This window comes from Pseudonocardia sp. 2-7, from assembly GCF_056341085.1.
This window is the reverse complement of record NZ_CP094507.1, coordinates 1,070,670-1,125,663: the sequence shown is the minus strand read 5'-3', so window position 1 is coordinate 1,125,663 and position 54,994 is coordinate 1,070,670. Positions and strand designations below refer to the sequence as shown.

The following is a 54,994-nucleotide window of genomic DNA, read 5'->3' as shown; positions in this document are numbered from 1 at the left end:
AGGCCGGGATCCCCGCGGAGTACCGCCGCGGGCTGGTCCGCACCCTCGTCGCCCGGGCCCGGGAGGAGGCCGCCCGTGGCTGAGCCCGGATTCCGCCGCGACGGCAGCTGGGTCGGCGCGTCCGTCCCGCGCCGGGAGGACCCGCGGCTGCTCACCGGCCGCGGCCGCTTCGTCGACGACATCACCCTGCCCCGGATGCTGCACGCGGCGTTCGTGCGCAGCACCGAGGCGCACGCCCGGGTGGTCGACGTCGACCTGTCCGAGGTCCGGCGGGTGCCCGGCGTCGTCGCCGCGTTCGACGCCGCCGATCTCGCCCTGGGCGACATCACCGCGCTCCTCGACCGGCCGCTCGAGGAGTTCGTCCCCACCTCGATGCCGGTGCTGGCCGGCGACAAGGTCCGCTACGTCGGCGAGCCCCTGGCCGTCGTGATCGCCACCGACCCCTACGCCGCCGAGGACGGGGTGGAGGCCGCCGTCGTCGAGCTCGACCCGCTCGACCCGGTGGTGACCGAGACCGCCGCGCTGGCCGCGGCCGGTCCCCCGGTGCACGACGAGGCCCCCGGCAACGTACTCGTCGACGTGTCGCTGTTCGCCACCGAGGGCATCGACGGCATCTTCGACGAGGCGCACACGGTGGTCACCGTGGAGGCCCGCACCGGGCGGCAGAACGCGCTGCCGCTGGAGACCCGCGGCGTCGTCGCCGACTGGGACGACCGCGACGAGCAGCTGGTGGTGCGCACCTGCACCCAGGTCCCGCACCAGGTCCGCACGGTCCTGGCCCGCTGCGCCGGGCTCGACGAGAAGCAGGTCCGGGTCGTCGTGCCGGACATGGGCGGCGGGTTCGGGCAGAAGTGCGTCGTCGGCCGGGAGGAGATCGCCGCCGCGGCCGCCGCGCGGCGCCTCCGCCGTCCGGTGAAGTGGATCGAGGACCGGCGCGAGGCGCTGACCGCGAGCTTCCTGGCCCGCGAACAGCACTACACCGCCCGCGCCGCGTTCACCGCCGACGGGGAGATCCTCGCCCTGGAGTCCGACGTCGTCTGCGACATGGGCGCCTACTCCTGCTACCCGTTCACGGCCGGAATCGAGCCGCTGATGGCCTCGGCGGAGATGCCCGGCGTCTACCGGGTCCCCGCCTACCGGGTGCGCGGGCGCGCGGTCGCCACGAACAAGGCACCGACCGCGCCGTACCGCGGGGTGTCCCGGCCGCAGTACGTGATGGTGATGGAGCGGCTGATGGAGCGCGCCGCCCGCGAACTCGGGCTCGACGCGCTGGACGTCCGCCGGCGCAACCTGATCACCGAGTTCCCCTACCGCGGGGTCAACGCCATCACCTACGACCCGGGCTCCTACCGGGAGTCCCTCGACCTGTGCGAGCAGGTGCTCCGCGACGAGGGCTGGCCCGGGCGCACCCTGCCCGACGGCCGGGTGCTGGGCATCGGCTACTCCTGCTTCTCCGAGCGCACCGGCTACGGCTCCGGCGCGTTCGCGGCGCGGAGGATGCAGGTCGTCCCCGGGTTCGACCTGTCCCAGATCACGATGGACCTCGACGGCACGGTCACCGTCACCACCGGCACGCTGTCGCACGGCCAGAGCCACGAGACGACCTTCGCCCAGATCGTCGCCGACCGGCTCGGCCTGCCCTACGACAAGGTCAAGATCGTCCAGGGCGACACCGACCGGATCACCTACGGCTGGGGCTCGTTCGCGTCCCGCTCGGTGACGATCGGCGGGTCCGCGGCGGCCGCGGCGGCGGTGAAGCTGGGCGACCAGCTGCGTGCGCTGGCCGCCCACCTGGCCGACGCCGACGTGGACTCGGCCGAGCTCGACGGCCGCGGCGGGGTGCGCGCCGGGGACCGCACGTTCTCCTACGCCGAGCTGGCCGACGTCGCCTACCTGCGCGCGCACCTGCTGCCCAAGGAGGTCGGGCCGGGCCTGACCGCGACGGCGAGCTTCGACGTCGGCGGCGACGGCACGTTCTCCAACGCCACCCACGGCTGCGTCGTCGCGCTCGACCCGGGCACCGGCGGCGTGGAGATCCTGCGCTACGTCTGCGTCGAGGACTGCGGCGTCGCCATCCACCCGCGCGTCGTCGAGGGGCAGGCCCGCGGCGGCATCGCCCAGGGCATCGCCGGGGCGCTGTTCGAGCAGGTCGTCTACGACGAGCTCGGCCAGCCGCTCGCGCCGAGCTTCATGGAGTACAAGGTCCCGACCGCCGCCGAGATCCCGGACGTGCGGATCGAGCACCTCGAGACGCCGTGCGCGTTCACCGCCGACGGCGCGAAGGGTGCGGGTGAGGGCGGCACCATCGGCGCGCCCGCGGCCGTGCTCAACGCCGTCAACGACGCGCTGCGCCCCACCGGCGTCGAGCTGGACTCCACCCCACTGTCGCGCGCGGACCTGTTCGCCGCGCTGAACCGGGAGGCACCGTGACCGACATCCAGCTGGTCGAGCTGACCGTCAACGGGGAGCGTCACGAGCTGGCGATCCCACCGCGCCGCACGCTGGCCGACGTGCTCCGCCACGACCTGGGGCTGACCGGCACCCACGTCGGCTGCGAGCACGGCATCTGCGGGGCGTGCACCGTGCTCGTCGACGACGCGCCCGCCCGCGCCTGCCTGCTGTTCGCCGTGCAGGTGGAGAACGCCGCGATCCGCACGGTCGAGTCGCTGTCCGGGCCCGACGGCGGGCTGTCGGACCTGCAGCAGTGCTTCGGTGAGCACCACGGGCTGCAGTGCGGGTTCTGCACGCCCGGGTTCCTGATGCTGGCCGAGGGCTACCTCGCCGAGGAGCCCGACGCGAGCCGCGAGGAGATCCGCGAGGTCGTGGCGTCGAACCTGTGCCGGTGCACCGGCTACCAGACCATCGTCGACGCCGTGGAGGACTGCGCGGGCCGCCGCCGCGCCGCGCTGCAGTCCGCACTGGACTCCGCCCCGCAGCACGCGACACAGTCCGCACCGCAGTCCGCACCGCAGTCCGCACCGCAGTCCGCACCGCAGTCCGCACTGGACGGAGCATCCGCATGAGCCCGCACCCCACCGGTCTGCACGGGGCCGGTACCGACGCGACCTACGCGACCGCCGGGTTCGGCGCCGCCGCCCGGCGCGGGACCCGGCCCGCGGTCGTCGTCGTGGACCTGACGGTCGGGTTCACCGACCCCGCGCTGCCCACCGGCAGCGAGCTGTCCGAGGTCGTCGCGGCGACCTCGACGCTGGTCGAGGCGGCCCGCACGCTCGGCGCGCCGGTGGTGTGGACGACGATCGCCTACACCCCCGCCGAGCTCGACACCCTGCCCTGGCTGGTGAAGGCACCCGGGATGCGCTCGCTGGTCGAGGGCTCGGCCGCCGTCGGCTTCGACCCCCGGCTCGACGTCCGCGGCACCGACCACACGCTCACCAAGAAGGGCGCGTCGGCGTTCTTCGACACCGGGCTCGCGACCCTGCTGCGGTCGTCCGGTGTGGACACCGTGCTCGTGTGCGGGGCCACCACCTCGGGCTGCGTCCGCGCGAGCGCCGTCGACGCCGTCCAGTCCGGGTTCGGTGTGCTGGTGCCGCGGGACTGCGTCGGCGACCGCGCGGCCGGGCCGCACGAGGCGAACCTGTTCGACATCCACGCGAAGTACGGCGACGTGCTCGGTCTCGACGACGCGCTCGCCTACCTGAAGGGACTCCTGTGACCGTCACGTCCACCCTGGTCCGGCAGGTCCGCCAGGACGCGCTCGCCGACCTCGCCGACGTCCCCGCCGTGTCCCGCTGGGTCCGCCGCGGCGACCTGGCGCTGCACGCCCTCGACTACGGCGGCGACGGCGCCCCCGTCCTGGTCCTGCCCGGCATCACCAGCCCGGCGGTGACGATGGACTTCGTCGCCCGCGAGCTCGTCGACCTGTGCCGCCCGGTGGTGCTCGACGTCCGCGGCCGCGGGCTGTCCGGCAGCGGCACCTCGTGGACCCTCGACGACTACGCCGGCGACGTCCTGGCGGTGCTCGACGCGCTGGAGCTCGGCCCCGACACCATCCTGTTCGGGCACTCGATGGGCGCCCGGATCGCCGCCGTCGCCGCGACGCGCCGGCCCGTCGGCGGCGCCGTGCTCGTCGATCCGCCGCTGTCCGGCCCCGGCCGCGCGCCGTACCCGACGACGCTGGAGGCGTTCCTGGGCCAGCTGCACGAGGCGCAGCGCGGCACCGACGCCGACGGGGTCGCCCGGTCCTGGCCGCGCTGGCCACGCCGCGAGCAGGAGCTGCGCGCGCGCTGGCTGTCCTCCTGCGACGAGGCCGCGATCGCCGCGACGCACGCCGGGTTCGAGTCCGAGGACTTCTTCGACGCGTGGCCGCACGTCCCGGCGCCGGTGACCCTGCTGTACGGCGCGGACTCCCCCGTCGTGCCCGCGTCCGGGGTCGCCGAGATCGCCGCCGCCCGGCCCGACGCCCGGCTCGTCGCCGTCCCGGACGCCGGGCACATGGTGTTCTGGGACAACCCGGCCGAGGCGCTGGGGCTGCTGCGCGGGGCGCTGGGCGGCCCGGACCGGGGCTGACCCGCTCCGGGGCCGGCCGGACCCGTCCGACGCCCCGGGCCGGAGCGGCGGGGCGGATCGGACGGGCCTACCGTCGCGGTGTGCAACCGTGTCCGCGCCCGACCGCCTCCCTGCTGCGGGCGGCCACCGTGCTGGTGGCCGCCCTGCTCCTCGCCGGCTGCTCCGCCGACCGCCCCGCCGCCTCGTCGGCGCAGGACACCGAGCGCTGGCCGGGACAGACCGCCTCGGAGCGGGTCGGCGCCCCGGGGCTGGAGGCGCTGCGGACCAAGTTCCGCTTCTACGCCCAGGACCCCTGCTGGTCGAGCGACCCGGCGACGGTCTTCCCGCGCTGCGGCCGGTTCACCACCGAGATCCGCAACGCCCTGCCCCAGGTCCGCCAGGACGCACCGGCCGCGGCCGCGCAGGCCGACCTCGTCGGGAAGGCGCTCGACGACTTCGCCGCGAAGGGCTGCCAGGCCGACCCGGGCACCCTCGCCGAGGGCGACGCCGCCGTCTGCGGCCCGGCCTTCCGCGCGGTCCAGGAGACCGCCCAGGGCATGGCGACGGCCGCCGGCGCCGGGACCTGAGGACCCTGCCCCCGTCCATGATCACCGGTTGTGGAGCCAGGAGTGTGCTCGACGACCTCCGCGCTCCACAACCGGTGATCATGAACGGGGTGGAACCGCGCCGACCGGCGGCCCGCACCGCGCCGACGGATGCGCCTGCCGACGGAGCTCGCTGCCGACGGAGCGTGCCCGACGGAGCGCAGCCGGCCCGTCGGAGCGCAGTTCGCCCGTCGGAGCGCGCCGTCACCCCGCGGCGGCCCCGGCGAGGAACGCGTCGAGCTCCGCCCGGGTCGGCGCGGTGGCCGGCCCGTACCGGGTGACCGCGAGCGCCGCGGCCGCGCCGGCCCGCGCGACCGCCTCGGACCATGCCGTGCCGCGCAGCAGCTCCGCGGCCAGGACCCCGCAGTGGGCGTCCCCGGCCCCGTTGGTGTCGACGGCGTCGACCACCGGCGCCGGGACGGCCTCCACCGCCCCGTCGCGGACGACCACGCAGCCGGCGGCACCGTCGCGGACGACCACGGCCGCGTCGTCGCGCAACCGCCGGGCCAGGGCCCCGGCGGCACGCGCCGCGGTCGGCTCCCCGGTGAGCAGCCGCGCCTCCCGCGCGTTGGTGCTCAGCACCCCGGTGGCGGCGAGCATCCGCTCCCACAGCGCGTCCGGCACGTCCGTGACCAGGGGCCCCGGATCGAGCAGGACCGTCGCCGACGACTCCTCGGCCGCGGCGACCAGCGACGCGGCCTTGTCCGGGACGAGCAGGCTGTAGCCGGAGACGTAGAGCACGTCGTCGGCGGTGGTCGACGGGAGCCCGGCGGGCGGCGCGGTCTCGACCCCGCTGCCGGTGACGAAGGTCCGTTCCCCGGACGGGTCGACCAGGGTCACGCAGACGCCGGTGTCGCCGCCGGGATCGGGCGGCGCGGTCGCCGTGACGCCCTCCGCGGCCAGCGCGGCCCGCACGAGGTCACCGTGCGGACCGGTGCCGTGCCCGCCGGCGTAGAGGACCTCGGCCCCGGCCCGGGCGGCCGCGGCGACGACGTTGAACCCGCCGCCGGGCAGCATCGTCGTGCCGGTGGCGAGCACGTCCCCGCCGGGCGGGGGCAGCGCAGGCACCCGCATGACCAGGTCGACCAGGACCTGTCCGGAGTGGACGAGCCTGCCGGTCACCGCTGCTCCCGGGCCCCGCCCAGCGCGGCGTACACCCCGGCGGCGACGACGAAGGTGATCACCCAGGCCAGCCCGTTCTCGCCGAACCAGGTGCCGGCCAGCGGCCCGGTGAACCACGGCTCGGCCGACGGCCCGACGGTGGCGAACAGGTAGCCGACGACGATCGCCAGCGCCCAGGCCGCCGTCGCCCGCGGCTCGATCCCGCCGCGGTACCAGTAGCCGCTGCCGCGCGAGGTGTCCATCAGGGCCACCGGGTCGTAGTGGCGGCGACGCAGCATGTCGACGGCGAACACCCCGACCCAGGCGGTGATCGGGACGGCGAGGGCGCTGATGAAGGCGATGAACGGCGGGTAGAACCCGTCGGCGATCAGCATGAAGTAGATCGCGCCGGCGAAGGTCACCAGCACGTCGACGACGACGGCGTACACCCGCGGCAGCCGCACGCCCAGGGTCAGGGTGGTCAGCCCGGCCGAGTAGACCGACAGGTGGTTGGACAGCAGCAGCCCGCCGAACGCGGCGACCAGGTACGGGATCGCCATCCACGCGGGGAGCAGGTCGCGGATCGCGGCGACCGGGTCGTCCGCGGTGGCCAGGGTCGGGTCCCCGGCGGCGAGCAGGCTGCCCAGCGAGATCAGCAGGACCAGCGGGATGCCCGCGCCGGCCGCGGCCGAGGCGACCAGCGACCCGGCGCGCACCGACGGGGACTGGTAGCGGGACATGTCGGCCGAGGCGTTGGCCCAGCCGATGCCGGTCCCGGCGGCGATCACCCCGACCGCGGCGACGACCGCACCCGACGGCGCGGGGGCGGCCGCGGCGACCGCGGCCCAGTCGACGGTGGCGACCAGGAACCCGCCGACGACGATGTTCAGCGCACCGAACACCCAGGTCGCCCAGCGCTGCACCGCGACGAGCACGGCGTGCCCCAGCCCGGCGACGAGCACCGTGCACAGCACGAACACCGCGATGCAGGCGATCGTGATCACCGGGTGGTCCTTCGCCGACGGGCTGGTGCCCGCGACGATCGTGACCAGCGACAGCAACGCGAACGCGGCCGTGGTGGTGTTCACCGTCTCCCAGCCCAGCCGCGACAGCAGCGACACCAGGGTCGGTCCGATGTTGCCGCGGGCGCCAAACACCGCGCGCGACAGGGTCAGGCCGGGCGCCCCGCCGCGCCGACCGGCGATCGACACCGCGCCGACGATCGCGAACGACCCGACGCTGCCGAGCACCGCGGCGAGCACGGCCTGGGTGATGTTCAGCCCGGACGCGACCAGGGTCGCGCCGAGCGGGAGGCCGAGGATGGAGATGTTCGCGGCGAACCAGACCCAGAAGAGCTGGCCGGGCCGGCCGTGGCGCTCGGCGACGGGGACCGGTTCGATGCCCCGGGTCTCGAGGGCGCCGCCCTCGGCGGTGGTACCGGTGTCGGTGGTGCTGGTGGCCATGGCGGCCTCCGTTCAGGAGGTGGACCGGAGGTGGAGCAGTCCCTCGACCACGTCGTCGAGGGGGTCGAGCAGGGGTGCGTTGACCCGGCGGACGGTGCCCACGAGGTCGGCGGGCAGTGCGGCGGCGCCGTGCACCGCCCCGAGGACCGCGCCGCAGATGGCGGCGACGGTGTCGGTGTCACCACCCAGCGAGGCGGCGGTGACCAGCGCGGCCCGCGGGTCGTCGCCGAGGGCGGCGGCGAGCCCGAGGGCGGCGACGACGGACTCGGTCGCGGTGACCGAGGTGCCGACGACGGCGACGAGGGTGTCGGCGAGCGCGGCCCGGCCGAGCCCGGGCAGGACCCGGAACGCGACGTCGAGGCGGGCGGCGACGTCGGCACCGGCCGCCCAGCCGCCGCGTCGCGCACCGGCCCGGGCGGCGTCGAGCGCGGCGTCCAGCGCGGCAGGGAGCCCCGCGCCGGACACCCCGGCCGACACCGCGGCGGCCACCGCGGCGGCGGCCGCGATCCCGGGTGCGGTGTGGTGGGTGACGACCGCCGACTCGACGACGGCGTCGAGGAGCCGCGGGCCGGCGTACGCGATGCCGACGGGCGCGACACGCATCGCGGCGCCGTTGGTGACGCCGTCGCGGCCGGCGATCTCGGGGGGCTCGCCGTCCGCGAGCCGGGTCAGGGCCCGGCGGGTGGAGGGGCCGAGCAGGTCCAGCGACCCGCGCCGGATCATGTCCTGCTCCCACTTCTCCAGGGAGGAGGCGAACACCCGGGGCGGGACCCGGCCGTCGTGGTCGAGCAGGATCCGGGCGAGCAGCAGCGCCTGCTCGGTGTCGTCGGTGACGGTGCCGGCGGGGAGCTTCGGGGCGATCGGCTGGTCGTCGGCGCCGTCGAGGAGCCGGTCGACGACGCCGTAGCGCTCGGCGATCGCCGACCGGGACAGCGACTGGGTGGGCATGCCGAGCGCGTCGCCGACGGCCAGGCCGAGCAGCGCGCCGAGCGCGCGGTCGCGGGCCGGGTTCACCGCCCGCCGCCGAACTCGAGGTGGAACCGGAAGCGCTGCGGGTCCAGGAGGCTGACCACGTGCTCGACGAGCCCGCCGGTCGCGTCCCGGGTGACCCGCACGGCCTGCAGGAACGGCTCGCCGGGGGCGCGTTCGAGGGTGGCGGCGTCCGCGGCGCCGAGCGGGGCCACCGAGATCCACTGCTCCCCCCCGACGCCGGTCAGCCCGGTGGCGGCGAGGGTGGCGGTGATCGAGCCGTCGACCAGCCCGGTCGCGGGCAGCTGCGCCAGCGCGCCGGCGGCGGGCAGCGACGCCGTCTCCAGCGACACCGGGACGGTCCCGGCGCGGCGCAGCCGGCGCACGGTGACCAGTGGCCCCTCGTACCCGGTGGGCCCGGGGTCGCCGCCGGGCGAGATGCCGAGCAGCTCGGTGCTCACGGCCGCGCCGGACGCGGCGAGCGCCTGCGCCCAGCCGAGCCGCTGGTCCAGCGGGGACCCGTCGAAGGTCACGAACGACCCGACGCCGGTCTCGGTGGTGATCAGGTCGCGGCGGGCCAGCTCGGCCAGTGCGCTGCGGACGGTGCCGCGGGAGACGGCGTAGGTGCGGGCGAGCTGGTTCTCCCCCGGGAGCTGCTCGCCGTGCGGCAACCGGCCGGAGCGGATCCGCCCGGCGAGGTCCTCGACGAGGCGCGCCCTCTTGGAACGCCCACCCTGTTCAGACATGTACAAACATGTACAGCACCGAATCAGGCGCGTCCACCCCCTGCGCCGGACGGCCGGCATCCCGTGATCCTTCTCCGTGGAGCCGCGAGCGCCCGCCGGGGACGCCCGCACTCCTCAGGGAAGGATCATGGCCCGCGGACACGACGAGGACCCGCGTGCCGGCGCGGCACGCGGGTCCCGGTCGTACGGCCTCAGCCGGCGAGCAGCGCCCCCGCCCCGGGCACCCGCGGCTCCAGGCCGAGCCCGGTGAGGATGCGGTGCGTGGTCGCGGTGGCGGCGGACAGCACCGGGATGCCGGCCGCGTCCTGCACCGCCTCGATCGACGGCAGCGACGGCATCTGCACGCACGCGCTGAGCACCAGCGCGTCGGCGCCGGTCAGGTCCAGCCTGCGCCAGTGCTCGCGCAGGTCGGCCGGGTCGAGCCGGGCGACGGCGAGGTTGTCGGGCACCTGCAGCGACAGCGAGTCGACGACCTCGACCCCCGCGTCCTCGAGGTAGTCCACGACCGCCTTCGTCAGAGGCTCCATGTACGGGGTGATGATCGCGACCCGCTTCGCCCCGAGCGCGGCGATCCCCGACAGCAGCGCCCCGGCACTGGAGACGACGGGGGCGTCGGAGCCCTCGACCCGCAGTGCGGCGGTGATGTCGTCCTCGGCGGTGCAGTGGTAGCCCGGTCCCTGCGCCATGATCGCGACCAGGCAGGCCGTCGCGACGACGTCCGGCCGGGCGTCGGCCAGCTCGGCCGCGGCCCGCTGGGCCTGGGCGTTCATCGCGCGCAGCTGCTCGGGGGTCACGTGCTGCATCCGGGCCCGCGCCGCGTGGAAGACGAACCGGTCGTCGGGCAGCACGTCCTCCCGGGCGCGCAGCATCCGCGGGAGCTCGGTCTCCATCGTCAGGTTCGAGCTCGGCACGATCATGCCGATGTGGTGGTCGCGGGGGCTCACCGCCGGTTCACCGGCTTCATCTCGGACACGGTCAGCTCGCCGGCGTCGACGATCAGCTCGTCGTCGAGGAACAGCGAGTTGCCGCGCATCGGGATGTCGAAGTGGCAGGCGGTGTCGTTCGGGCCGCCGAGCTCGTTGTTCGGGCCGATGGAGAACATGACGTTGCCGTAGAAGCTGCGCAGCTCCATGCCCATGCCGCCGCCGAACTGGGTCAGGCCGTGCCAGTGGGCGCGCTCGTCGAGGCCCCAGCCGACGTGGCTCATGCCGTAGCCGCGCGGGTCGTCGAAGGACTCGATGTAGGAGCGGAGCAGGTCCGCGTCGAGACCGGAGGAGCCGGCGCCGCCGCGGATGTCGCGGATGAAGCCCTGCTCGATGGTGATCTCGACCGGGGTCTGCACGTAGGTGTTGAACGGCAGCAGCACGTCCCCGGGGGCGAGGACGATCTTCCCGTCGACGCCGTCGTCGGAGCCGCCGGTGAACACGAACGCCGCGGGCCAGTGGTCCCAGCGACCGGGGGTGTCGGTGTAGCCGTACTCGCTCAGCGTCGGGTACATGCCGAGCTGGTAGGTCACGTCGGTGCCGTGCGGGCTGGTGATCCGCATGGTCGAGGCCTTGGCCAGCAGCTCCGCGCCGGTCTCGACGCGCTCGCGCAGCTCGGTGGTCGGCATCAGCCGGGCCAGCAGCTCGGGCGGCTCCACCGCGGTGAGGATGCGGGTGCCCGCGTCCTGGATGGCGAACTGCTCGGCGCTGAACAGCAGGAACGTGCAGTCCACGACCATGTCCGCGGCCTTGAGGGCGTCCACGGCCAGGGGGATGTTCCCCAGGCCGGAGTCGCCGACCGCCCAGGCGCCGCCCGCGCTCGCCGGCGACGGCAGCCGCATGTGGTAGCCGGTCGCGCCCAGCATCTGGATCGCCCAGAGGAACGCGTCGGCGTACTCGGTCCGTTCCGCGCCCCGGGTGAGCACGACGACCGTCTCCCCCTCGTGCACGCCCGACAGCGTCAGCTGCTGCAGGCAGATGTCGTTGAACAGGTTCTGGTCCATCGCGCCCCTCCGTGTCTCGTTCTATTAATCCGAGCACGTACTATCCGGATACGCAAGACCTTCGGACGAGCGGAAACGGCACCGTCACACGGGGCGGATCAGCCGGGGGCGCCGTCGCAGACGGACTTCAGCGACCGCCCGAGGGCGTTGCGGTGGACCTCGTCGAGCCCCTGCGCCTGCTCGACCGCGGCCTGGGCCAGGGTCGACGGGCACTCCTCGTTCGCCCGTGCCGGTCCGGCCAGCTTCAGGGCGGCCACGAGCTCGTCGCCGATCCGGTCGAGCTGCGGCCGCACCCGGGCCAGCTCGGGCCGCTGCGCCGGACGCGTGTCGGGCCGGTCGGTCCACTGCCGGATCAGGTCGTTCTGCACCTGGGTGCTCGCCGCGATCTGGTCGGCGACGATCCGGGCCGTCCAGTCGGGGTCGACGCCGTCGCGGGTCGCGTCCGCCCGCGCCTGCGCGACGACGGCCGCCTCCCGCGCCGGGTCGGTGACGGCCGCCCCGGTCCCGAACTTCGCCGCGGCGACCTGGTCGGAGACCTGGGCGCGCTGCGCGGACAGCTGCACGACCCGGATGAGCCCGTCGGCCGGGGACGCGCCGGGCGGCCCCTCGGTCAGCGGGAGGGGCTGGTCGCCGCACCCGGCCAGCAGTCCCAGGACCAGGAGCGACCCGGCCAGTGCGGTACCGCGTGTGCCGATCACAGCGGCGAGCCTACGACCGCAGCGGTCGCGCCCCACCGCCGCCTGCGGCGATGCTGGCGGGCGTGGACACCGCGGTCATCCTGGAAGTGGCGCTGAACGGCACGACGACGCGGGAGCGCAACCCGCGCGTGCCCCGCACCCCGGCGGAGGTGGCCGACCAGGCCGTCGACGTGCTCGACGCGGGCGCGGCGATCGTGCACCACCACAACGACGAGCCGATGTTCACCGTCGACGGGGTGCACGCCGTCGAGCCGTACCTGGCGGCCTGGGACCCGGTCCTGGCCGCGCACCCCGACGCACTGCTCTACCCGACGATGGCGGCCGGGGCCCGCGACATCCCGGTGACCCGGCGGTGGGCGCACGTCGAGGAGCTGGGCCGGCGCGGACACATGACACTGGTCGACCCCGGCTCGGTCAACGTCGGCCTGCTCGACGACGGCACCTGCCCGGACGCGGCGGCGCCGGAGCCGTACCAGAACTCCTTCGCCGACACCGAGTACATGTTCGCCCGCACCGCCGAGCTGGGCGCCGCCCCGAGCATCTCGATCTTCGAGCCGGGGTTCCTGCGCACCACGCTGACCCTGCACCGGCACGGGAGGGTCCCGCCGGGGGCGATCGTGAAGCTGTACTTCGCCGACCGGCTGCAGTTCGGGCTGCCGCCGACGCCCGCCGCGCTGGAGGCCTACCTGGAACTGCTGGAGCCCTCGGGCCTGCCGTGGTCGGTGGCCGTGCTGGGCGGTGACGTCGTCGCCTCCGGGCTGGCCGAGCTGGCGGTGCGCCGCGGCGGGCACCTGCGGGTCGGCCTGGAGGACTTCGACGACGGCCGGGGCACGGCGCCGTCGAACCGGGAGCTGCTCGACGGTGCCCTGCGCGTGCTGGACCGGGTGGGCGCGACACCGGCCTCCCCCGCGGCCGCCCGCGACATTCTCGGAATCCGGCCGCGCGGGTGATCCTTTCGCCGTGACACACCGCGGGGGTGCGTTTCCGGTCGACCCGGACACGCACCCCCGCGGAGAATTCGACGACGCCGGCCGTCACCCGGTCCGCGGATGTCCGCGGCCGGGTCCGGCCGGCCCGGTCAGAACCAGGCTTTCCGCCCGCCCACCGGCCGTCCGATCGCTCCCAGGATCAGCAGGACCACACCGACGATGACCAGCAGACCACCGAGGTAGTAGAGAATGGAGATGCTGGTGAAATACCCCACCAGCAGCAGGATCAGACCGAGAATGATCATTTCGTGTCCCCTCCCAGGAATGTGAGGAGAAAGTACTCACGTCCGGGGGACTCCGCAGCGCGGGAATCGATTCCGATGTTCGAGTCGTGACCTGCCGTGCGCCGGACGGTGCGCGGGGACCGTCACACGCCGGAACGGTTCGGTCCGCCACCGGAGGGGAACACGGCTCTCGCACCCGAGCGCGAGGAGGACCACATGGGCCGCACCGTGGCCGACCAGATGATCGAGCTGCTGCACCAGGCCGGCGTCGAACGGATCTACGGCCTGGTCGGTGACAGCCTCAACCCGATCGCGGACGCGATCCGCCGCGACGGCCGCATCCGGTGGGTGCACGTGCACAACGAGGAGGCCGCCGCGCTCGCGGCCGCCGCGGAGGCCCAGCTCACCGGGCGGCTCGCGGTCTGTGCCGGCAGTTGCGGCCCCGGCAACACGCACCTGATCCAGGGCCTGATGGACGCCCACCGCACCGGTGCGCCGGTGCTGGCGATCGCCTCGCACATCCCCTCGCTCCAGATCGGCACCGGCTACTTCCAGGAGACCCACCCGGAGCGGCTGTTCACCGAGTGCTCGGCGTACTGCGAGCTGATCTCGCGGCCCGAGCAGATGCCCCGGATGCAGCGGATCGCGATGCAGACCGCGCTCGCCGAGTCCGACGTGGCGGTGCTGGTCCTCCCCGGCGACGTCAGCGCGCTCGACGCCCCGAACGACACCGGCACCTCGCACCTGTCCCCGCCCACCGGCGTCGTGGCGCCGTCCGAGGACCAGGTGGCCGAGCTGGCCCGGCTCGTCGACGCCGCGGACACCGTGACGCTGTTCGTCGGCGCCGGGATCGAGCACGCCCGCGAGCAGGTGCTCGCCCTCGCCGAGAAGGTGAAGGCGCCGATCGGCCACTCGCTGCGCGGCAAGGAGTGGATCCAGTACGACAACGCCCACGACGTCGGCATGTCCGGGCTGCTCGGCTACGGCGCCTGCTACGAGGCGACGCACGAGGCCGACCTGCTCGTCCTGATCGGCACCGACTTCCCCTACGACTCGTTCCTGCCGCAGGCGCGGACCGTGCAGATCGACACCGACCCCGCGCGCCTGGGGCGTCGCACGCTGCTGGAGCTGGGTGTGCACGGCGACGCCGCGTCCACCCTGGACGCGCTGCTGCCGCGGATCGCGGAGAAGACCGACCGCTCCTTCCTGGACCGGATGCTGCGCAGGCACGCCGAGGCGCTGGAGAAGGTGGTCGGCGCCTACACCCGCAAGGTCTCCGACCTGCGCCCGATCCACCCCGAGCACGTCGCGGCGGTCCTCGACGAGGAGATGGCCGACGACGCCGTCGCCACCGTCGACACCGGCATGTGCAACGTGTGGGCGGCCCGCTACCTGTCCCCCAACGGCCGGCGCCGGATCATCGGCTCCTACCGGCACGGGACGATGGCGAACGCCCTGCCGCACGCGATCGGCGCCCAGTTCGCGTACCCGGACCGGCAGGTGGTGTCGCTGTCCGGCGACGGCGGGCTGACGATGCTGCTCGGCGAGCTGCTGACCGCGGCCGAGCACGACCTGCCGCTCACCGTCGTCGCGTTCAACAACGGGTCGCTGGGCATGATCCGGCTGGAGATGATGGTGGCGGGCTACCCGTCGTTCCAGACCGACCACGGCCCGGCCGACCTGGCCGGGATCGCCCGCGCCGCCGGGCTGTACGCCGAGGCCGTCGACGACCCGTCCGACGTGCGCGCCGCGCTGCGCCGGGCGCTGGACCACCGCGGTCCGGCGCTGGTCGACGTGCGCACCGACCCGAACGCGCTGTCCATCCCGCCGCACATCACCGCCGCGCAGGTCCGCGGGTTCGCACTCGCCGCGACCCGCACGGTGCTCGACGGCGGCGTCGGGAAGATGGTCGAGCTGGCGCGCAGCAACCTGCGGTCGATCCCCCGGCCCTGAGCGGGGCGGGTCAGCCGGCGCGTGCGGCGAGCCCGGGGGCCGAGACCGCGTGGTCGAGCGCGATCGCGGCGGCACCCCGGAGCACGCCGTCCTCGCCGTGCGCGTCGTCGTGCACCGGCGGCGCGACGGCGCGGCGGAAGGCCATCAGACCGGCGTCGTAGGCGACGGCGAACGCCTCGGGCGCCGCGGCCCGCAGCGCGGGCCCGAGCCCGGCCAGCACGACGACCTCCGGGTCGTGCGCGTTGACCAGCCCGGCGACGCCGCGGGCCAGTGCCGCCGACGCGCCCGTGACCGCGGCCGACGGCCCGGGCTCACCCGCCGCGGCACGGTCGAGCACCGCGCGGGCGTAGCTGTAGGGGGCGTCCGGCTCCGGCTCGCCCAGCATCCGGGCGAGCGCCCGGCCGTCGACCCCGGTGGTCCAGCAGCCGCGGGCACCGCAGGCGCACCGGGCGGCCGGATCGCCGAAGGGCAGGTGCCCCAGTTCCCCCGCCGCGCCGCGGGCGCCGGTCTGGGCCCGCCCCCCGAGCAGCAGCGCACCGCCGATGCCCACCTCGACGGTGAGGAACAGCGCGGTGCCCGCGCCGGCCGCGGCCCCGTCCCGGACCTCGGCGACCCCGGCCAGGTTCGCGTCGTTGCCGACCAGTACGGGCAGGCCCAGCCCGGCGCCGATCCGGCGCACGTCGAGCGGGCTCCAGCCCTGCCCGCCGCCCGTCTCGGCCAGGTACTCGTCGACGACGGTCGCCGCGACCCCGATCCCGACCGCCACGACCGGTCCGGGCGCGTCCGCGACCAGCTCACCGACCACCCCGGCCAGCTCCGCGGCGACGGCGTCGGGGTAGCGACGGCGGTGCCGCCCCGAGCGCACCGCGACCGGGGCCCCGTCGAGCCCGGCGAACCCGGCCCGCCAGCCCTCGAACCGCACGTCGACGGCGACGACGCCCGGCCCGTCCGGGTTGGGCGTCAGGGTCGTGGTCGGTCGCCCGCGCCCGCCGCAGGGGGCGCGCTCCTCGGTGACCCAGCCGAGGTCGCGCAGCCGGGCCGCGATCTCGGTGGCCGAGCCGCTGGCCAGGCGCAGCCGCCGGGCGAGCTCGACGCGGGTGAGGCCGGGTTCGCGGCGGACCTCGTCCAGGACCTCGGCGGTGGCGCGCCAGCGGTCGGTCTCGGCGCGCCCGGGCGCCTCCGTGCCGGAACGTGAACCGGCCGACATCGACGTCATCCGGTTTGACACCTCCGGCCTCCCGAGATTTATCCTCGTGTCACGATGAAAAAGGCTCTCACCTCGTCCCAGTCTTCCACCACCGGGCCCGCGCTCGCCGCGATGGCCCTCGGCGGTCTGGCCATCGGCACCACCGAGTTCGCCTCGATGGGCCTGCTGCCTGCCTTCGCCGCCGACCTCGGCGCCACCGTGCCGCAGGCCGGCACGGCCATCAGCGCCTACGCGCTCGGCGTCGTCGTCGGCGCGCCGGTGCTCGCCGTGCTCGGCGCGCGGTGGCCCCGCAAGCACCTCGTCCTGGCCCTGGCGGGCGCGCTGGCGGTGACCAACGTGGCGTCGGCGTTCGCCCCGACGTTCGGCACCTTCGTCGCCACCCGGTTCCTGGCCGGGCTGCCGCACGGCGCCTACTTCGGCACGGCCTCGGTCCTCGCCGCCTCCCTGGTCCCCCGCGAGCGGCGGCCACGCGCGATCGCGACGGTGATGAGCGGGCTGATGATCGCCAACATCGTCGGCGTCCCGGGCGCGACCTGGCTCGGGCAGAACGCGGGCTGGCCCGCGGCCTACCTGACCGTCGGCGCCGTCGCGGCGCTCACGATGCTGGCCGTCTGGCGACTGGTCCCCGACGTCCGCGACGAGCGCCGCGGCTCGGTGCTGGGTGAGCTGTCGGCGCTGCGCCGCGGCCAGGTCTGGATCACGATGGCGGTCATCGCGACCGGGTTCGGCGGCTCGTTCGCCGTGTACAGCTACATCACCCCGGTGCTCACCGAGGTGTCCGGGCTCGCCACCGCGGCCGTGCCGCTCGCACTGGCCGTGTTCGGGCTCGGGATGACGCTGGGCAACCAGGTCGGCGGCCGGCTCGCCGAGGCTGCGCCGGTCCGCACGATCGCCTCGGGGCTCGCCGCCGCCGCGGTGTCGATGGCCCTGTTCGCACTCACCGCGTCCTCGCCGGTGTTCGCGCTGGTCACGCTGTTCGCACTGGCGTTCACCACCACCGCGACCACCCCGGCGCTGGCGACCCGGCTGATGGACGCCGGTCGCGAGGGTCCGACCCTGGGCGCGGCACTGCACCACGCCGCGTTCAACGTGTCCAACGCCCTCGGGGCCGCGCTGGGCGCCCTGGTCCTGGCCGCCGGATGGGGCTGGACCGCGCCCGCCGCGGTCGCCACCGTGCTGCCGCTGCTGGGGCTGGCCGCGTTGGGTGTGGCGGTCCGGATGGAGCGCTCCGAGCGGCGTGAGGAGCTCGCCCTGGCCGCCTGAGGACCGCCTGGTAGGTCACACAAGCGAGAGGTGTCGATCAGATCACCTCCGGGAAGCCTGCCCTCGAGTTGATCGTTGCGTAAGACAACGATCCCGTCGAGAGGAGCCCGGCCATGTCCGCCGATCCGGACAGCGCCACCGCGCCGCGCAACGGTGCCGCCACGCAGAGCGGGGCCGCGCTGCACAGCGACGTCGAGGAGCTCCTCGACGCCCTCGCCGCCGACCGCGGCCGCGAGGCCCTGGTGCACCGCGACCGCAGGATCACCGCGGGCGAGCTCGTGGACTCCGTGCACCGGCTCGCCCACGCCCTCGACGGCCGGGCCGAGCCGGGCCGGGTCGTGGCGCTGCTGGCCGGCAACACGCCCGAGGCGGTCGTCGCGCGGCTCGCGGTGACGCTGCTCGGGGCGGGCATCGCCCAGCCGCACGATGGCCTGTCCGCCGCCGCGCAGGCCCGCATCGTCGACGACGTCGAGGCGCCGCTCGTCCTCGCCGACGCCGACGCCGCGGCGGCCGCCGAGCCCGTCCTCGCGCTGGTCCCCGGCGTCGACGTGCTCTGGCTCGGCCCGCACGGCACCGACACCGACGTGACGGCCGAGGCCGCGACGGCGTCCACCGAGCCGGTCCGGGGCCGCGCCCGGCCGGACGCCATCGAGCAGATCCGGCACACCGGCGGCACCACCGGCCACCCGAAGGGCATCACCTACACCTTCGACCACCACCGTCGCGGTGCCGCGATGCGGCGCGGGACAGGCGGGTTCGGCAGCGGCGACGCCGGCGCGCGCCTGCTCGTCGCCACGCCGGTCGCCCACGTCGGGGGGTCGCTCGCCGACCGCACCCTCACCGACGGCGGCACCGTCGTCCTGCAGGACGGCTTCGAGCCCGGCGCCTACCTCGCCGCCGTCGAGCGGGAGCGCATCACCCACGGCTTCCTGCTGCCGCCGCTGATCTACCGCCTGCTCGACCACCCCGACCTGGACCGGACCGACCTGTCGTCGCTGCGGTCGCTGGTCTACGGCGGTGCCCCCGCCAACCCGCGGCGCATCGCCGAGGCGCTGCGCCGGATCGGCCCGGTGTTCACCCAGTTCTACGGCCAGACCGAGGCCGGCGGGATCAGCGTGCTCACCGCCGAGGAGCACCGGGACCCCGACCTGCTCGGCACCGTCGGGCGGCCGATCCCCACCACCACGATCGCGATCACCGACGCCGACGGCCGCCCCGTCGCCCCGGGCGGGCGCGGTGAGCTGTGGGTGCACACCGGCATGGAGATGGACGGCTACTGGAAGCAGCCGGAGCTGACCGCCGCCACCGTCGTCGACGGGTGGGTGCGGACCGGCGACGTCGCCCGCCAGGACGCCGACGGCTACCTGCACCTGCTCGACCGGGTCAAGGACATGATCGTCGTCGTGGGCGGGCACGTGTACACCTCCGAGCTGGAGGACCTGCTCATGGAGCACCCGGCCGTCCGGCACGCCGCGGTCTTCGGGGTGCCCGACGACGACGGCACCGAGACCGTGCACGCCGCCGTCGTCACCGACTCCCCGGCGCCGAGCCCGGACGAGCTGACCGGCCTGGTCGCCGACCGCGCCGGCGCGATGTACGTGCCGGACACCGTGGAGTTCGTCGAGCGGATCCCGCTGACCGGGATCGGCAAGACCGACAAGAAGCGGCTGCGCGCCGAGCTCGTCGGTCAGCCGCGCTGACGGACCGCCTCGTAGAGCACCACGGCCGCGGCGATCGAGGCGTTGAGCGAGTTGACCCGCCCGCGCATCGGGATGACCACCGTGGCGTCGGCCCGGTCGAGCCACGCGTCGGTCACCCCGGTGGCCTCGGTCCCGATGACCAGCGCGGTCGGCCCGGTCAGGTCGGTGCCGGCGAGCCCGGTCGTCCCGGCCGGGGTGGTGACGAGGGTGGCGATGCCGCGCCGGTCGAGCCAGTCGAGGACCTCGGCGGTGGACGCGGACGCGACCGGCACCGCGAACACCGTCCCCTTCGACGCCCGCACCACGTTGGGGTTGGCGAAGTCGGTGCCACCGCGCTCCGGGGTCGCGATCACCACCGCGTCCACCCCGCACGCCTCGGCGGTGCGCAGCATCGCCCCGACGTTGCCGGGCTTCTCGACACCCTCGGCGACGAGCACGAGCGGGTCCGGGCCGAGGTCCAGCTCGTCGAGCGGGCGGCCGGGGGCCGGGGCGACGGCGAGCCAGCCGTCCGGGGACTCGCGGTAGGCGATCCGGGCGAACACCTCGCGGGTCACCGAGAACACCCGCGCCGACGGCATCCGGGCCAGCAGCGCGTCCGACCGCACGAGGTCCGGCGCCCAGTACACCTCGGTCGGCTCGACGCCGGCGTCGAGCGCGAGCGCCAGCTCGTCGTGCCCCTCGATCACGGTGACGGCCGCCGCGTCGCGGTGGCGGCGGGTGCGCAGCCGGACCAGGTTCTTGACACGCGGGTTGGCGGTACTGGTCAGGTCGGGCACCCGACGAGCCTAGGATGGCGGGGTGTCCGGGGACCGGCCGGGACCGGGTGCCCCGTCCGGGTCTCCGGAGCGGACCGCGAGCCACCCGGCGGTGACCGCGGCCGCGGCGGCGAGCACCGCCAGCGGGGCGGCGAGCGCCGTCGTCGCGACGAATGCGGTGGCCAGCCACGGCGCGGCGAACCCGGAGTAGGCGGCGGTGTAGAACAGCCCGTTCACCGCGCCCCGCCCGGACGCCGGCGCCAGCCGGCCGACGCGGGTGAGCCCGGCGTTGAGGCAGAGCCCGCCGCCCGCGCCGAACAGCACCCCGGCCACCGCGACACCCGCGACCGCGGCCGGTCCGGGCGGCGCGAGCAGCGCGGTGACCGTCGCGGCGGCGGCCCCGAGGGCGCCCAGCCCGGCCCCGGCGGGCCCGGTGCGGCGGCCGAGGCGGTGCGCGAAGGGCTGCACCAGCGTCCCGGTGCCCAGGGTCAGCGCGGCGAGCAGCCCGGTGAACGCGACCGCGCCGGAGATCCCGGGCAGCAGCAGCGGCAGCACGGTCACCGCGACCGACGGGAACGCGTACACGCACACCGCGGTCGGCACGACCACCCGCACGAACACCCGCCGCGCGGCCGGGGTCAGGCCCGGCCGGGGCAGCAGGCCGCGGGACGGCGGCCCGGCCGGGCGGGGCCCCGTCCCGACGGCGGCGAGCACCGCGGCGACCGCCACCACCAGCAGGGCCACGTGCACGAGGTAGGGCAGGGCGAGCGGCAGCGGCCCGGAGGTCGCGAGCAGCCCCGAGGTCAGCGGCCCGAGGCAGAAGCCGGCGGTCTGGGCGACCGACGCCGCCCGCGCGGCCCGCGGCGCGCCGTCCGGCCCGGCGAGGTCCTGCAACCAGGCGCTGCCCACCGAGAACACCGCACCGGACGCCAGCCCCTGCAGGAACCGGGCCGCGAACAGCAGCCACAGCGCCGACGCCCCGCCGAGGAACAGCAGCGACGCCCCGGCGACCCCGGCGGCGACCGGCAGCAGCACGCGCACCCGCCCGAACCGGTCCGACGCCGGCCCGCCCAGCAGCAGCGACGGTGCCAGCCCGAGCGCGTACACCCCGAAGATCGCGGCGAGTGTGCTCGCCGACAGATCGAGCTCGGCCCGGTAGACCAGCAGCAGCGGGGTCGGGACGTTCGTGCCGAAGGCCGTCGCGAACAGCAGCCCGCAGGCCGCGAGCCACGTCCGGTCCCCCCGGCCTCCCTGCCGCACCGTCGCATCCTGCCAGCCGGGGGTTACCTACCGGTAGCCTCCGCAGCGAGGACCGGCGACGAGGACGGAGTGACGCGACATGGGTGAACCGACGGGGATCGCGGTCGAGGTGGCGGACGGGGTCGCGCGGCTGCGCCTGGACCGCCCGGAGGCGGCGAACGCGCTGCACGAGCCGATGTGGTTCGGGTTGCGCGACGCGGTGCGCGAGCTGGACGCCGACCCCGCCGTGCGGGTCGTGGTGATCAGCGGCAACGGGCGGCACTTCTGCTCGGGCATCGACGTGTCGATGCTGGGCGGGCTGCGCGAGACCGCGTCGGACGACTCGACAGGACACGGCGCCGACGCGCTGCGCCGCACCATTCTCGACCTGCAGGAGTGCCTCACCGCGATCGAGCGCTGCCGGAAGCCGGTCGTCGCCGCGATCCAGGGCGTCTGCCTGGGGGCCGGCCTGGACCTGGTCGTCGCCTGCGACCTGCGCTACGCGACCGCCGACGCGTCGTTCGTGCTGAAGGAGGTCGACATGGGCCTGGCCGCCGACGTCGGCGTGCTGCAGCGGCTGCCGCGGATCGTCGGCGAGGGTGTGACCCGCGAGCTGGCCTACACCTGCCGGCCGGTGTCGGGCACCGAGGCGAAGGAGCTGCGCCTGGTCAACGACGTGTACGCCGACGCCGACGCGCTGGAGGCGGGCGTCGCCGAGCTGGCCGCGTCGCTGGCCGCGAAATCGCCGCTGGCCCTGCGCGGCACCAAGCACGCGATCACCTACGCCCGCGACCACTCGGTCGCCGACGGGCTCGACCAGATCGCCACCTGGAACGGCGGCCAGCTGGTCTCGGCCGACCTGACCGAGGCCGTCAGCGCGTTCATGGAGAAGCGCCAGGGCGTCTACCGGGACTGACCCGGCCTACCGTCGCGGGACGACCTCCCCGACGACCGCGTACATCCCTGCGGGTGGCTGCCCGTCCTCGGCCCGCCAGTCGCTGACATCGACCAGGCCCGGTTCCAGCAGCTCCAGCCGGTGTCCGGGCCGGTCGACGAGCAGCCTGCGCAGCAGGGCGCGGTCCCGGGAGCGCGCCGGCTGCGCGGTGTCCCGGGTGAACCGCTCGATGGTGCGCATCCGCTCGGCGGTGTGCGGGTCGTCGACGTCGGTGCTGCCGTGCGACACGACGAGCATGCTGCCGGGCCCGAACGCCGTCACGTAGCGGTCGAACAGGGCCCCGAGCAGGTCGTCGTCGCGGACGAAGTGCAGCACCGACACCGCGAGCACGGCGACCGGCTCGGCCGGGTCGAGCAGGTCCGCCACACCCGGCGCGGCGAGCACGGCCCCGGCGTCGGTGAGGTCGGCGGCGGTGATCGAGGCACCGTCCACACCGGTCAGGATCTGGCGGCTCATCGCGACCGACACCGGCTCGACGTCGACGTAGGCCACGCGCGCCGCGGGGTCGGCCCGGTGGGCGATCTCGTGCACCGGCTCGGCGGTCGGGATGCCGGACCCGAGGTCGAGGAACTGGCGCACCCCGCGGTCCAGGCAGGCCCGCACGGCCCGGCCGAGGAAGGCCCGGTTGGCGAGCGCGACCTCCCGGGTGTCGGGCAGGGCGGCGAGCACACGCTCGGCGAACTCCCGGTCGGTCGCGAAGTTGTGGGCGCCGCCGAGCATGTAGTCGTAGACGCGGGCCGGGTTGGGGAGCGTCAGGTCGATCTCGTCCACCGGGTCGGGCACGGGCTCCGGGGCGGTCATGGGCGTCACCCTCTCGCCGGTGTCTCCCGGGTCGCAAGTCCCGCCAGGACATCGTGCAGCTCCGCCGCGGTGCCGGGGGCGACGCCGGGACGGCCGGCCAGCTCGAGCAGCCGCGCGACCGCGGGCGCCCAGGCCGGCCCGAGCCGGGCGTCGGAGAGCAGCGCGGCGTCGCCGAGGACCTCCGCGGCCGGGCCGCGCCGTACCCGCCCGCGCGCGACGACGGCGACGTCGTCGGCCCAGCGGTGGGCGAGGTCGACGTCGTGTGTGGACAGCACGACCGCGGTCCCGGCGCGCTGCAGGTCCGCCAGCACGACGACGAGCTCCTCCACCCCGGCCGGGTCCAGACCCGCGGTCGGCTCGTCGAGCACCAGCACCCGGGGCCGGACGGCGAGTGCCCCGGCGATCGCGACCCGCTTGCGCTGCCCGAACGACAGCCGGTGCGTCGGCCGGTCGGCGAGGTCGGCGATGCCGACGGCGGACAGCGCGTCGTGCACCCGGGCGTCGACCTCGGTCTCGTCGAGACCGAGGTTGAGCGGGCCGAACGACACGTCCTGCGCGACGTCGGCGGAGAACAGCTGGTCGTCGGGGTCCTGCAGGACGAGCTGGGCGGACTCGCGCAGCCGCACCAGCCCGCGGCGGGTGCGGCGGACCGGCTCGCCGTCGAGCAGGACCTGCCCGGCCGACGGGGCGAGCAGCCCGAGCAGCAGCCGGAACAGGGTGGTCTTGCCGCCGCCGTTGGGGCCGAGCACCGCGAGCCTGCGCCCCGGGTCGACGACGAGGTCCGCCCCGTCGAGCACGACCGGCCCGTCCGGGTAGGCGAAGACCAGCCCGCGGGCCTCCAGGACCGCGGTCACGGGACGACCGCCAGGGCCAGTACGGGCACGGCGACGAGCAGCACCGTGCTCGCCGCGACGAAGGCGGGCGAGACGGTGCGGGCGGGTACCCGGACGCGCAGCGAGCCGTCGTAGCCGCGGGAGGCGAGGCCGGCCTCGAGGCGGCGGGCACGGTCGAAGGCGCGGACGAACACGGCCCCGCCCTGCCCGGCCAGCGACCGGAAGGTGGTCCGCCGCGTCCGGAATCCCATCCGGAGGGACTGGGCCTCCCGGACCGCGGTCAGCGAGTCCAGCAACAGGAACAGCATCCGGTAGACGAGCAGGGTGATCTCCAGGACGGCCGGCGGCACCCACCGCAGCCGGGGCAGGGTGTCGGCGAGCGGCGTCGTCGCGGCGAAGAGGATCAGGCAGGACACCGCCGCCAGCGAGCGTCCGACGAGCGCGGCCGCCCGGGCCGGTCCGCCCGGCGCGAGCGCGAGCCACGGGTCCCCGCCCACGGTCACCAGCAGGGGCAGCGCCCCCACGATCACGAACCCGAGGGGCAGCGCGAGCAGCCGCAACGCGGTCCGCCACGGCACCCGGGCCCCGCCCAGCAGCAGCGCCAGCGCCGCGGTACCGGTCAGCACGGCCCCCGGCCACGGTGGGAGCGCGACGGCGAGCAGCAGCAGCCCCAGGGCGAGGAACGCCTTCTCCCCGGGGTGCCGGGATCGCCAGCGGTTGGCGTGGGCGGTCTCGTCGATCAGCAGCATCAGCTCTGCCGGGCGGCCTTCTCCCGGCTGCGGGTGCGGGCGACGCCGATGCAGTAGCCGAGCACGCCCGCGCCGGCCGCGGCCTGCATCGCGAAGATGCCGGACTCGATCTCGCCCGACGGCGGCTCCCACACCGGGCTGAACCACGGCTGGTAGCCGGTGGCCTCGATGGCCTCGCCCGCCTGGCCGTCGGACCCGGCGTACTCGCCGGGCACGAACAGCACCGGCACCGCGAACAACGCGACGACGGCGACGACCAGCAGGATGTTCACGACGGTCGAGCGGCTCACGCCGACGCCTCCTTCTCCGGGCCCTGCGCGGTCGCGGCCGGGGCGGGGCCGCCGGTGTCGGTGCCCGCGGCCGGGCGCAGCACGCCGAGGCGGCGCAGCTCGTCCGGGGTGATGCGCACGAGCAGCCGCACGACGAGCACGGTCAGCAGCCCCTCGGCCACGGCCAGCGGGATCTGCGTGATCGAGAAGATCGAGGCGAAGGTGACGAACGCTCCGCCGAACCCGGAGGTGGGGTCGGGGAACGCGAGCGCGAGCTGCGCGCTGGTGATCGTGTAGGTACCGAGGTCACCGAGGAAGGCCGCGGCGAACACCGCGGGCCCCAGCGAGCCCCCGATCCTGCGGACCACGACGTAGGCGCCGTAGGCGATCCACGGCCCGGCGATCGCCATCGAGAAGGCGTTGGCGCCGAGCGTGGTGAGCCCGCCGTGGGCGAGCAGGACGGCCTGGAAGAACAGCACCACCGTCCCGAGCAGGGCCATCACCGGTGGTCGGAACAGCACCGCGCCCAGCCCGGTTCCGGTCGGGTGCGACGACGACCCGGTCACCGACGGGATCTTGAGCGCCGAGAGGACGAAGGTGAACGCGCCCGCCGCGGCGAGCAGCAGCGTGGTGTCCGGGTCCTCCCGCACGCGGCGCACCACGGCGCGGGCGCCGTGCACGACGAACGGCGCGGCGACGACGGTCCAGGCCGCCGCGTGCAGCGGCGGCAGATACCCCTCGGCGATGTGCACGGGCGAACGCTACGGCCACGTCGTTCGATCGTGCAAGCCTGAACATCCGGTCAGGTGTGCAGGCTCTGACACACGGCGACGCCCGGACCCGGCCGGGTCCGGGCGTCGCCGGTGGCTGCGGTGTGCCGTCAGAGGCGCAGGCCGTTGGTGTGGTGCACCTCGGCGGGGCGCTCGGCGGTGGCCTTGTGCTCGGCCGCGGCGGCCAGCCGGGCCGCCTCCTGCTCGGCCTCGCGACGTCGGTTCTCCCGCTCGGCGGGCGTGGTCTCGGGCGTACCGACCCCGCTGCCCGGCCGGCCGGCGACGACCTGCTCCTTCGCCAGCCTGCGGGCCTTCTTCTCCGCCTTCGCGGCGGCGTCGCGCTTGGCGACCTTCTCCAGCCGCGCGGCCTTGGCCTTCCGGGCGGCCTTCTTCTCCGCGGCCGCGGCCTTCTCCTGCTCGGCCCGCTCGGCCTTCGCCTGCTTGCGGGCCTTCTTCTCCGCCTTCTCGGCGGTGCGGACGGCCTTCTCGGCGTCCTTCTCCTCCTTGCGGCGAGCCTTCTTCGTGTCGGCCTTCGCGGCCTCGACGGCCTTCCGGCCGCTCTTCCTGTCCTTCTTGCCCTTCTTCGCGTCGGCCTTCTTTCCGGCCTTCGCGTCCTTCGCCGACGGGCCCGGCGTCCCGGCCTCCCGGGCCGGGCCGGCGGCACCGGCCGCGGTCAGCGCGGCCTGCTGCGCCGTCGCGGCGGCCCGCTCCGCCCTGGCGGCCGCCACCTCGGCGCGCCCGGCGGCCGCGGCCGCCGAGCACTCCGCCTGCTTGCCGTCACGCTCGGTGGCGAACGTCTTCTCCTGCACGGCCATACCCGGTTCCTCTCCTGTCGTCGCGACCGGCGGCACGGCGCGGGACCGGTCGGTGGGAGCACCGACCGGCCGTGGAGGCGCGGGTGACGGGTCGCGGGACGACGGTCTCGCTGATGTCTCGGTATGCGCGACACCGTGGCCCGGTGGACGGACGACGGCGTGCGCGGAACACGACAGGGTGCCCCGGGAGGCCGGTGGGGAAACGCGCAGGTGACGGCGAGGTGATCCGGACCGGTCCGGTTGCCCCGGTCGGACCGCCACGGCCACCCGGTCGTCGTAGCGGGCGGGCGTCAGCCGGCCTCGGGGACCCCGTCGTGGTGGGTCTGCTCGTCGGCGAGGTGTCCGCGCAGGGTCACCAGGGTCCGGGCGAGCAGCCGCGACACGTGCATCTGCGACAACCCGACCTGGGCGGCGATCTGGGTCTGGGTCTGGTTGCCGAAGAACCGCAGCATGAGGATGGTCCGCTCCCGCTCGGGGAGCTTGCGCAGGGCGGGACGCAGCGACTCGCGGGCCTCGACCGCGTCCATCCCGGCGTCGATGCCCCCGACGATCTCGCCGAGGGGGTTGTCGGTGTCGCCGACGAGCTGGTCGAGCGAGTCCGACCGGTAGGAGTCCTGGGCCTGCAGCCCCTCGATGACCTCCTCGCGGCTGATGCCGAGGTGCTCGGCGAGCTCGGAGGCCCTGGGGGCACGGCCGTGCTGCGAGGCCAGCTCCTCCTGGGCGCGGGTCATGCGGCTCTGGATGTCCTTGAGCCGCCGCGGCACGCGCATCGACCAGGTGCGGTCACGGAAGTACCGGCGGATCTCCCCGGTGATCGTGGGGACCGCGTAGGCGAGGAACGGGGTGCCCTGGCCCGGGTCGAACCGGTCCAGCGCGTTGATCAGCCCGATCGTGCCGACCTGCTCCAGGTCCTCGACGGGCTCGCCGCGGTGCCGGTAGCGCCCGGCGATGTGCCGGACCACCGGGTGGAAGCCCCTCGCCAGCTCCGAGCGCAGCCGCTCCCGCTCCGGGTCGTCGGGTCCGGCGGCGGCGAAGGCGTGCAGGGGCGCGCGGAGGTGGGCGTACTCGTCGGGACGGGCGTCCGCGGTCTCGTGGGCGTTCCCGGCGGCCTCGTCCACGGGGTGCCCGGGACCGGTGTGCACGGTCCCGACGTGCCCGCTCGTGCCGTCCACCGGGTCCCCCACCGTGTCGTCGGCCCGCGACGCCTCGGCTCCCTCGGCGTCCGTGCTCGGCTCAGCCATGCCGTCTCCGCGGCCGGCGATGATCGACTGTCATCACCGACCGACGGTAGGCCCGGTGGCGCGGGCCCGCATGTCGAACGTCGCGTGACCTGGTCGACTGTCGATCGACGGTCACTCCGATGAGTTGCACGGCGACCTGGTGGGTACTGCTCTCCCATGTCCCCGACTCTGCGTGTCGAGCTGCCCGTCGAACCCGGGTCGGCAGGCCGCTCCCGCCGGGAGACCGGGAGGTGGCTCGCGTCGCTGTGTGGGACCGACGAACAGTGCCCGACCGTGCAGGATCTCGTCCTCGCGGTGAACGAGGCCGTCTCCAACTGCATCGAGCACGCCTACGGGGTCACCGGCCCGGGCGGGGACGCGACGGTCCTGCTGCGCGGTGACGCCGAGGGGTACCGGGTGCGGATGGAGGTCAGCGACCGCGGGCGCTGGCGCGACCCGCCCACCGACCCCGGACACCGCGGACGGGGCATCGGGATGATCGAGGCGGTCGCGGAGGACGTACGGGTGGTGCCGGGTCCCGACGGGACCACGGTCTCGTTCCGGGGCCGGATCGGCCGCTGTCCGGGGCTCTGCGTCCCGGCGTCCTGACCCGTCCCCGCGCCCGGGGACCCCAGCAACGACAGGGTCGCCGCACCCCACGCCCGAGGGCGGGTGACGGCGACCGGTTCTCATCGGGTCCGATCCGGCTGCGGACCGGGCGTGGTGGTGCGGTGGTCAGTCCCGCATGGAGGCGGACGGGTCGTCGGACCGGTGTCCGCGGTGTCCCGCCCGGGCGACCGGGGTGTAGCGCCCGTCGTGGCGGGCCTGCTCGCTCTCGGGGTGGGGCCAGGTCGTGTTCGCGTGCTGCGTGCTGCTCTCACTCATGGACACAGAGTGCCCACCGGACGTTCCGGGCAAGCGGAGCGCAGGAGTCGGCTCGGTAACACCTGCGCCCCGCCCGGGTGAAGTCGTCCGCCGGTCAGCCCGTCTTCGTGAGGCTCTTGATCGAGGACAGGATGTCCTGCACGCGCTCCTTGGCGTCGCCGAACAGCATCTGGGTGTTGTCACGGAAGAACAGCGGGTTCTGCACGCCCGCGTAGCCGGTGGCCATCGACCGCTTGAACACGATCACGTCCTTGGCGTCCCACACCCGCAGCACCGGCATCCCGGCGATCGGCGAGCCCGGGTCCTCCGACGCGGCCGGGTTGACCGTGTCGTTGGCGCCGATCACCAGCACGACGTCGGTCTCGGCGAGGTCGTCGTTGATCTCGTCCATCTCCAGGACGATGTCGTAGGGCACCTGGGCCTCGGCGAGGAGCACGTTCATGTGCCCGGGGAGCCGCCCCGCGACCGGGTGGACGCCGAAGCGCACGTTCACGCCGGCGTCGCGCAGTGAGCGGGTCAGCTCCGCCACCGGGTACTGGGCCTGGGCGACCGCCATCCCGTAGCCGGGGGTGATCACGACGCTCTCGGCGTTCGCGAGCAGCTCGGCGACGCCGTCGGCGTCGACCTCGCGGTGCTCACCCTCCACCGCGGCGGCCGCCGAGGAGGTGGCGCCGAAGCCACCGGCGATGACCGAGACGAACGACCGGTTCATCGCCTTGCACATGATGTAGGACAGGTAGGCACCGGAGGACCCGACGAGCGCGCCGGTGATGATCAGCAGGTCGTTGCCGAGCAGGAAGCCCGCCGCCGCGGCGGCCCAGCCGGAGTACGAGTTCAGCATCGACACCACGACCGGCATGTCACCGCCGCCGATCGAGGCGACCAGGTGCAGGCCGAGCAGCAGCGCCAGCACCGTGAGCACGGCCAGGATCCACATCTGCGGCGAGAGGACGAAGACGACCGTCAGCACCGCGAACGCCACGAGCGCGCCGAGGTTGAGGACGTTCTTGCCGGGCAGCATCAGCGGCGCCGACTTGATCTTCGCCGACAGCTTCAGGTAGGCGACCACCGAGCCGGTGAAGGTCACCGCGCCGATGAAGACGCCGACGGCGACCTCGGCGTGGTGGATGCCCAGCAGCGAGCCCTCGAGCTGCAGGTGACCGGACTCGACCTCGAGGAAGCCGTTCCAGCCGACCAGCACCGCGGCGAGGCCGACGAAGCTGTGCATGAGCGCGATGAGCTCGGGCATCCCCGTCATCTCGACGACGCGGGCCCGCCAGAGCCCGATCGCCCCGCCGACGACGACGGCGACCAGCAGCAGGGCGACGCCCAGCCCGGACGCCTGGCCGAGCGCGACGACGGCCGTGGCGACCAGCGCGATCGTCATGCCGGCGATGCCGAACAGCACACCGGAGCGCGATGTCTCGTGCCTCGACAGCCCCGCGAGGCTGATCACGAACAGGATCGCGGCGATCAGGTACGCCGCAGTGGTCCACGTCTGCACGGCTCAGCTCCTCGTGAACATCTGCAGCATGCGGCGGGTCACCGCGAAGCCACCGACGATGTTGATGGCGGCGAGCAGCACCGCGACCGCGGCGAGCCCGATGACCAGGGCGTCGCCGCCCGTGCCGATCTGCAGGATCGCGCCGACGACGATGATCCCGGAGATCGCGTTCGTGACCGACATCAGCGGCGTGTGCAGCGCGTGGTGCACGTTGCCGATGACGTAGAAGCCGATGACGATCGCCAGCACGAACACCGTGAGGTGCCCGGCGAGCTCGGCCGGGGCCAGAGCCGTGACCGCGAACAGCGCCAGCGCGCCGACGATCCCGGCGGCGAGACCCGCGTACGGGGAACGCGGCTTCTCCGGCTCCTTCTCCTTCGGCTCCTCGGCCGGCTGGGCCGCGGGCGCCGCGCTCACCGTGACCTCGGGCGGCGGCCAGAGCGTCTCCCCCGCGTGCGCGGTGGTGATGCCGCGGACCACGGTGTCGTCGAGGTCGAGCGCGAGCCGCCCGTCCTTCTCCGGGGTCATGAGCTTGAGCAGGTTGAGCACGTTCGTGCCGTAGAGCTGCGACGCCTGCGCGGGCAGCCGGGCGGCCAGGTCGGTGTAGCCGACGATCGTGACACCGTGGTCGGTGACGACCGACTCCCCCGCCACCGAGCCCTCGACGTTGCCGCCCTGCGAGGCCGCCATGTCGACGACCACGCTGCCCGGGCGCATGGACGCCACGTCCGCGGCGGTGATCAGCTTGGGCGCGGGGCGCCCCGGGATCAGCGCGGTGGTGATGATGATGTCGCAGTCCGCGGCCTGCTCGGAGTAGATCTCGGCCGCGCGCTTGTCGTAGTCCGCCGAGGTGGCCTTGGCGTAGCCGTCGGTGGAGGCCTCCTGCTCCACCTCGACCGCCAGGTACTCGCCGCCGAGCGACCGCACCTGGTCGGCGACCTCGGAGCGCGGGTCGGTGGCACGCACGACCGCGCCGAGGCTGTTGGCCGCGGCGATGGCGGCGAGCCCGGCGACGCCCGCCCCGGCCACGAGCACCTTCGCCGGCGGGACCTTGCCCGCCGCGGTGACCTGACCGGTGAAGAACCGGCCGAACACGTGGGCCGCCTCGATCACCGCCCGGTAGCCCGCGATGTTGGCCATCGACGACAGCACGTCCATCGACTGGGCCCGCGAGATCCGCGGCACCGCGTCCATCGACAGTGCGGTGACGCCCTGGGCGGTGAGCGCCTCGGTCCGCTCGGCCTCGAAGCGCGGCGCGAGCATGGCGATCAGCACGGACCCCTCGCGCAGCTTGCCGATCTCGTCGGGCTGCGGGGCGTTGATCCGCACCACGATGTCGGTGTCCCAGACGGGACCGTCGACGACGTCGGCACCGGCCTCGGCGTACGCCTCGTCGGTGAACCCGGCACGGGCACCCGCCCCGGACTCGACCGTGACGGCGTAACCGAGGCCGACGACCTTCGCGATCGTCTCGGGGCTCATCGCCACGCGGGTCTCGGGCTCCGCCTCCGCGGCCACACCGATCCGCATCGCCGGTCCCGACGGGTCAGGGCTGTCGCTCATGCACTCTCCTCGATCTCGCGCGCGCTCCGTCGCTCACGCTGGTCGCGGGCCTTTCGGAAGGTAATGCCGGAACCGGGCGTGCGCAGTCACGACTGCGTCACAGGCCGGGATTCCACCCCTTCGACCGGGCAGGCGGTGCCGGCGGGAGCGTAGCGCGACGATCGGGTGTGCGGACCCGTCGTCGGGAGGGGTGGTGGGCCCGGTGCCCCGCCGGCTCTGACGCCGACATCGGTCTTCGACTCCGCCGCGGGGCTTCTCGGCTCTCTCGTCGCCGCCCGGGCGATGCCGCAGGAGAGCGTCGGCCGGGCCACCGAGTTCGTCTCCGCGATGCAGCTGATCGGCGGAGCCGCACCGCTCGACCTCGGCGTCGGCATCGTGCGCCGGCCACCGGGAGCAGGCCGGAAGTCGGTCCGCCTGGTGTCGGCGGCCTTCTGCTGATCAGGCCGCTGTCGGCTGGCCGGGCTGGTCCTCGGGCTCGTCGTCACGCGGGCGGCCGGGGTCGCGGCCGGTGACGGGCCGTTCGCCCTCGGGGTGCTGCTGCTCGTGCTCGGGTCCGCCGGGTGGGGCTCGCCCGCGCGACGCGACGTCGGATGCTGCCGTTCGTCCTGAGCCACGTCGTGGTGCAGGCCGCGGTCGTGCCCACCGTCCGGGACCACCGGGCACGGCAGAGCGGGATGCGAGGGCGCCGAAGCCCCTCGAGGCAGTACGGCCCTTCGGACCGACAAAAAAGCCAGGACCGGAGTCCTGGCTTTTCGTATCGGGTGGAGCTGAGGGGATTCGAACCCCTGACCCCTTGACTGCCAGGCACCGATACGACGACGGTGTCCAGCGCTGATATCGGCATCCGTGCTGCTCATGTGTCCTGGACAGTCCACGGACGTCCGGCGGCGCACCACTCCGTTGTCACTCAGTTGGACACTCGCCGAAGAACGGAGCCTGTGGGGCATGCTGGCTGCATGAGTCCCGATCGGGCAGCTGTGTCCGCGACAACCGGAGAAGGGCAGCGGTCAGAGGCCGCGCTGATCGCTCAAATGCGGCGACAGCTCACGGTCGGACAACGCCCGTTGTTCGTCGGGATCGACGGCCGCAGCGGAGCCGGAAAGTCGACCGTCGCAGCGAGAGTGTCGCAGGCGTTCGTGGAACCAGGCGATGCCACCGGCAGGGTGACCGTGATCGAGGGCGACGACTTCTACAGCGGTGGCAGCGCCGACACCTGGGACCGCAGAACCGCGTCGGAGAAAGCCGCCTTGGTGATCGACTGGCGTCGCCAGCGAGATGTCCTCGAACGACTTCGCCGAGACGGCGTTGCCGCGTGGCAGAGCTTCGACTGGGATGCCGAGGATTGGGACAGTGACAGCGTCCCGCTCGTAGCAACTCCCACGATCGCTCGGCCGGCGGCGATAGTCCTGCTCGAAGGTGCGTACAGCTGCAGACCCGAGCTGCATGACCTACTTGATCTACGGGTGCTACTCGATGTTCCGCACGCGATCCGTCGAAAGCGGCTGATCGATCGAGAAGGTGACGCGTACCGGTCTGACTGGGACGCACGCTGGTCGGCAGCTGAGGACTACTACTTCGACATCGTGATGTCTCCCGAGCGTTTCGACTTCGTGCTCAGTGACTGGCACATAGGCGAGTGAACCGTGTTGCGACCTGATCCGCACAGCTCGTGGACCGCAGGGACCTGTTCGTCCCGAAGCAACGGGGGCAGCGCCTCGACGTGCAACACCCCCCAGGCCAGCACGCTCACTCCGTCCGTCGACGTCCGTCGGATGCTGTTGTCGTGGCGGGCCGTTGTCAGGCAGTTGGTCAAGCAGACCGCCGTCGGGTCACGTCCCCGGAGGTGGTGTACGGGTTCTTCGCTGGTGAGCGGCGTGGCGTCGTGACGTGAGACGGCCACCGCGTGATCTTCATGAGTACCGACCAAGGAACTCACGGAGAGGATCACCACGATGGCCGCACCACACATGATGGACCCTGCGCGGTTGCTGGAGGAGCAGCTGGCCGACGCGTCGCCGGATCTGTTGCGGCAGATGGTCACGACGGTCGCGAACGCGATGCTGTCGGCGCAGGCCGATCAGGTCTGCGGCGCCGGCTACGGCGAACTGAACCGCCCCGGCGTGTCCGGAGAGCTATCGGGTTGAGTGCTCTGACTCGGGCTGGCCGATGTGTTGACGGTAGTGCGCGGCCTCCAGCTCGGCCGGGGGCAGGTCCGCGGCAGCGGAGTGCAGCCGTCGGTGGTTGAACCAGTCGACGTACTCGAGGGTGGCGATCTCGACCTGCTCGACCGTGCGCCACGGACCTCTCGGCTTGATCAGCTCGGTCTTGAACAGCCCGATCGTCGACTCCGCCAACGCGTTGTCATACGCGTCGCCCACCGACCCGACCGAGGGCGCCGCGCCGGCCGCGGCGAGTCGTTCGGTGTAGGCGATGGACCGATATTGCGACCCCGCATCCGAGTGTGCGACCAGCCCGGACAGGTCCTTATGGCCCTGTCGGGCGCGAGTCCATACCGCGTGTTCGAGGGCATCGAGCACCAGCTCGGTACGCATCGACGTGGCCGCGCGCCAGCCCAGGATCCGCCGCGAACAGGCATCGATGACGAAGGCGACGTAGACCATCCCCGACCACGTCGGCACGTAGGTGAAGTCAGTAACCCAGAGCTGGTCCGGGGCCGGCCGGTCGAACCGGCGCTCGACCAGGTCACCGGCCCGCGGCCCACCACCGTCGATCGTGGTGCGGACCCGGCGTCCGCGGCGGACCCCGGCCAGCCCCGCCGCGCGCATCAGCCGCTCGACCGTGCATCGGGCGACGTCGATGCCCTCGCGGCCCAGCTGGATCCAGACCTTCCGAGCGCCGTAGACGCCATAGTTCTCGGCATACACCCTGCTGATCTGAGCGGTCAGTTCCTCGTCACGCACCTGCTGTCTGCTCGGGGCCCTCAACGCCGCGGCGCGGGCGGCGTAGTAGGTCGACGGGGCGATCGCCACGCCCAGCTCGGCGAGCTGGGCGCAGATCGACGCGACACCCCACCGCCGTCCCACCGTGGAGCGGGCGGCGTGCTGGTCGATGAACCTCACCAACGCTTGTGTGGCCGGTCGATCTCGGCCGCGAAGAAAGCCGAAGCAGCCTTGAGGATCTCGTTGGCCCGCTTGAGCTCCGCGACCTCCCGGCGCAGCCGCTTGACCTCCTCGGACTCCTCAGTGGTGGTGCCCGGCCGGACACCACCGTCGATCTCGGCTTGACGGACCCACTTGCGCACCGTCTCCCCGGTGCCGACCCCGAGCTTGGTGGCGACGGCGTTCATCGCCGCCCACGGCGAGTCGTAGTCCGACTCGACCTCGGCGACCATGCGCACCGCCCGCTCACGCAACTCCGGCGGATACGGCGGCTGGGAACGACGTGTCATGACTCCATCTCCTCAGAAGATCAAGTCTCCCGACACGCCGGGGCGGTTCACACAGGTCGCTCCCCCGCGACCCTCTCGAACTACACGACGATCGCGAACAAGCACGTCGTCGGCCAGCTCGGCGCCCGCAAGCTGCGCGATCTGACGGCTGATGACGTCGATCGTTGGCTTCGTGCCGAATCGCGGGTCGTCAGCACTCGGACCCTCCGGTTGATGCACTCGTTGCTGAACCGGGCCGTCCGTCACGCAATGGCTCGGGACAAGGTCATGCGCAACGTCGTCGAGCTGTGCTCGGTCCCAACCGGGCGCGAGGGACGGCGGTCCAAGTCACTGACCTTCACCCAGGCCGAGAAGCTGCTCAGGGCCGCAGAGGTCAGCTCAATGCGCGCCTATGTCGTGCTGTCGCTGCTCACCGGAGCACGCACGGAGGAGCTGCGCGCGCTGCGTTGGGAAGATGTCGACCTGGTCGGGTCACCTGGCGAGGATCCACCGGTGCCGCCGTCGATCTCCGTTCTGCGCTCCGTACGCATGGACGGCGACACCAAGACCCGCAGGTCCCGACGGCGTCTGGCGATGCCGTCCCGGGCAGTCCGCGCGCTCGCTGCACACGCCGAACGGCCTGAGGTCTCCACGGGGCGGGCTGATCTCGTGTTCGCCTCCCCGCAACGGCACGGAGTTGGACGCGCACAACGTTCGTCGATCGTTCCGACGCGTTGCGGCTGACGCAGGCCTCGATGCGGCCGAGTGGACACCACGCGAGCTGCGCCACAGCTTCGTCTCGCTGCTCTCCGACTCCGGAGTGCCCCTAGAGCACATCTCCCGGTTGGTCGGCCACAGCGGGACCGCAGTCACCGAAGCCGTGTACCGGCAACAGCTCCGGCCGGTACTCGAACACGGGGCGATCGCGATGGACGAGATCTTTCCGGCTTCGGACGGCGGCTGATCTACTCCGTGGTCGCCTGCTTGCGGCGCTTCAGCAGGAGAACCGGCCACTGCATCCCGTTCGAGCCCTTGCCGTAGATGATGGTGTCCGAGACCACCTCCCAGCCCTCCGCTCCTAGAGCGTTCAGGTTGTCGAGCCACTGCCCGACCTGGTTCTGGGAGTCGCGGTAGGCGCTGATGACAGTGTCGACGACCGTGTACTCCCACTGGTCCTGATCCACTGGATAACGCTAGCCAGGACGCTCGTGGAGCGATAGACACTCAGTTAGTCACTCGGGCCAGCCACACCCGGCAAAGAAAAAGACCAGGACCGGGGTCCTGGCCTGGTGAAGAAGGGTGGAGCTGAGGGGATTCGAACCCCTGACCCCTTGACTGCCAGTCAAGTGCGCTACCAGCTGCGCCACAGCCCCTTGCGACATGAAGAACACTACACGGGCCGGTTTCCGGCCCGGAAAGGGGGGTGCCCCTTCCGGAGCCGATACCTGCCGTCGGCCCCGTGCAGCCCCCTGACGTCGGACGACGGCGACGACGTGCTCGCCGCGCTCGGCGGCGCCCTTGCCGCCGTCGACCGGCTCGACCGGGACCGGGTGGGCGTCCTCGGCGGGTCCTGCGGCGGCCACCTCACCTCGTGGCCGGCCGCCACCACTCCGCCCGGTTCGCCGCCGCGTGCAGCGAGCGGGCGGTGGGCAACCTGGAGTCGCTGGACTGGAGCTCCGACGCCGCCGGGTGGTTCGGCCACGAGCTGGGCCGCTCACTGCTGGACGCGCCGGAGGGGTACCGGCGGATGTCCCCGCTGCACCACGTCCGCGGCATCGACGTGCCGATGCCGATCCTGCACTCCGAGGACGATCTGCGGTGCCCGGTCGAGCAGGCCGACGCGCTGTTCGCCGCGGTGCGGTTGCTCGGGCGGCCGGTGGAGCACTGGCGGTTCCCGGAGGAGAGCCACGGGATGTCGCGCGACGGGTCGCCGCGCCACCGCGTCCAGCGGGCGCAGATCATCCTCGACTTCGTCGGCCGGCACCTGGGCGGGCGCAGGCCGGAGGAGGTCCCCGCCGGCTGAGCTGCGACGCTCAGCCGGCCCGGCTGCGCCCGTCCTCGTCGTCGCCCAGGTCCTCGATGTCGACACCCTGGTCGTCGGTCTCCGGGCCGACGGACCGCGGCGCGCCGTCGACGGCCCGGACCGGCTCGCCGACGGGCTCGCGCAGCCGTCGCAGGGCGGGGTCGTCGACCCAGAACTCGTCGAACCCGTGCTCGGCGAACCGGTCGGCGACGCGGTGGATCGCGATGTCGTGGCGCACGTAGAGGTGCGCGAGCAGCACCGCGGCCGGGTCGTCGGTGTAGAGGCCCCAGGTGCGGTCGGCGGTGAGCCCCCCGATCACGGCCTGGTCGCGGTCCGCGACGACGATGAGCATCCGCCGGCCGAGGTTGTCCTCGACCGCCGACGGGGCCGAGTAGCGGTGCTCGGTGTGCCAGCCGACCGGGTCGTCGTCGGCGCCGAAGACGACCGTGGCCACGTCGACGCCGTGCTCCTCGGCCCGGCGGATCGTGGGCTTGAGCGCCTCGACGTCCTCCGGCCAGCCGAGCACGTACAGCTCCGAGCGGGCCGCGGCGGCGACGTCCTCGGCCCGTTCGAGCAGCATCCGGCGCTCGGTCAGCGAGTGCACCAGCCGCACCTGCGGTGGCGCGGTCAGCCGCGGGATCTCGTTCTGCAGGATGCCCAGCGTGCGGTCGAAGTCGCGGCGCATCCGCTCCAGCAGCGTCGCGGGCGGCAGCGGGACGTAGCCGGTGCCGTCGGCGGCCCGCACCTCGAACGCCGCGCCGCGGCCGACGAGCTTGCCCAGCGTCTCGTAGACGGTGCTGCGCGGCACCCCCGACCGCTTCGCCACCTCGTAGCCGTTGACCGCCTCGCCCGCGCTGACCAGCGCCACGTAGGCCTTGGCCTCGTAGCCCGACAAGCCCAGTCGCTGCAGCTCTTCCGTCACCCGCCGTACGGCCATTGCGAGATCATCTCACTCATTTCGGCACCGTCCCGCGACGTGGTGCCGCGGCCCCGTCGCGCACGACGGTCTCCCTATGATCGGTTGCGGACGACGGATTGATACGTCCGGATCCGCACCATCATCACAATCGAGGACCCGGAGCGCGCGCCACACCGGCCCGCATCGCCGCGTCCGCCTCGCGCAGGATCTCGCGCATCGCCGCTCCGGCACCCGCCGGGTCACCGGACCGGACGGCGTCGGCGACGTCGCGGTGCAGCCGGATCGCGTCGGGCTCCGGACGGCTGGGCATCAGGTGGTGCCGGGTGCGCCCGGCCAGCACCTCGGCGACGACGTCGCCCAGCGCGGCCACCATCTCGTTGCCCGAGGCCGCGAGCAGCGTGCGGTGGAACACGACGTCGGCCTCCAGGTAGGCCAGCAGATCCCCGGACCGACCGTGCACGGTCATGTCCATCACCGCGCCGACGAGCGCACCGCACTGCTCGGGAGTGGCCCGGTCGGCGGCCAGCTCCGCGGCCAGCGGCTCCACCCCGCAGCGCAGCTCGGACAGCGACCGCAGCTGCTCGTCGCGGCCGGGACCGTCCAGCCGCCAGCGGATCACCCGCGGGTCGTGCACGTTCCACTGCTCCCGCGGGGCGACCGTCGTGCCGACCCGGCGCCTGCTGCGCACCAGGCCCATCGACTCCAGCACGCGCACGGCCTCCCGGACGACGGTGCGCGACACGCCGTAGCGCGCGACCAGCTCCTCGGCCCGCAGGACCTCACCCGCCCCGATGGTCCCCGCGGCGATCGCGGTACCGAGCCGGTCCAGGACGTCCCCGTGCAGACCCTCCGTTGCGCCACCCACGACCCGAATCGTGCCACTCCACAGGCTCGACGACGCGATACGGCATACCTGAACCGATTCGGTATTGAAAAAGTACTACTAATAACTCACTCTGGTCCCCACAACGGTCCGGGTACTCCCGGTCCGCGTGCCGATGCCGCCACACCCGTGAGGAGCCGATGCAGTGACGCAACAGCCGGCGACACAGCAGCCACCACCCCACCCGCTCGTCGTCGTGATGGGGGTGTCCGGCTCCGGGAAGTCCACCGTCGGCGCCGCCCTCGCCGACGCCCTCGGTGTCCCCTTCACCGACTCCGACGGCCTGCACCCGGCCGCGAACGTCGCGAAGATGACCCAGGGGATCCCGCTCACCGACGCCGACCGCGAGCCCTGGCTCGACGCCGTCGGCGCCCGGCTGGCCGAGCACACCGGCACCGGGCTCGTCGTCGCCTGCTCGGCGCTGCGCCGCGCCTACCGCGACCGGCTGCGCTCGCACGCGCCGTCGACGGTGTTCGTGCACCTGTCCGGCGACGCCGCCGTGCTCGCCGAGCGCATGGGCGGGCGCTCCGGGCACTTCATGCCGACCGCGCTGCTCGACTCCCAGCTGGCCACCCTGGAGCCGCTGGCCGCCGACGAGGCCGGGACGACGCTGGACATCCGCCGGCCGGTCGACGAGATCGTCGCGGGCGCCGTCGCCGTCACCGGGCCGGAGGTGGCCCCGCGATGACGCTGCACCCCGCACTCGTCCTGGCCGCGGAGCAGGCCCAGCCGGTCGCCTCCGCCGGTCGCCTGGTGACCGCCGCGCTGGTGGGCATCGTGGCGCTGGTCCTGCTGATCACGCAGTTCTCGCTGCACCCGTTCCTCGCACTGACCATCGGCTCGCTGCTCGTCGCGGGCGTGGCGGGTATGTCGATGGGCGACGCCGTGGAGGCCTTCTCCGACGGCTTCGGCTCCACCGCCGCGAGCGTCGGCACGCTGATCGCGCTGGGCGCGATGTTCGGCAAGCTGCTCGCCGACTCCGGCGGTGCCGACCGGCTGGTCGACACGATCGTCTCCCGCTCCGGCCCGCGGACGCTGCCGTGGTCGATGGCCGCCGTCGGCGCACTGATCGGCCTGCCGATGTTCTTCGAGATCGGCCTGGTCATCCTGATGCCGGTCATCTTCCTGGTCGCGCGCCGCGCCCAGGTCTCGCTGATCGCCGTCGGCATCCCGGCGCTGGCCGGGCTCTCCGCCATGCACGGCCTGGTCCCGCCGCACCCCGGCCCGCTCGCCGCGATCGGCATCCTCGACGCCGACCTGGGCATCACCCTGGTCCTCGGCGTGCTCGTGTCGATCCCGGTCGTCGTCCTGGCCGGGCCGCTGTTCGCCAAGGTCGCGGCCCGCTGGGTCGACGTGTCCCCGCCGGCGCTCTTCGAGTCCCGGGTCGCGGCCGGGAGCAGCACCGCGTCCGGCGGATCGGCCGCCGCCACCACCGGCACCGACCCGGACAGCGGGTCCGGCAGCGACGCCGCCGTCGATCGCGACGCCCCGGACGGCGGGCCCACCCGGCGCCCCGGGTTCGCCGCCACCCTGCTCACCGTGCTGCTGCCGGTCGTGCTGATGATGGGCAAGGCCGTCGGCGACATCGCCGCACCCGAGGGCAACCCGGTGCGCGCCGCGCTGGACTTCGTCGGCACCCCGCTGGTCGCGCTGCTGCTCTCGGTGCTGGTCGCGATGGTCACCCTCGGCACCGGATCCGGCATGAACCGCGCCGGGATCATGGGCTCGCTGGAGAAGTCGCTGCCCGCCATCGCCGGGATCGTGCTGATCGTCGCCGCGGGCGGCGGGTTCAAGCAGACCCTGGTCGACACCGGGATCGGTGCGATGATCGCCGGCTGGGCCACCGGCGCCGGCATCTCCGCGCTGCTCCTGGGCTGGCTGGTCGCGGTGGCGATCCGGCTCGCGACCGGGTCGGCGACCGTCGCGACGGTGACCGCCGCGGGCATCCTCGTCCCGCTGCTGCCGACGCTCGACCCGACCCAGACCTCGCTGCTGGTACTGGCGATCGGCGCGGGCTCGCTGTTCTTCTCCCACGTCAACGACGCCGGGTTCTGGCTGGTCAAGGAGTACTTCGGGCTCACCGTCGGCCAGAACATCAAGACCTGGTCGATCATGGAGACCGTCATCTCGGTCTCCGGCCTGGTCCTGGTGCTGGTGATCGACCTGGTGATCTGACCCCGCTCAGACGACGACGCCGGCCCGGGTCGCCGGGTCGGCGCCGGTCGTCCGGCCCGGCCCGCCGACGTCGCGGGCGGTGCGGGCCAGGCGCCGCACCGCCTCGGCCGTCACCGGCCTGGGGTGGGTGAAGGGCACCCGCAAGCGGTCGGTGAACGCGTGCCCGGCCCCGAACCGCGGGCCGGGCGCCAGCACCAGGCCGTGCCGCGGGGCGGCCGCGGTCAGCGCCGTCGAGACGTGCGCACCGAGGTCGCACCACAGCGCCAGCCCGCCGTCGGGGACGGTGAAGCGCCAGTCCGGCAGGGCCGCGGCGAGCTCGGCGACCAGCAGGTCGCGCCGGGTGCGCAGCACCCCGACCCGTTCGGCCCGCAGCACGTCGAGCCGCTCCAGCACCTCGACGGCGACGAGCTGCTCCAGCACCGGCAGCGCCAGCTGGGCGCGGGCCAGCCGTCGTCGCATCCGGGCGGCGCGCTCGCGGCCGGCCCGGATCCAGCCGATCCGCAGCCCGCCCCAGGCGATCTTGCTCAGCCCGCCGACGGTGACGACGTCGTCGGGACCGGCGGCGTGCGCGGCGCAGGGCAGCGGCCCCGTGGCGCCCTCGCGCAGGTCCAGCTCGGCGAAGGTCTCGTCGACCAGGGCGACCGTGCCCTGGCGGGCGAGGCGCTGCACGAGCCGGGCGCGGGCGTCGTCGTCGAGGAGGCGGCCGGTGGGGTTCTGGAAGTCCGCCATCAGGTACGCGACCCGCGCCGCGGTCTGCCGGGCGGCCCGCGGCAGCACGGTCTGCGGGGTCGCGTCGGCGCCGTCCGCCGCCACCGGGACGGCGACCGCCCCCGCGTCGGCGACGACGTCGAGCGCCGACGGGTAGGTGGGGTGCTCGACGAGCACCCGGTCGCCGGGCCCGGCCAGCTCGGCGACGACGATCCCGATCGCCTGCAGCGCCCCGCCGGTCACGACGACCTGCTCCGGCCCGGTCGGGAGCCCCCGGGCGGTGAACCGGTCGGCGATCGCGGCCCGCAGCGCGGGCAGGCCGTCCGGGCCGTAGCCGTGTCCGGCCAGGTCCGCGGCACCCCGTTCGACGGCGCGGGCGACCAGGTCGGGCAGCACCGCGGGCGCGGCGGGCGCGGCGTGGGCGAGGTCGATCGTGCCGCGGTCCACCGGCCCGGGCGCCCAGACCCCGTCGACGCCCCCGGTGCGGTCCGGGAGCCGCACCCAGGTGCCCGCCCCGTGCCGGGCATCGGCCCAGCCGTCGTCGCGCAGGTCGCGGTAGGCGCGGGCGACGGTGACCCGGCTGACCCCCAGCGCCTCGGCCAGCGCCCGCTCCGCCGGCAGCCGGGTGCCCGACGGCAGCCTGCCGTCGCCGGTCAGCACCCGTACGGCGTCGGCCAGCACCCGGTACGCCGGGCCGCGCCCGCCGTGGACGTCACCGCACAGCGCGGCGAGGCGCTCCGCCCCGACCCCCTGCGTCATTCCCGATCCACTTCCGCTCGAGTGGCACGGTGACGACAGGCCACCGATCGAGGCAGCATGCCATCTCGTGACGATCGACAGCTCCCGCTGGTCGCTGCGGATGCCGCGGCGCACCCGGCGGCTCACCCAGCTCGTGGCCGGCCTGGTCGCCTACGCGGTCTCGATGGCGCTGATGATGCGCGCGGCCCTCGGCTCGATGCCGTGGGACGTGTTCCACCAGGGCGTCGCCGGGCGTACGGCCCTGTCGGTGGGCGCGGTGACCGTGGTCGTCGCGGTCGGGGTGCTGCTGCTGTGGATCCCGCTGCGGGAACGACCGGGGCTGGGGACGGTGGCGAACGTCGTCGTCATCGGGGCCACGGTGGACACCGCGCTCGCGGTGCTGCCCGCCCCGGAGGCGCTGTGGCTGCGGATGGCGTACGCCGTCGCCGGGATCGTGCTGAACGCGGCGGCGACGGCGGCCTACATCGGGGTCGGGCTGGGGCCGGGCCCGCGGGACGGGCTGATGACCGGGCTCGCGGCCCGCACCGGCCTGTCGGTGCGGCTGGTGCGGACCGCGATCGAGGTGACGGTCGTGCTCGTCGGGTGGGCGCTCGGCGGTGTCTTCGGCCCGGTGACGGTGGTCTACGCACTCGCCGTCGGGCCGCTGGTGCAGTGGTTCCTGCCGCGCTTCACCGTGGGTGCGGTCAGCCCGTCACCCTCGACAGCCAGTCCCCGTTGCTCAGATCCATCTTGACCCCGTTCACCATCACCGTCGGGGTCCCGAAGCGGCCGCCGGGCGCCACCGCCGGGTCGGCGACGGCCGCCTCGGTCGCGTCGGCGATCGCCTGGGTGTTCGCCTGGCGGGTGACGCAGCCCGCGAAGTCCCCCGTGGCCCCCAGCTCGGTGCCGAGCGCGGTCAGCTCCTGCACCGTCTTGCCGGCACTGCCCTCGGCGGGCTGGTCGGCGTACAGGCGGGAGTGGTAGGCGGGGAAGATCCCGGCGTCGGCGGCGCACAGCGCGGCGTTGCCGGCGCGGGTCGAGTAACCGGGCGGGGTCGAGCGCTCGTCGAGGATCACGATGTGGTGGTAGTTGATCTTCGCCTTGCCCTCGTTCACCGCGGTGGTGAGCTGGTTCCCGACGCTGCTCTCCAGCTGTCTGCAGGCGGGGCAGAGGTAGTCCTCGTAGAGGTCGACGGTCACCGGGGCCGCCTGGTTCCCGGCCTTCACGACGACGCCGTCGCGGGTCACCGGGTAGGTCGCGACGGTCGCCTTCTGGTAGTTCTGGTACAGCACGTAGACGCCCGTGGCCAGGGCGATGACCAGCACGAGCGCGCCGATCCCGAGGTTGCGACCGAGCCCGCTCGAGGTGCGTGCGGTGCTGATCCCCGCCGCCTGCAGCCGGGCCTGCGCGGCCTGCCGGCGCTCGCGCTCGCTCTGTCCCATCAGTGCTCCTCCGTCGCGTCCGCCGGCGCCCGCCGGTCGTGGTCGTGTGCCGCGGCCCGGTCCCCGCGCCCGTCGAGGGAGAACAGCGTCCGCGGGCGCACCGTCAGGTACACCGCGGCCGCGACGAAGGCGAGGTCGCGCAGCAGGGCCGGGCCGTAGCCGGTGTCGTCGGGGTCGACCGGCCCGCCACCGCCGAAGCAGCCGCAGTCGATCGCCAACCCGCGCGCCCACGCCTGCACCAGACCGGCGACGAACGCGAGCAGCAGCACGGTGCCCACCACCGCGGCGAGCCGGGTGGCGAGGCCCGCGAGCAGCAGCAGGCCGAGTGCGATCTCCAGCGGCGGCAGCAGGGTCGCGACCGGCACGACGAGCGCGTCCGGCAGCACCCGGTAGGCGGCGACGGCGACGGCCGTGGTGAACGGCTCGGACAGCTTCACCGCCCCCGACACCAGCCAGACCACGGCCAGCCCCAGCCGCAGCACGGTGCCCAGCACGTCGAGCGGGCGGACTGCGGTCACGACCGGGGAGCCTAGCGAGCCCGCCGGTTCAGAACTCCTCGCGGGCGGACTCCTGCTCCAGCAGCGCGTCGAGATCGGTCAGCCGCTTCATCGTGGCGACGGCGCGGGCGGTGCGGTTGTTGCCCGCCAGCATCTCCTCGTGGCGGTGCACGAACTGCCAGTAGCCCGCAGTGAAGGGGCAGGCCTTCTCCCCCACCCGCACCTTCGGGTCGAACGCGCAGCCCGAGCACAGGTCGGTCATCCGGTCGATGTAGGCGCCGCCGGAGGCGTAGGGCTTGGTGGCCATCCGGCCGCCGTCGGCGTGCTGGCTCATCCCGATCACGTTGGCGGGCATCACCCAGGCGAACCCGTCGACGAACGCCGTCGCGAACCAGTCGTTGAGCTCCGCCGGCCGGTAGCCACGCTGCATGGCGTGGTTGCCGAGGATCATCAGGCGCGGGATGTGGTGGGTCCAGCCGCGGTCGCGGACCCCGCCCAGGGCGTGCGACAGGCAGTTCGCGGTGACGGCGTCGGCGTCCAGGTCGGTCCACCAGTCCGGCAGCGGGGTGCGGGCCCGCAGGTGGTTGCGACGCGTGTAGCCGCGCCCGAAGCGCCAGTACAGCTGCCAGACGTACTCCCGCCAGCCGAGGATCTGCCGGACGAACCCCTCGACGCTGGACAGCCGCGCGTCCCCGTCGTGGTAGGCCTGCTCGGCGGCGTGCACCGCCTCCAGCGGGTGCAGCGCGCCCAGGTTCATCGGCACCGACAGCAACGAGTGCGCCATGGCCCAGTCCTGCTCCAGCACCGCGTCCTCGTACGGGCCGAAGGTGTCGAGGCGGTGCCGGACGAAGTGCCGCAGCGCCCGGGTGGCCTCCTCGTGGGTGACGGCGAAGCGGCGCGGCCCGTCGTTGCCGACCGTGGGGTACCCGGCCGCGTCGAGGTCGGCGCGGACCTGCTCGTCGATCCCGTCCTCGCGGGGTTTCCAGGGCGCCTTCACCTCCAGGCGCTCGGCGCCCTTCGGCGGGGACTCGCGGTTGTCGTGGTCGTAGTTCCACTTCCCGCCGACGGGCTTCTCGCCGTCCATGAGCACGGAGAACCGCTCGCGCTGGGCGCGGTAGAACTCCTCCATCCGGAAGGTCTCGCGGTCGCCGGCCCAGTCGTCGAACTCGTCCTTGCCCAGCGCGAAGGTCGGGGTGGGCCGGACCTCGGTGACCAGCCCCTCCTTCACGAAGCGGCGCACCATGTCCGAGGCCGGGAACGACGTCGGCTGGTGCACCACCACCGGGCGGCCGACCTGCTCCAGCGCCTCGCGGTAGGTGTCGGTGCGCAGGTAGGTGGCCCGGTCGCCGAGCTGCTCGGCGAGGTGGCGCATCCCGGACAGCACCAGGTGCAGCTTCTGGCGGTGGTGGCGACGCCGGCCCAGCGCGCGGGTGGACTCGACGATCACGATCTCGCGGCCGGCGAACTCCTCGGTGTCCCACACGTGCGGGCCGAGCTGGTCGGCGAACAGCCAGAGCGGAGCCGTGTCATCGGACGACATCGGCCCAGTGTCGGGGTGGTCGCGCGGCGCCGCGCGGCGAGCGGCGGCGGCCTACTGTTGCATCCGTGAACGATCCGGAGCTGGAGGCGGAACTCGCCGACCACCACCACGACCACTCCCACCGTGACATCTCCGGCGGCTGGCTGCGCGCGGCCACCTTCGGCGCGATGGACGGCCTGGTCACCACGATCGCACTGGTCGCGGGTGTCGGGGGCGGCGGGGCGGGCCGGGACGTCATCGTGCTCAGCGGGCTCGCGGGTGTCGTCGCGGGGGCGTTCTCGATGGCGCTCGGCGAGTTCGCCTCGGTCGGCACCCAGAACGACGCCCTCGACGCCGAGGCGGCCGTCGAGCGCCGTGAGCTGGCCCAGCACCCCCGCGCCGAGCAGCACGAGCTGGCCGCCCGGTTCCGGGAGATGGGCCTGTCCGAGCAGACCGCCGACGCCGTGTCCCGGGAGGTGCACCGCGACCCCGAGCTGGCGCTGCGGATGCACATCAGCCAGGAGCTGGGGGTCAGCCTGGACGACAAGCCGTCGCCGTGGGTGGCGGCGGTGTCGTCGTTCGCCGCGTTCGCGGTCGGCGGGCTGATCCCGCTGATCACGTTCCTGCTCGGCTACGGCTCGCTCGCGCTCGGCCTCGCCGTCGGCGGCGTCGGCCTGCTCGCCGCGGGGGCGCTGACCTCGCGGTTCACCTCCCGGTCGTGGTGGTCGGCGGCGCTGCGCCAGCTGGCGTTCGGCGCCATCGCCGCCGGCGCCACGTACCTGGTCGGCATGCTGATCGGCGTCAGCGCCGCCTGAGGGTCAGTCCTCCACACTGATCACCCGGGCCGGGCACACGTGCTCGGCCTCCTTCACCGCGTCCCGGTCGCCCTCGGCGGGCGAGTCGGTCAGCAGCTCGACGATCCCGTCGTCGTCCTGGTCGAAGACGTCGGGCGCGGTCACGACACACTGGCCGGCCCCGATGCACAGTTCCTTGTCCACGATCACGCGCATGGCCATCAGAATGCCACCGGCAGCGCGTGCACGCCGTAGACGGCCATGTCGTCGCGGAACGGGATCTCCGAGTCCGGCACGGTGACCCGCAGTCCCGGGAAGCGCCGCAGCAGCGCCGGGTAGGCGATCTGCAGCTCGAGGCGGGCCAGTGGCTGCCCCAGGCACTGGTGCACCCCGAACCCGAACGCGACGTGCCGGTTCGTCCCGCGGGTCACGTCGACCTCGTCGGGGTGCGGCCACTGGCGGGGGTCGCGGTTGGCGGCCTCGGCGGCGAGCACGACGCCCTCCCCCGCGCGGATCGTGACCCCGCCGATCTCCAGGTCCTCGGTCGCGACCCGGCGGCGGCCGATGTGGGTCACGGTCAGGACCCGCAGCAGCTCCTCGACCGCGGCGCGGACCTGCGCGGCGTCGCCGTCGCGGACGACGGCGAGCTGGTCGGGGTGGTGCAGCAGGGTCAGCGTGCCGAGCGCGATCATGTTCGCCGTCGTCTCGTGCCCGGCGACGAGCAGCAGCAGCGCCGAAGCGCTCGCCTCGTCGACGGTGAGGTCCCCGGCCGCGACCCGGGCGGCCAGCCCGCCGAGCACGTCGTCGCGCGGCTGGTCCAGCCGCTCCCGGACGAGTCCGGCGAGGTAGTCCTGCAGCGCGTCCGACGCCGCGGCCGACACCTCCGCGCCCGAGGTCAGGTCGACCATGATCCGGCTCTGTGCCTCGAAGAACGCGTGGTCGGCGTAGGGGACCCCGAGCAGGTGGCAGATCACCAGCGACGGCAGCGGCAGCGCGAACGCCTGCACCAGGTCGGTCGGGTCCTCCCCCGCCGCCATGGCGTCCAGCAGCTCGGCGACGGTCTGCTCGACCAGCGGCCGGAGGCGCTCGATACGGCGCACGGTGAACTCACCGATGAGCATCCGCCGGTGCCGGGCGTGCTCGGGGCCGTCCATCATGATGAAGCTGCGCCGGCGCCCCCGGGAACGCACGCGGCGCGACCGCGACGCGGCCGGGTAGCCGTCGCGGTCGGCGTCGGCGGACAGCCGCTCGTCGGCGAGCGCGGCGCGGACGTCGTCGTAGCGGGTGACGAGCCACGGCGTACTGCCGTCCCAGATCCTGACCCGGGCGACCCCCGGTCCGGCCGGGCACCCGTCGTCCCGGATGCGGGCGAGCTCCGCGGGCGAATCGAAGGGGCACCCGCGCGTCATCGGGTAGGTGGGCACATGGTCGGTCACGGCGGTCATCGGCATCACTCCCACCAAGGATGTTAGCAATGCATAGTTTCATTGCGCAACGATCTTCGCCGGACACAGGAACGGCCCCGTCCCGGGGTCGGGACGGGGCCGCTGGGCGGTGGAGGTGCCGGGAATCGAACCCGGGTCCTCCGTCGGTTCACGAGGGCTTCTCCGTGCGCAGTCCGCTCTGTCTCTACTCGGATCCACCGGTCACGCGAACAAGCCGGTGTGACGATCCCAGCCGCTGTTGGATGTCCCCTGCGGTTCCGCGGCCGGACCGCAGGGTGAGTCCCCTGAATGATGTCGGGAACCGGAGCGGGGACGCCTCCGGCCCGACAGCCCCTACCTGGTGATCAGGCAGCGAGCGCGTAAGCGCTCTGGGCAGTGCGACTGTTGTCGGCACTTATTTTTTTGCGACGCATGGTTAACGAGATCATCGTCGCCTTCCTCGGCACGCTTCACCTCGATCAACGATCGGAGTCGAAACCGTTCACCCCCTGGTCGGATCCCGGAGGACCCGCAGTCCACCTGCACTCCGCACGGACGTACCCGGGCGGACGCACAGCATAACGCCCCACGCCCGCCCGATCATCCCGGTTCCCGGTGGCGTGTCATCCCGCCGCGACGTCGTAGGTGTGCCCCGCGGCCCGCAGCCGGTCGACCAGCACGTCACCCAGCGCGGTGGCCGGGGTGAGGCAGCCCGCACGGTCGGGCAGCGCGGACCCACCCAGTGCCAGTGCGAGGCCCGCCTCGCCGAACATGACCGCGGTGGCCCCGTAGCCGGGGTCGCCGGGGCCGGAGACCCGCACCCGGTAGCGACGCCCGGACTCGGTCTCGGCACGCACGTCCATCCGGAACCAGCCGCGCTCGCGGGTCCGCTCCGACGGCCCGGTCCCGGGCGCGGGCAGCACCCGGTCGAGCAGCGGGCGGATCGGCGGCACCATGAACGCCCCGACCAGCGCGCCGAGCCCGCCGGTGACCACACCCGCGGTGACCGCCCCGGACACCCCGCGACCACAGCCCTGGAGCTCGCCGTAGCGCAGGCCGCGACCGTAGGCGTGGTCGAGCAGCGCGTTGGAGCGGCGCACGATCCGGGTGTTGTAGGACGCCATCACGAACGGCGCGGTCCAGGTGCCGTCCGGGAGCCGGGCGGGCGGTCCCGCGTCACCCGGCTGCGACGGCGTCGGCTCGGCCGACGGGTCGGGGCTCAGCGAGTGCGGGCGGGCGGCCAGGCGCCGGGCGTCGCGGTCGGTGCGGACGGTGTCGAGCTGCCCGCGCAACGAGTCCACCGTGCCGCCGGAGACCCCGCCGCGCATCGTCGCGACCGTGCGGACCTCGGTGAGCCCACCCGCACCGTCGGCCTGTGCGGCCCGGTGCGCGAGGAACACCCCCAGGTCGGAGGGGACGGAGTCGTAGCCGCAGGAGTGCACGATCCGGGCGCCGCTCGCACGGGCGGTGTCGTGGAAGCGGTCGATCGCCTCGCGGACGAACAGCACCTCGCCGGTGAGGTCGGCGTAGTGGGTGCCGGCCCTCGCGCACGACCCGACCAGCCCCAGGCCGTACTTCGCGTACGGGCCGACCGTGCTCAGCACGACGCGTGCGCCCGCGGCGAGCCGGTCGGTCGCGGCCGGGTCGGCGGCGTCGGCGACGATCAGCGGCCAGTCCCGCGCCGACGCCGGCAGCGCCGCCCGGGTCGCGGCGAGCTTCGCCTCGGAGCGGCCGGCCAGCGCGATGCGCACCCCGGGCGGGGCGTGCTCGGCGAGGTGACGGGCGATGAGGCCGCCGACGAAGCCGGTCGCGCCGTAGAGGGCGATGTCGACCGGGGCGGCCGCGCCGTTCCCGTCGTTCTGCGGGCTGACCATGTCTAGGAGCTCCTCGGGGTCTCGGCCGCGGGGCCGGGGGCGGCGTGTCGGACGGGGTCGACGCCCAGCAGCGCGGCCGGGGCGTCGTACAGGACCGAGCGCAGGAAGGCCGCGCCGAGGCGGGGCTCGGCCGCGGCCCAGCCGGCGATCGCGGCGAGCTGCTCGGCGTAGGCGTAGGGGATGTTGGGGAAGTCGGTGCCGAGCACGATCCGCCCCGGGTGCTCGGCCAGGCGTGCCGGCCAGTCCGGCGGCAGCGGCGCGATCGCCTGGGAGAACGCGGTGCCGACCATCGTCGTGTCCAGCACCAGGTTCGGGAACCGGTCCAGCAGCTCCAGCGCGCCCCGGAAGTCCGGCATGCCCGCGTGCGCCAGCACGATCCGCAGATCGGGGTGCGTCGCCAGCACCTCGGCGAAGATCCCGAGCCCGGTGTGCTCACCGGGGATCGGGCCGTCGCCGCAGTGGACGACGGCGGGCACGCCCGCGTCGGCCAGCAGGCCCCAGGCGTCGCGCAGCAGGGGGTCGCGCGGGTCGAACCCGCCGACCTGGACGTGCACCTTGACCATCCGCGCACCGTCGGAGACGGCACGGCCGAGGTAGTCCACCACGGACGGTTCCGGGTAGAGCGTCGCGGTGCGCACCGCGCGCGGGTGGGCGTCGGCGAACCCGCCGGCCCAGTCGGTGAGCCACTCCCCCATGCCCGGCTTGTGCGGGTAGGTCAGGGGCGCGAACGCGAGCACCCCGAGGCGTTCGAGGATCGCGTAGCGCTCCTGTTCGGGCAGCCGGTACTGCACCGGCCACGGGGTGCCGTAGTGGGTCTCGGCGTCGTCGAAGTAGGCCCAGACCTTGTCGAGCATCCGCTGGGGCAGGAAGTGCACGTGCACGTCGACCAGGCCGGGCAGGTCCAGCTCGGCGGTCCAGCGGGGCACGTCGGCGTCGTCGGAGGGTGGCACGGGGAGATCCACGGCCCCACCCTAGGCGGGCCGTGGCTCAGCCGCGCAGGTCCCGGGCCCGCCCCTTGGCCGCACGGCCGACGGCGCGCGCGATCTCCTTCTGGGCGTCCTTCTTGGCCAGGTCGCGGCGCTTGTCGTAGTCCTTCTTGCCCTTGGCGAGCGCGATCTCGCACTTGACCTTGCCGTCGTTGAAGTACAGCGACAGCGGCACCAGGGTGAGCCCGCCCTCCCGGGTCTTGCCCATCAGCCGGTCGATCTCCCCGCGGTGCAGCAGCAGCTTGCGGGTGCGGCGCGGCTCGTGGTTGGTCCAGCTGCCGCGCACGTACTCCGGGATGTGCAGGTTGCGCAGGAAGATCTCGCCGTCGTCGATGGTGGCGAAGGCGTCGACCAGCGACGCCCGGCCCAGACGGAGGCTCTTCACCTCGGTCCCCTTGAGCGCGACCCCGGCCTCGAACTCCTCCAGGATCGCGTAGTCGTGCCGGGCCCGACGGTTCTGCGCGATCACCTTCCGGCCCTGTTCCTTCACACGACCAGCCTACCCGCGTACCGCCACCGGTATCCGACCGCGGCATCGCCGGAGCACCGCTCTTGCGTGTCGACGGCGCCGCGTGCAGACTCCGTGACGAGAGCAGTGCTCTCGTATCGGATCGACGATCACAGGAGACGGACATGACGACGACGGTCCTGGTGACCGGGGCGACCGGCGGGATCGGCGGGCACCTGCTGACCGCGCTGGCCGGCCGCGACGTGACGGTGCGGGCGCTGGTCCGCGACCCGGACCGCCTCGCCGGTGCCGGCGGCGTCGAGGTCGTGCGGGGCGATCTGCGCGACCCGGACGCCGTCGCCGCGGCACTGGACGGGGTCGACGCGGCGTTCCTCAACTCACCCTCGGCCCCCGACGCCGCGACCACCCAGATCGCGGTGGCCGACGCCGCCGCGACCGCCGGGGTGTCCCGGCTGGTGCTGCTGTCGCAGTTCGCGGCACGGGAGGACTCCCCGGTGCGGTTCCTGCGCCGGCACGCCGCGGTGGAGCAGCACGTCCACGACCTGGGGATCGGCCACGTGGTGCTGCGGCCGAACCTGTTCCTGCAGGGCCTGCTGGCCTTCGCCCCCCTGGTCGCCGCGACCGGCCGGTTCGGCGCCCCGATCGGCGACGCCGCGGTGAGCGCGGTCGACGTGCGCGACATCGCCGACGCCGCCACGGCCGTGCTCACCGGCGCCGGAGGGGACGGTGCGGTGCACGACCTCACCGGGCCGCGCGCGGTCACCCACGCCGGGATCGCCGCGGCCCTGACCCGGGCCACCGGACACCCGGTCACGTTCGACGACCTCACCCCCGAGGCGTTCGCCGCCGCCCTGGACGGGGTGCTGCCGCCCTGGCAGGCCGCGGGACCGGTCGAGGACTACGCCCACTACGGGCGGGGCGAGGCCGCACGGGTGGACGACGCCGTGGCCGTCCTCACCGGCCACCCGGCCCGCACCCTGGAGGAGTTCGCCCGCGACCACGCCGCGGCGTTCACCCCCGCGGGGCGAGCGCTCAGACCTTCACGTAGGCGCGCAGGGTCACGTAGCCGGTGATCCCGGCGACGAGCGCCCCGGTGGGCACGAGCAGCGCCGAGACCACCAGCACGTCGGTGATCCGGACCGGCGGGATCACGCCGGCCTGCCCCATCGCGGCGAACAGGTCGTCGACGACGGCGTACTTGGCCGCGACCAGGCCGATCCCGGCGAGCGCCCCGCCGACGGCCCCGGCGATGGCGGCCTCGACCAGGAACGGCAGCTGGGTGGTCCAGCGCGTCGCACCGACCAGGCGCATCACGCCGACCTCCGTGCGCCGCATGAACGCCGAGACCTGCACCGTGTTGGAGATCAGCAGGATCGCCGCGAGCGCCTGCACGACGGCGAGCGCGAACGCCACGTTGCGCACCCCGTTCAGGAAGTCGAACAGGGTCCCGACGACGTCGCGCTGGTCGATCACCCCGCGCACCCCCGGCCGGCCCTCCACGGCGGCCCGGGCGGCCGCGGCACCCGCCTGCTGGTCGGTCAGGGTGACCCGCAGCGTGGCGGGCAGCGACTGCGGCCGGGCGACGTCGGCGACCGACTGCCCGGCGAACAGCTCGCGGAAGCGGGTCCAGGCCTGCTGCTGGGACTCGAACGAGACCGAGCCGACACCCGGGGCGGCCTCCAGCGCGCTCCGCACCGATGCGCACGTCGGCCCGCTGCAGTCCGGGTCGGTCTCCGAGACGTCCGGGGTGAGCGCCACCTGGATCTCGAGCCGGTTCGTGTAGAGCGCGGAGATGTCGTCGATGGTGCGCAGCACGAGCAGGCCCGCACCGACCGACATGAGGGTGACCGCGGTGGTCAGGACCATCGCGACGGTCATCGTGACGTTGCGGCGCAGGCCGGAGGAGACCTCGCGGGTGAGCAGGGCGGGGCGCATCTACCGGCCCGCCCCGTACACCGCGCGGGCCTCGTCGCGCAGCACGCCGCCGTCGGCCAGCTCGATCACCCGGCGGCGCATCGCATCCACGATGGACGAGTCGTGGGTGGCCATCAGCACCGTGGTGCCCGCCCGGTTGATGCGCTCCAGGACCTGCATGATCTCCCGCCCGGTCTCGGGGTCGAGGTTGCCGGTGGGCTCGTCGGCCAGCAGCAGCGGGGGCCGGTTGACCGACGCCCTGGCGATCGCGACGCGCTGCTGCTCGCCGCCGGACAGCTCGTGCGGCAGCCGCTCGGCCTTGCCCTGCAGCCCCACCATCTCCAGCAGCTCCGGGACGGCGATCCGGATCTCCGAGGGCCTGCGCCCCAGCACCTCGAGCGCGAACCCGACGTTGCCGGCGACGGTGCGCTTGGGCAGCAGCCGGAAGTCCTGGAACACGCACCCGATCCGCTGGCGCAGCTTCGGCACCTTGCGCCGGGGCAGCCCGGCGACGTCGAGGCCGTCGATGATGATGGATCCCGAGCTGGGGACGTCCTCGCGCAGCAGCAGCCGCAGCAGCGTCGACTTGCCCGACCCCGACGGTCCGATCAGGAACACGAACTCACCCGCACCGACCGTCGCGGAGACCCGGTCCAGCGCCGGACGCCCGGACGCCGGGTAGCGCTTGGTGACGTCCCGCAGCTCGATCACGGAGCGGGACGGTACCGCCGCCCGGAGTACACGGGCCGTGACGACACGCCCGTCAGGCCGGTCCGGCGGCGACCGGGTCCCGCGACGGGTCGAGCGCACCGGCGAGCCGGTCCAGGACGGGGACCGCCGCACGCAGCGCGACCGCGTCGGCACCGTCCAGGTCGCCGAGCGCGCGCCGGATCTGCCGCGTCCAGGCGGCGTCGAGGAGCTCGCGGTGCCGGACCGCCCGGGCCGTGGGGTACAGCAGCGCACGACGGCCGTCGGCCGGGTCGGCACGGCGCTCGACGAGGTCGCGCTCGACCAGTGACCGGACGGTCGTACTGACGTTGCTGGGCTGCAGCCCGAGACCGCGGGCCACCGCCGACACCGGGTGCCCGGGCCGGGCCGAGACCCACCGGAGCACCTCGTGCTCGGATCCGGTGATCGCGTCCAGGCCGACCGCGCGTTCGCCCGACGCCCGCAGCACCCGCGACAGGTCGTGGACGGCGGCCACCAGCGCCGCCCAGTCCTCGCGCTCCTTGATCTCCGTCACAGACGCGATACTACTCGACTGTTCATATATATTTTCATAGCTGATTGCCGTGGGAGAGAGGACCGTCATGACCGTGGGTACCGAGCAGGCCGCACCGAGGACCGCGCGCGGCCGCACCGTGCCGGACGGCGTGTGGATCGGTGTTCTCGCGCTGCTGACGGCCGTGGCGCCGCTGGCCACCGACATGTACCTGCCCGTGCTGCCGACCGTGGCGACCGAGCTGGGGGCG

General features: G+C 74.1%; 60 protein-coding genes, 1 tRNA gene, 1 other RNA gene and 1 pseudogene (2 of these 63 only partly in view). 24 read left to right on the top strand and 39 right to left on the bottom strand.

Features of this window, described 5'->3' with window-relative positions:
- The 6 genes from MTO91_RS05755 to MTO91_RS05730 all read left to right on the top strand — a co-directional run.
- Positions 1-83 carry the final stretch of an FAD binding domain-containing protein gene (locus MTO91_RS05755; protein ID WP_405418995.1) on the top strand. It extends 703 nt beyond the left edge of the window, so the window shows 83 of its 786 coding nt (coding positions 704-786); its start codon lies beyond the left edge, outside the window; it ends in the stop codon at positions 81-83.
- Positions 76-2,430, top strand: coding sequence for a xanthine dehydrogenase family protein molybdopterin-binding subunit (locus tag MTO91_RS05750; protein ID WP_476653974.1), 2,355 nt, complete (start codon positions 76-78; stop codon positions 2,428-2,430). Before MTO91_RS05755 ends, MTO91_RS05750 begins: the two co-directional genes overlap by 8 nt.
- The gene (locus MTO91_RS05745; protein ID WP_476653973.1) at positions 2,427-3,023 is read left to right on the top strand and encodes a (2Fe-2S)-binding protein; all 597 of its coding nucleotides are present in this window, start codon (positions 2,427-2,429) and stop codon (positions 3,021-3,023) included. Before MTO91_RS05750 ends, MTO91_RS05745 begins: the two co-directional genes overlap by 4 nt.
- Positions 3,020-3,673, top strand: a complete 654-nt coding sequence (locus MTO91_RS05740; protein ID WP_346106905.1) for an isochorismatase family protein — start codon at positions 3,020-3,022, stop codon at positions 3,671-3,673. The genes MTO91_RS05745 and MTO91_RS05740 overlap by 4 nt, the downstream gene beginning before the upstream one ends.
- Positions 3,670-4,527, top strand: coding sequence for an alpha/beta fold hydrolase (locus MTO91_RS05735; RefSeq protein ID WP_405418998.1), 858 nt, complete (start codon positions 3,670-3,672; stop codon positions 4,525-4,527). Before MTO91_RS05740 ends, MTO91_RS05735 begins: the two co-directional genes overlap by 4 nt.
- A gap of 80 nt (positions 4,528-4,607) precedes the next feature.
- Positions 4,608-5,093, top strand: a complete 486-nt coding sequence (locus MTO91_RS05730) for a hypothetical protein (protein ID WP_476653972.1) — start codon at positions 4,608-4,610, stop codon at positions 5,091-5,093.
- A gap of 222 nt (positions 5,094-5,315) precedes the next feature.
- On the opposite strand, the gene MTO91_RS05725 is transcribed toward MTO91_RS05730, so the two are convergent.
- From MTO91_RS05725 to aroQ, 7 genes are all read right to left on the bottom strand, one after another.
- The gene (locus tag MTO91_RS05725) at positions 5,316-6,233 is read right to left on the bottom strand and encodes a PfkB family carbohydrate kinase (protein WP_405419001.1); all 918 of its coding nucleotides are present in this window, start codon (positions 6,231-6,233) and stop codon (positions 5,316-5,318) included.
- The gene (locus MTO91_RS05720; RefSeq protein ID WP_179760924.1) at positions 6,230-7,675 is read right to left on the bottom strand and encodes a purine-cytosine permease family protein; all 1,446 of its coding nucleotides are present in this window, start codon (positions 7,673-7,675) and stop codon (positions 6,230-6,232) included. Before MTO91_RS05720 ends, MTO91_RS05725 begins: the two co-directional genes overlap by 4 nt.
- A gap of 12 nt (positions 7,676-7,687) precedes the next feature.
- Positions 7,688-8,689 carry an ADP-ribosylglycohydrolase family protein gene (locus MTO91_RS05715; RefSeq protein WP_476653971.1) on the bottom strand — a complete coding sequence of 334 codons (1,002 nt, stop codon included), beginning with the start codon at positions 8,687-8,689 and terminating at the stop codon, positions 7,688-7,690.
- Complete coding sequence (locus tag MTO91_RS05710; protein ID WP_476653970.1) at positions 8,686-9,390, bottom strand: GntR family transcriptional regulator; 705 nt, start codon at positions 9,388-9,390, stop codon at positions 8,686-8,688. The genes MTO91_RS05715 and MTO91_RS05710 overlap by 4 nt, the downstream gene beginning before the upstream one ends.
- 191 nt (positions 9,391-9,581) lie before the next feature.
- Positions 9,582-10,307, bottom strand: coding sequence for a maleate cis-trans isomerase family protein (locus tag MTO91_RS05705; protein ID WP_476654812.1), 726 nt, complete (start codon positions 10,305-10,307; stop codon positions 9,582-9,584).
- 23 nt (positions 10,308-10,330) lie between these two features.
- Positions 10,331-11,377, bottom strand: a complete 1,047-nt coding sequence (locus tag MTO91_RS05700; RefSeq protein ID WP_476653969.1) for a 2,5-dihydroxypyridine 5,6-dioxygenase NicX family protein — start codon at positions 11,375-11,377, stop codon at positions 10,331-10,333.
- Positions 11,378-11,475: 98 nt separating this feature from the next.
- Complete coding sequence (gene aroQ / locus MTO91_RS05695) at positions 11,476-12,075, bottom strand: gamma subclass chorismate mutase AroQ (RefSeq protein ID WP_062400688.1); 600 nt, start codon at positions 12,073-12,075, stop codon at positions 11,476-11,478.
- A 62-nt stretch (positions 12,076-12,137) separates the two neighbouring features.
- Here aroQ and MTO91_RS05690 point away from each other — a divergent pair, with 62 nt between their 5' ends.
- The gene (locus MTO91_RS05690; RefSeq protein ID WP_251785560.1) at positions 12,138-13,025 is read left to right on the top strand and encodes a beta-keto acid cleavage family enzyme; all 888 of its coding nucleotides are present in this window, start codon (positions 12,138-12,140) and stop codon (positions 13,023-13,025) included.
- Positions 13,026-13,153: 128 nt separating this feature from the next.
- Here MTO91_RS05690 and MTO91_RS05685 read toward each other — a convergent pair whose 3' ends face one another.
- A complete protein-coding gene (locus MTO91_RS05685) occupies positions 13,154-13,309 on the bottom strand; it encodes a hypothetical protein (RefSeq protein ID WP_178374212.1) in 156 nt (51 codons plus the stop codon).
- 195 nt (positions 13,310-13,504) lie between these two features.
- Between MTO91_RS05685 and MTO91_RS05680 the strand changes: the two genes are divergently transcribed.
- A complete protein-coding gene (locus tag MTO91_RS05680) occupies positions 13,505-15,241 on the top strand; it encodes a pyruvate dehydrogenase (protein WP_476653968.1) in 1,737 nt (578 codons plus the stop codon).
- 10 nt (positions 15,242-15,251) lie between these two features.
- Here MTO91_RS05680 and MTO91_RS05675 read toward each other — a convergent pair whose 3' ends face one another.
- Positions 15,252-16,457, bottom strand: a complete 1,206-nt coding sequence (locus MTO91_RS05675; RefSeq protein ID WP_476653967.1) for an ROK family transcriptional regulator — start codon at positions 16,455-16,457, stop codon at positions 15,252-15,254.
- Positions 16,458-16,502: 45 nt separating this feature from the next.
- Here MTO91_RS05675 and MTO91_RS05670 point away from each other — a divergent pair, with 45 nt between their 5' ends.
- Both MTO91_RS05670 and MTO91_RS05665 read left to right on the top strand, forming a co-directional pair.
- Positions 16,503-17,711, top strand: a complete 1,209-nt coding sequence (locus MTO91_RS05670; protein WP_224403408.1) for an MFS transporter — start codon at positions 16,503-16,505, stop codon at positions 17,709-17,711.
- A 113-nt stretch (positions 17,712-17,824) separates the two neighbouring features.
- Complete coding sequence (locus tag MTO91_RS05665; protein WP_476653966.1) at positions 17,825-19,411, top strand: AMP-binding protein; 1,587 nt, start codon at positions 17,825-17,827, stop codon at positions 19,409-19,411.
- On the opposite strand, the gene MTO91_RS05660 is transcribed toward MTO91_RS05665, so the two are convergent.
- Complete coding sequence (locus tag MTO91_RS05660; RefSeq protein ID WP_161152886.1) at positions 19,399-20,187, bottom strand: TrmH family RNA methyltransferase; 789 nt, start codon at positions 20,185-20,187, stop codon at positions 19,399-19,401. The two genes, MTO91_RS05665 and MTO91_RS05660, sit on opposite strands and share 13 nt — an antisense overlap.
- 9 nt (positions 20,188-20,196) lie before the next feature.
- Positions 20,197-21,426 carry an MFS transporter gene (locus tag MTO91_RS05655; protein ID WP_476653965.1) on the bottom strand — a complete coding sequence of 410 codons (1,230 nt, stop codon included), beginning with the start codon at positions 21,424-21,426 and terminating at the stop codon, positions 20,197-20,199.
- A gap of 79 nt (positions 21,427-21,505) precedes the next feature.
- Here MTO91_RS05655 and MTO91_RS05650 point away from each other — a divergent pair, with 79 nt between their 5' ends.
- Positions 21,506-22,321 carry a crotonase/enoyl-CoA hydratase family protein gene (locus MTO91_RS05650; RefSeq protein ID WP_357459264.1) on the top strand — a complete coding sequence of 272 codons (816 nt, stop codon included), beginning with the start codon at positions 21,506-21,508 and terminating at the stop codon, positions 22,319-22,321.
- 6 nt (positions 22,322-22,327) lie between these two features.
- Here MTO91_RS05650 and MTO91_RS05645 read toward each other — a convergent pair whose 3' ends face one another.
- The 7 genes from MTO91_RS05645 to MTO91_RS05615 form a co-directional block, all read right to left on the bottom strand.
- Entirely contained in the window at positions 22,328-23,161 is an 834-nt protein-coding gene (locus MTO91_RS05645; RefSeq protein ID WP_476653964.1) for an SAM-dependent methyltransferase, read from the bottom strand.
- A 5-nt stretch (positions 23,162-23,166) separates the two neighbouring features.
- The gene (locus tag MTO91_RS05640) at positions 23,167-24,015 is read right to left on the bottom strand and encodes an energy-coupling factor ABC transporter ATP-binding protein (RefSeq protein WP_476653963.1); all 849 of its coding nucleotides are present in this window, start codon (positions 24,013-24,015) and stop codon (positions 23,167-23,169) included.
- Positions 24,012-24,743: a cobalt ECF transporter T component CbiQ gene (gene cbiQ, locus MTO91_RS05635; protein ID WP_251785570.1), complete on the bottom strand. Its 732-nt coding sequence runs from the start codon at positions 24,741-24,743 to the stop codon at positions 24,012-24,014. The genes MTO91_RS05640 and cbiQ overlap by 4 nt, the downstream gene beginning before the upstream one ends.
- Positions 24,743-25,033 (bottom strand): energy-coupling factor ABC transporter substrate-binding protein, encoded by a 291-nt coding sequence (locus MTO91_RS05630; protein WP_062400669.1) that lies wholly within the window; start codon positions 25,031-25,033, stop codon positions 24,743-24,745. Before MTO91_RS05630 ends, cbiQ begins: the two co-directional genes overlap by 1 nt.
- On the bottom strand, positions 25,030-25,764 hold the full coding sequence (locus MTO91_RS05625; protein ID WP_100879784.1) for an energy-coupling factor ABC transporter permease: 735 nt from the start codon (positions 25,762-25,764) through the stop codon (positions 25,030-25,032). Before MTO91_RS05625 ends, MTO91_RS05630 begins: the two co-directional genes overlap by 4 nt.
- Positions 25,765-25,892: 128 nt before the next feature.
- The gene (locus MTO91_RS05620; RefSeq protein WP_476653962.1) at positions 25,893-26,597 is read right to left on the bottom strand and encodes a hypothetical protein; all 705 of its coding nucleotides are present in this window, start codon (positions 26,595-26,597) and stop codon (positions 25,893-25,895) included.
- A gap of 290 nt (positions 26,598-26,887) precedes the next feature.
- A complete protein-coding gene (locus MTO91_RS05615; protein WP_476653961.1) occupies positions 26,888-27,838 on the bottom strand; it encodes an RNA polymerase sigma factor SigF in 951 nt (316 codons plus the stop codon).
- Between the two features lie 156 nt (positions 27,839-27,994).
- On the opposite strand from MTO91_RS05615, the gene MTO91_RS05610 reads away from it, so the two are divergent.
- The gene (locus MTO91_RS05610) at positions 27,995-28,426 is read left to right on the top strand and encodes an ATP-binding protein (RefSeq protein ID WP_476653960.1); all 432 of its coding nucleotides are present in this window, start codon (positions 27,995-27,997) and stop codon (positions 28,424-28,426) included.
- A 126-nt stretch (positions 28,427-28,552) separates the two neighbouring features.
- Here MTO91_RS05610 and MTO91_RS05605 read toward each other — a convergent pair whose 3' ends face one another.
- The 3 genes from MTO91_RS05605 to MTO91_RS05595 form a co-directional block, all read right to left on the bottom strand.
- A complete protein-coding gene (locus tag MTO91_RS05605) occupies positions 28,553-28,702 on the bottom strand; it encodes a hypothetical protein (protein ID WP_161151901.1) in 150 nt (49 codons plus the stop codon).
- 94 nt (positions 28,703-28,796) lie between these two features.
- Positions 28,797-30,206: a Re/Si-specific NAD(P)(+) transhydrogenase subunit beta gene (gene pntB / locus MTO91_RS05600; protein ID WP_208819884.1), complete on the bottom strand. Its 1,410-nt coding sequence runs from the start codon at positions 30,204-30,206 to the stop codon at positions 28,797-28,799.
- A gap of 3 nt (positions 30,207-30,209) precedes the next feature.
- Entirely contained in the window at positions 30,210-31,769 is a 1,560-nt protein-coding gene (locus MTO91_RS05595; protein ID WP_476653959.1) for a Re/Si-specific NAD(P)(+) transhydrogenase subunit alpha, read from the bottom strand.
- A 282-nt stretch (positions 31,770-32,051) separates the two neighbouring features.
- On the opposite strand from MTO91_RS05595, the gene MTO91_RS05590 reads away from it, so the two are divergent.
- From MTO91_RS05590 to MTO91_RS05580, 3 genes and pseudogenes are all read left to right on the top strand, one after another.
- A complete protein-coding gene (locus MTO91_RS05590) occupies positions 32,052-32,207 on the top strand; it encodes a hypothetical protein (protein ID WP_345643068.1) in 156 nt (51 codons plus the stop codon).
- Positions 32,208-32,725: 518 nt separating this feature from the next.
- Entirely contained in the window at positions 32,726-33,409 is a 684-nt protein-coding gene (locus MTO91_RS05585; RefSeq protein WP_345643981.1) for a uridine kinase family protein, read from the top strand.
- 312 nt (positions 33,410-33,721) lie between these two features.
- Positions 33,722-33,874 (top strand): annotated as a pseudogene (locus MTO91_RS05580) (IS256 family transposase); the annotation flags it as partial.
- Between the two features lie 27 nt (positions 33,875-33,901).
- Here the strand turns inward: MTO91_RS05580 and MTO91_RS05575 are convergent.
- Positions 33,902-35,178, bottom strand: a protein-coding gene (locus tag MTO91_RS05575; RefSeq protein ID WP_232021061.1) for an IS3 family transposase whose coding sequence is annotated in 2 segments (ribosomal slippage) — positions 33,902-34,890 and positions 34,890-35,178 — 1,278 coding nt in all. Because the reading frame shifts where the segments join, the coding sequence is not laid out codon by codon here.
- 213 nt (positions 35,179-35,391) lie between these two features.
- Here MTO91_RS05575 and MTO91_RS05570 point away from each other — a divergent pair.
- Both MTO91_RS05570 and MTO91_RS05565 read left to right on the top strand, forming a co-directional pair.
- Complete coding sequence (locus MTO91_RS05570) at positions 35,392-35,901, top strand: site-specific integrase (protein WP_476653958.1); 510 nt, start codon at positions 35,392-35,394, stop codon at positions 35,899-35,901.
- Positions 35,855-36,121 (top strand): tyrosine-type recombinase/integrase, encoded by a 267-nt coding sequence (locus MTO91_RS05565; RefSeq protein ID WP_345650588.1) that lies wholly within the window; start codon positions 35,855-35,857, stop codon positions 36,119-36,121. Before MTO91_RS05570 ends, MTO91_RS05565 begins: the two co-directional genes overlap by 47 nt.
- 1 nt (position 36,122) lies before the next feature.
- On the opposite strand, the gene MTO91_RS05560 is transcribed toward MTO91_RS05565, so the two are convergent.
- Positions 36,123-36,341 (bottom strand): DUF4177 domain-containing protein, encoded by a 219-nt coding sequence (locus MTO91_RS05560; RefSeq protein ID WP_476653957.1) that lies wholly within the window; start codon positions 36,339-36,341, stop codon positions 36,123-36,125.
- Positions 36,342-36,457: 116 nt separating this feature from the next.
- Positions 36,458-36,530 (bottom strand) — tRNA-Ala (locus tag MTO91_RS05555).
- Positions 36,531-36,748: 218 nt separating this feature from the next.
- Here MTO91_RS05555 and MTO91_RS05550 point away from each other — a divergent pair.
- Positions 36,749-37,180 carry an alpha/beta hydrolase family protein gene (locus MTO91_RS05550; RefSeq protein WP_405419023.1) on the top strand — a complete coding sequence of 144 codons (432 nt, stop codon included), beginning with the start codon at positions 36,749-36,751 and terminating at the stop codon, positions 37,178-37,180.
- A gap of 10 nt (positions 37,181-37,190) precedes the next feature.
- Here the strand turns inward: MTO91_RS05550 and MTO91_RS05545 are convergent, their stop codons facing one another.
- Positions 37,191-38,102, bottom strand: coding sequence for a TrmB family transcriptional regulator (locus MTO91_RS05545; RefSeq protein WP_251785582.1), 912 nt, complete (start codon positions 38,100-38,102; stop codon positions 37,191-37,193).
- A 139-nt stretch (positions 38,103-38,241) separates the two neighbouring features.
- The gene (locus MTO91_RS05540; protein ID WP_251785583.1) at positions 38,242-38,964 is read right to left on the bottom strand and encodes a FadR/GntR family transcriptional regulator; all 723 of its coding nucleotides are present in this window, start codon (positions 38,962-38,964) and stop codon (positions 38,242-38,244) included.
- Positions 38,965-39,181: 217 nt separating this feature from the next.
- Between MTO91_RS05540 and MTO91_RS05535 the strand changes: the two genes are divergently transcribed.
- Entirely contained in the window at positions 39,182-39,670 is a 489-nt protein-coding gene (locus tag MTO91_RS05535; protein ID WP_224403973.1) for a gluconokinase, read from the top strand.
- Positions 39,667-41,157, top strand: a complete 1,491-nt coding sequence (locus MTO91_RS05530; protein WP_476653956.1) for a GntT/GntP/DsdX family permease — start codon at positions 39,667-39,669, stop codon at positions 41,155-41,157. The genes MTO91_RS05535 and MTO91_RS05530 overlap by 4 nt, the downstream gene beginning before the upstream one ends.
- Positions 41,158-41,163: 6 nt before the next feature.
- Here the strand turns inward: MTO91_RS05530 and yczR are convergent, their stop codons facing one another.
- The gene (gene yczR / locus MTO91_RS05525; RefSeq protein ID WP_476653955.1) at positions 41,164-42,624 is read right to left on the bottom strand and encodes a MocR-like transcription factor YczR; all 1,461 of its coding nucleotides are present in this window, start codon (positions 42,622-42,624) and stop codon (positions 41,164-41,166) included.
- Between the two features lie 100 nt (positions 42,625-42,724).
- Between yczR and yczE the strand changes: the two genes are divergently transcribed.
- A complete protein-coding gene (gene yczE / locus MTO91_RS05520) occupies positions 42,725-43,357 on the top strand; it encodes a membrane protein YczE (RefSeq protein ID WP_073578397.1) in 633 nt (210 codons plus the stop codon).
- Here yczE and MTO91_RS05515 read toward each other — a convergent pair.
- Genes MTO91_RS05515 through MTO91_RS05505 form a run of 3 tightly spaced genes read right to left on the bottom strand, consistent with a single transcriptional unit; the run spans position 43,308 to position 46,082 of the window.
- On the bottom strand, positions 43,308-44,045 hold the full coding sequence (locus tag MTO91_RS05515) for a DsbA family protein (RefSeq protein ID WP_476653954.1): 738 nt from the start codon (positions 44,043-44,045) through the stop codon (positions 43,308-43,310). The two genes, yczE and MTO91_RS05515, sit on opposite strands and share 50 nt — an antisense overlap.
- Positions 44,045-44,563 carry a MauE/DoxX family redox-associated membrane protein gene (locus tag MTO91_RS05510; RefSeq protein ID WP_476653953.1) on the bottom strand — a complete coding sequence of 173 codons (519 nt, stop codon included), beginning with the start codon at positions 44,561-44,563 and terminating at the stop codon, positions 44,045-44,047. Before MTO91_RS05510 ends, MTO91_RS05515 begins: the two co-directional genes overlap by 1 nt.
- A gap of 28 nt (positions 44,564-44,591) precedes the next feature.
- Positions 44,592-46,082 (bottom strand): cryptochrome/photolyase family protein, encoded by a 1,491-nt coding sequence (locus tag MTO91_RS05505; protein WP_345651653.1) that lies wholly within the window; start codon positions 46,080-46,082, stop codon positions 44,592-44,594.
- A gap of 65 nt (positions 46,083-46,147) precedes the next feature.
- On the opposite strand from MTO91_RS05505, the gene MTO91_RS05500 reads away from it, so the two are divergent.
- Positions 46,148-46,876: a VIT1/CCC1 transporter family protein gene (locus MTO91_RS05500; RefSeq protein ID WP_345651651.1), complete on the top strand. Its 729-nt coding sequence runs from the start codon at positions 46,148-46,150 to the stop codon at positions 46,874-46,876.
- Positions 46,877-46,879: 3 nt separating this feature from the next.
- On the opposite strand, the gene MTO91_RS05495 is transcribed toward MTO91_RS05500, so the two are convergent.
- The 6 genes from MTO91_RS05495 to smpB all read right to left on the bottom strand — a co-directional run bounded on the left by MTO91_RS05495 (position 46,880) and on the right by smpB (position 51,629).
- Positions 46,880-47,071 carry a ferredoxin gene (locus MTO91_RS05495; protein WP_073578396.1) on the bottom strand — a complete coding sequence of 64 codons (192 nt, stop codon included), beginning with the start codon at positions 47,069-47,071 and terminating at the stop codon, positions 46,880-46,882.
- Positions 47,072-47,076: 5 nt separating this feature from the next.
- The gene (locus MTO91_RS05490; RefSeq protein WP_476653952.1) at positions 47,077-48,306 is read right to left on the bottom strand and encodes a cytochrome P450; all 1,230 of its coding nucleotides are present in this window, start codon (positions 48,304-48,306) and stop codon (positions 47,077-47,079) included.
- A 101-nt stretch (positions 48,307-48,407) separates the two neighbouring features.
- Positions 48,408-48,789: a transfer-messenger RNA gene (ssrA, locus tag MTO91_RS05485) on the bottom strand.
- Positions 48,790-48,902: 113 nt separating this feature from the next.
- Positions 48,903-50,153, bottom strand: coding sequence for a saccharopine dehydrogenase family protein (locus MTO91_RS05480; RefSeq protein ID WP_073578368.1), 1,251 nt, complete (start codon positions 50,151-50,153; stop codon positions 48,903-48,905).
- 2 nt (positions 50,154-50,155) lie between these two features.
- Positions 50,156-51,115, bottom strand: a complete 960-nt coding sequence (locus tag MTO91_RS05475; RefSeq protein WP_476653951.1) for an amidohydrolase family protein — start codon at positions 51,113-51,115, stop codon at positions 50,156-50,158.
- Between the two features lie 25 nt (positions 51,116-51,140).
- Positions 51,141-51,629 (bottom strand): SsrA-binding protein SmpB, encoded by a 489-nt coding sequence (gene smpB, locus MTO91_RS05470; RefSeq protein WP_060713108.1) that lies wholly within the window; start codon positions 51,627-51,629, stop codon positions 51,141-51,143.
- A 143-nt stretch (positions 51,630-51,772) separates the two neighbouring features.
- On the opposite strand from smpB, the gene MTO91_RS05465 reads away from it, so the two are divergent.
- Entirely contained in the window at positions 51,773-52,681 is a 909-nt protein-coding gene (locus tag MTO91_RS05465; protein ID WP_476653950.1) for an NmrA family NAD(P)-binding protein, read from the top strand.
- Here MTO91_RS05465 and ftsX read toward each other — a convergent pair.
- The 3 genes from ftsX to MTO91_RS05450 are packed head-to-tail and all read right to left on the bottom strand — an operon-like array spanning position 52,641 to position 54,834.
- Positions 52,641-53,543, bottom strand: coding sequence for a permease-like cell division protein FtsX (ftsX, locus tag MTO91_RS05460; protein ID WP_405419035.1), 903 nt, complete (start codon positions 53,541-53,543; stop codon positions 52,641-52,643). The genes MTO91_RS05465 and ftsX overlap by 41 nt on opposite strands.
- Positions 53,544-54,233 (bottom strand): cell division ATP-binding protein FtsE, encoded by a 690-nt coding sequence (ftsE, locus tag MTO91_RS05455; RefSeq protein WP_476653949.1) that lies wholly within the window; start codon positions 54,231-54,233, stop codon positions 53,544-53,546.
- A 52-nt stretch (positions 54,234-54,285) separates the two neighbouring features.
- On the bottom strand, positions 54,286-54,834 hold the full coding sequence (locus MTO91_RS05450; protein ID WP_476653948.1) for a MarR family winged helix-turn-helix transcriptional regulator: 549 nt from the start codon (positions 54,832-54,834) through the stop codon (positions 54,286-54,288).
- Here MTO91_RS05450 and MTO91_RS05445 point away from each other — a divergent pair.
- Positions 54,833-54,994, top strand: the start of a protein-coding gene (locus MTO91_RS05445) for a multidrug effflux MFS transporter (protein WP_476653947.1). It continues 1,059 nt past the right edge of the window; the window shows 162 of its 1,221 coding nt (coding positions 1-162); it begins with the start codon at positions 54,833-54,835; its stop codon lies beyond the right edge, outside the window. The genes MTO91_RS05450 and MTO91_RS05445 overlap by 2 nt on opposite strands.

Coding starts and splice junctions, on each gene's coding strand:
- MTO91_RS05740 (WP_346106905.1), top strand. CDS start 3,020: ATGAGCCCGCACCCCACCGGTCTGCACGGGGCCGGTACCGACGCGACC.
- MTO91_RS05720 (WP_179760924.1), bottom strand. CDS start 7,675: ATGGCCACCAGCACCACCGACACCGGTACCACCGCCGAGGGCGGCGCC.
- MTO91_RS05710 (WP_476653970.1), bottom strand. CDS start 9,390: ATGTCTGAACAGGGTGGGCGTTCCAAGAGGGCGCGCCTCGTCGAGGAC.
- MTO91_RS05705 (WP_476654812.1), bottom strand. CDS start 10,307: ATGATCGTGCCGAGCTCGAACCTGACGATGGAGACCGAGCTCCCGCGG.
- MTO91_RS05700 (WP_476653969.1), bottom strand. CDS start 11,377: ATGGACCAGAACCTGTTCAACGACATCTGCCTGCAGCAGCTGACGCTG.
- MTO91_RS05685 (WP_178374212.1), bottom strand. CDS start 13,309: ATGATCATTCTCGGTCTGATCCTGCTGCTGGTGGGGTATTTCACCAGC.
- MTO91_RS05680 (WP_476653968.1), top strand. CDS start 13,505: ATGGGCCGCACCGTGGCCGACCAGATGATCGAGCTGCTGCACCAGGCC.
- MTO91_RS05675 (WP_476653967.1), bottom strand. CDS start 16,457: ATGACGTCGATGTCGGCCGGTTCACGTTCCGGCACGGAGGCGCCCGGG.
- MTO91_RS05670 (WP_224403408.1), top strand. CDS start 16,503: ATGAAAAAGGCTCTCACCTCGTCCCAGTCTTCCACCACCGGGCCCGCG.
- MTO91_RS05665 (WP_476653966.1), top strand. CDS start 17,825: ATGTCCGCCGATCCGGACAGCGCCACCGCGCCGCGCAACGGTGCCGCC.
- MTO91_RS05650 (WP_357459264.1), top strand. CDS start 21,506: ATGGGTGAACCGACGGGGATCGCGGTCGAGGTGGCGGACGGGGTCGCG.
- MTO91_RS05645 (WP_476653964.1), bottom strand. CDS start 23,161: ATGACCGCCCCGGAGCCCGTGCCCGACCCGGTGGACGAGATCGACCTG.
- cbiQ (WP_251785570.1), bottom strand. CDS start 24,743: ATGCTGCTGATCGACGAGACCGCCCACGCCAACCGCTGGCGATCCCGG.
- MTO91_RS05620 (WP_476653962.1), bottom strand. CDS start 26,597: ATGGCCGTGCAGGAGAAGACGTTCGCCACCGAGCGTGACGGCAAGCAG.
- MTO91_RS05615 (WP_476653961.1), bottom strand. CDS start 27,838: ATGGCTGAGCCGAGCACGGACGCCGAGGGAGCCGAGGCGTCGCGGGCC.
- MTO91_RS05610 (WP_476653960.1), top strand. CDS start 27,995: ATGTCCCCGACTCTGCGTGTCGAGCTGCCCGTCGAACCCGGGTCGGCA.
- MTO91_RS05605 (WP_161151901.1), bottom strand. CDS start 28,702: ATGAGTGAGAGCAGCACGCAGCACGCGAACACGACCTGGCCCCACCCC.
- MTO91_RS05595 (WP_476653959.1), bottom strand. CDS start 31,769: ATGAGCGACAGCCCTGACCCGTCGGGACCGGCGATGCGGATCGGTGTG.
- MTO91_RS05590 (WP_345643068.1), top strand. CDS start 32,052: ATGCCGCAGGAGAGCGTCGGCCGGGCCACCGAGTTCGTCTCCGCGATG.
- MTO91_RS05585 (WP_345643981.1), top strand. CDS start 32,726: ATGAGTCCCGATCGGGCAGCTGTGTCCGCGACAACCGGAGAAGGGCAG.
- MTO91_RS05570 (WP_476653958.1), top strand. CDS start 35,392: ATGCACTCGTTGCTGAACCGGGCCGTCCGTCACGCAATGGCTCGGGAC.
- MTO91_RS05535 (WP_224403973.1), top strand. CDS start 39,182: ATGGGGGTGTCCGGCTCCGGGAAGTCCACCGTCGGCGCCGCCCTCGCC.
- MTO91_RS05530 (WP_476653956.1), top strand. CDS start 39,667: ATGACGCTGCACCCCGCACTCGTCCTGGCCGCGGAGCAGGCCCAGCCG.
- yczR (WP_476653955.1), bottom strand. CDS start 42,624: ATGACGCAGGGGGTCGGGGCGGAGCGCCTCGCCGCGCTGTGCGGTGAC.
- yczE (WP_073578397.1), top strand. CDS start 42,725: ATGCCGCGGCGCACCCGGCGGCTCACCCAGCTCGTGGCCGGCCTGGTC.
- MTO91_RS05515 (WP_476653954.1), bottom strand. CDS start 44,045: ATGGGACAGAGCGAGCGCGAGCGCCGGCAGGCCGCGCAGGCCCGGCTG.
- MTO91_RS05505 (WP_345651653.1), bottom strand. CDS start 46,082: ATGTCGTCCGATGACACGGCTCCGCTCTGGCTGTTCGCCGACCAGCTC.
- MTO91_RS05495 (WP_073578396.1), bottom strand. CDS start 47,071: ATGCGCGTGATCGTGGACAAGGAACTGTGCATCGGGGCCGGCCAGTGT.
- MTO91_RS05490 (WP_476653952.1), bottom strand. CDS start 48,306: ATGCCGATGACCGCCGTGACCGACCATGTGCCCACCTACCCGATGACG.
- MTO91_RS05480 (WP_073578368.1), bottom strand. CDS start 50,153: ATGGTCAGCCCGCAGAACGACGGGAACGGCGCGGCCGCCCCGGTCGAC.
- MTO91_RS05465 (WP_476653950.1), top strand. CDS start 51,773: ATGACGACGACGGTCCTGGTGACCGGGGCGACCGGCGGGATCGGCGGG.
- ftsX (WP_405419035.1), bottom strand. CDS start 53,543: ATGCGCCCCGCCCTGCTCACCCGCGAGGTCTCCTCCGGCCTGCGCCGC.
- MTO91_RS05450 (WP_476653948.1), bottom strand. CDS start 54,834: ATGACGGTCCTCTCTCCCACGGCAATCAGCTATGAAAATATATATGAA.